Origin of the sequence: Filomicrobium insigne, from assembly GCF_900104305.1 — a bacterium.
In the GTDB taxonomy this organism is placed as follows: Bacteria; Pseudomonadota; Alphaproteobacteria; order Rhizobiales; family Hyphomicrobiaceae; genus Filomicrobium; species Filomicrobium insigne.
In genome coordinates this window covers 345445-401855 of record NZ_FNJC01000003.1, presented here as the reverse complement: position 1 = coordinate 401855, position 56411 = coordinate 345445, and the positions used below count along the sequence as shown (strand labels likewise).

Genomic DNA, 56411 nt, shown 5'->3' with positions numbered 1-56411 from the left:
ACATTGGCTTATGTCGGTTGTACGCACCGCAGCATACTGCTTGAGACACGCCGTTTGAGCGAGAACCTCAGCGCGCGCGAAGCACACCTTCGCTCCATTCTCGATACGGTCCCCGATGCTATGGTCGTTATTGAACGTGACGGAACCATCGTGGCCTTCAACCGCGCTGGCATACGGCAATTCGGCTACGAAGAAGAAGAAGCGGTGGGCCAAAACGTGCGCATTTTGATGCCCGAACCCTACCGCAGCGAACATGACAGCTACCTTCAACGGTATTTATCGACGGGCGAAAAGCGGATCATCGGAACCGATCGCGTTGTCGTTGGCCGACGCAAGGACGGTTCGACATTTCCGATGATGCTCGCCGTTGGTGAGATGAAGAGCGGTGACAATCTTTTTTTCACAGGCTTTGTACGCGACCTCACCGAGATCGCAGAATCGAAGTCGCGGCTGCGAGAAATACAAAACGAACTCGCGCGGTTAGCCCGGCTCAACGAACTGGGCGAAATGGCCTCAACCCTCGCTCACGAACTTAATCAGCCGCTGTCAGCGATAGCGAACTACGTCCAGGGCTGCATCCGGCTACTGAGGAATATGAAAGGTCCGGAAGCATCGCGCGTGCAGGATGCTCTAGAAGAAACCGTGCGGCAATCGCTTCGTGCCGGCCAGATTATTCGGCATTTGCGCGAGTTCGTGACAAGAGGCGAAACAGAAAAACAACCTGAGCAAATTCACAAACTGGTTGAAGAAGCCGGTGCGCTAGCCTTGGTCGGATCACGTGAAATGGGTGTCCGTACCGTATTCGAGTTTGACTCAGGATCGAAGCTGGTCATGGCCGACCGGGTCCAGATCCAACAAGTCCTCATCAATCTGATGCGAAACGCAATGGAGGCAATGCGGGAAAGCGAGCGTAGAGAATTGCTGGTTAGGATTTCCTCGGAAGACATCGGGAAAATCATGATCGAGGTTGCCGACACTGGGCCTGGTGTCTCCCCCGAAATTGGTGCCCGCCTCTTCAAACCATTCACGACAAGTAAGCCAGGAGGTATGGGGGTCGGCCTTTCCATTTCCAAGCGCATCGTTGAAGCCCACGGAGGAGAGCTTTCGATGTACCGCAATAGCGAGGGGGGGGCCACGTTCCGTCTCGTGCTACCGGCTATTAAGGACCAGGAGCTGCATGATGGGATCTGACATCGTAGTCCATATCGTCGATGACGAAGAGGACGTGCGCACGTCCGTGGCTTTTCTGCTCACAACGTCTGGGCATACGGTTCGCGTTCACGAATCGGCCATGGAATTTCTGAATGCCGCACTAACAGGCAACCTTCAAAACGATTGCCTCATCACCGACCTGCGCATGCCCGACATAAGTGGCGTCGAATTGTTGAGGCGGTTGCGTGAGGCTGATGCCATGCTACCCGCCATCGTGATCACCGGACACGGCGATGTATCGATGGCTGTAGAGGCTATGAAGACCGGGGCGCTCGACTTCATCGAGAAGCCGTTTGAAGAACAGGTTTTGCTCAACGCAATTAAACACGCAGCTTCAGAACTGAAGAACCGGCCTCGGGATATCGATGACATCGCGTCGATCCGCGCTCGATTGGACTCACTCACGGATCGTGAACGACAAGTGATGGAAGGCGTCGTCGCCGGGCAGCCAAACAAAACGATCGCTTTCGAGCTGAATATCAGCCCTCGGACGGTAGAAGTGCATCGCGCGAACGTTATGGCCAAGATGCAGGTGAAAAGCCTGCCCGAACTTGTCAGACTTGTATTGGCGGCCAACGCGTCTGATTGAACTCGCTTAAATCAGGTCAGCGGCTTGATTTAGCGCAAAGCTAAATTGCCTGGGCTTCCGCTAACCTTCTTCATGCGGCGAAGCGCCGCTTGCGCAATTCATTCCAGGCCCCGCTGTGTCTCTCTCCGCCGCCATACTCGCCATTGCGCCTGATCCAGCATTTGGTGCGTCTCTAGGCTTCGTACTTGAAGCCGAAGGTTGTGAGGTTTTGTTACTCAAGGCTTTGCCCTCGACTCATGACTCTATGAATACTTTTGACTGCGTCATAGTCGATGACAATGCACTGATAAATAAAGAAAAAAACTTAAACCATCTGCGCGCGTTGGCGTCACCGATTATCCTACTTGTTGATCGCAGCGACGAGTTCTCAGTCGGCGAAAGCTTTTGGATAATCGAGAAACCGATACTCGGATTGAAGCTGATTGAAGCCGTCCGCTCTGCTCTTCGAGCAGCATATGAGCTGCGACCACAGATCTACGTTACGTAGTTTCCCTTAGGGATATCCCTAATTCAAACAGAGTAACAGTTGGTCCATTCATGACTCCGACGCGTTTGCCGGAGGCTTGATATGTATTCTCAAATCGCATTTCCGCCGTCTCACTATGCAGATCGCACCGCTCGCACGGACATTTCCAAGTCGTTTCCGCCGTCGATCATCGAAGACACTCAGCTTCATCAGCTCGTCGTGTTCGCACCCAACGCTGAAATTTACGCGCAAGGTGAACCCACGTCATCCCTGTACCAAGTCGAGTTTGGCACAGTGCGCATCTATCGGCTCCTCGCCGATGGCCGCCGCCAGATCACCGCCTTCCATGTTGCTGGGGAATTCTTTGGCTTCGAGGCGGACGATGCTCATCATTTCTTTGCTGAGGCTGTGGACCGTTGCGGCATCCGGATCTGTCAACGCCCGCTTGATAAGGGGCTAGCCTCAGAACTTCTGCCGATAGCTCTGGATGCTCTTGTGCGCGCACAAAAGCATTTGCTCGTCATCGGGCGCCAATGCGCTGGAGAACGGGTTGCGGCGTTTCTGATCGATATGATGGAACGGCAGGGCGACATGCGTCACGTTGAGCTCGCCATGTCTCGAACCGACATTGCAGATTACCTCGGTCTGACGATCGAAACAGTTTCGCGGGCGTTCACGAAGTTTAGAGAACGAGGCTACATCCGGCTGAAGAGCGCTCGCACCATCGACATAGTGGATGTTGATGCCTTACGCATCTTGTGTGCTTGATTATTCCTTTTCTCAAAAGTTGCGCGCGAAAGTAATTTGCGAAGGTTTCATTTTCGCGCGTGGTCCCTGCTCTCTTTATGAGGAGATTGATCATCCGCAGGTTGATCGAAGAGGATGCGCTCCGCCGCGCCATCTAGATCCTCGTACTGTCCGCTTTTCAGCGCCCAAAGAAAGGCCGCTAAACCAAGCCCTCCCAGGAATAAGGCGGCGGGAATGAGCAGGATGAGGTTCGTCATTTAACCCTCCACAAGTGCATTTGCCCGCAGTGGCGCCCGTGACTTGGCCTTTCCGGTATGCTTGGCTTCACGCATTGGGCGGCCTCGCAGTCGCATCGCGTTCCCAATGACGATGAGAGAAGATAACGACATCGCTACGGCAGCGACCAGCGGCGTAACGTAACCGGCGACCGCGATCGGAACCGCGACCGCATTGTAAGCGATCGCAATAGCGAAGTTCTGCCGGATCAACGCTCCGGACTTTTTAGAAACATCTAGTGCGAATGGAACGGCTGTCAGGCTTTCGCGCAAGAACACGAAATCTGCTGCGTTGCGGCCGATGTCTGCAGCCGCTGCGGGGGCCATAGCGACGTGGGCCATAGCCAGAGCCGGAGCATCGTTCAACCCGTCTCCGACCATCAGTGCTTTATGTCCGGCAGCAGTCAGTTCAGCAAGCCGTGTCGCTTTTTCGGATGGCAACGCCTCAGCATCCGCTCGCGCAATAGCCAGCTTATCGCCAACGGATTGGACTGCGTCACGACGATCTCCCGATAGCATTTCAACCGCAAGGCCGGCGTCCTTCAGTTCGGCGACCGCAACTTCAGCATCGCGCCGCAGGACATCCTCGAATTTGAACGTCGCGATTTCCTCACCGTTGCGGGACAGGAGCGTACCGACAGAAGATGATATCCCGGCCGTTGCCCAATTTGCTCTGCCCAAGCGATAGACTACGTCCCCCGCTTTCGCTTCTAAGCCGCAGCCCGGAGATTCCTCAACGGATGTGAGAGGAATAGGGCTGAGATGATGCTTTGCCGCGATTTCACGGAGCGCTTGCGAAATGGGATGACGCGAGTGGTCGGCCATTGAAGCCGCAATTGCGAATGCTTTGCGGTTGATCTCTTCTGCGTTGATGAGGCGTGGACGGCCGAGTGTCAGCGTACCGGTTTTGTCAAAGACAACGGTGTCGATTTCGGCCAAGCGTTCCATCGCCGAACCGTCCTTGACCATGATGCCATTCTCAAACAGACGCCGCGCTGCAACGACCTGAACAATGGGAACCGCAAGCCCCAGCGCACACGGGCATGTAATGATGAGCACGGCGATAGCGATTGTTACAGACTGATGCCAGTCGCCTGACACCGCCATCCAGCCTAAAAAGGTTAGAAACGCGGTGAGATGTACGAGGGGAGCGTAGAGTGCAGACGCCCTGTCGGCGATACGGCGATATCGCGCGCGGCCACCTTCCGCGGCTTCCATTAGCCGGATCATTTCAGCCAGGAAGGATTGGTTGGCGGCAGCCGTCACCTCGATGGTGATGGGCTGGGTGAGGTTAAGCGTGCCTGCGCGGACCATATTTCCGGCGGCTACAGTTTGTGGGTCACTTTCACCCGTCACAAGCGCGCAATCTAGTTCTGTGGTGCCTCGTCTCACGCATCCATCAGCCGGGATGCGTTCGCCCGCCGCAACCAGAACTTTCATTCCCGGCTCGATTTCAGCCAGGGGCAGGTATTCGTGTCCGCCATCCTCTCGCACAACCATGGCACCGAGAGGGGCCATACGTGCGAGCCCCATCACAGCCGTCCGAGCCCGTTCGCGCATCACATGATCAAGCGTTCGGCCGATCAGCAAGAAGAAGAGGAGCGAGACCGATGCATCGAAGTAAGCATGGGCCCCATGATTGATCGTCTCGTAGAGGCTCAGGGCATAGGCTAACGAAACGCCGATGACGATCGGGACATCCATATTTGTCCGGCCGTGCCGCAATGCGCTCCAGGCCGACCGGAAGAAAATGCGCCCGGAAAAAGCTAGCGCCGGCAGCGCGATCAAGGCGGAAACCCAATGGAAAAGGTCTCTGGTTGCCGCGTCCGCCCCGGACCATACCGATACGGACAACAGCATGATGTTCATGGCGGCGAAGCCAGCAATCGCCATGCCGCGGATGAGTTCTGACAGCGTATCATCGTGCGCCTTCGCCGCAGCTTCAAAGAGGTGGGCCTCGTAGCCTAACCTCTCAAGGGTGGCGATGATCGGTGGCGGCGTTCTGCCATGCCAACGCACGCTCACGCGCTTCGTCGACAGGTTTACGCGTGCGCGTTCTACGTTATCGAGCCGCATCAAGGCCGTCTCGATGGCCTGGATGCACCCTCCACAGTGAATTCCGGGAACGGAAAGATCCGTCTGGTAAGTGCCGTCAGCAATTCTATGGCTTGCGAGCTGTAATTCTTCCATAGATGGCCCGGTTGCATTCGGACCAAGCTCGCTGGCTGTTGCGATGCCAACGGCACAGCATGTCATTGCAGCACCCCGTTGCGGATCATTATGCGTCGGACATACCGATAGGCGGCCGGCTTACCGACGTCGGCATGAGCTTCGACAATCCAAACACCATCTGCAATCGCGGCTTCCGCGGCGAATTGATGGCTCGCGCCATCGCGTGTCAGAACAATCGTCTTGTCTTCGGTGACCGTTGCCGGCCGCCGGAAAGTGACCGTCACGCTCTGGATGTCGATAGGAAAGCCTTCGCGGTTTCTCAGCAGATAGTAGATGCGCCCCGCGTTGTAGCTAAACCGGCTGGTCCAGCCCAGCGCCGCTTGCGCTCGGCCTTCCGCTGCTTTGTCGTTGAATTGCTGGCTTGCTACGTAGGAATTCGCAACGACGAAACCCGTCCAGGTTCGGTTTGCCGCGATTGCCATCGTCAGATTCGCTACAATGATTGCCGCAAAGAAACAGACCATAACAATCAGCATGTGACGGCCAGTGAACTCCTTCGGCCCAGAACCGTAGCTCATTTATGTTCTCCGGGTGCGTTAAAGGTCGCTGTGTACGCGCTAGTCTCTTGGTTCACCTTATCCTCGACGACAAACCTAAACGTCTGTCGTTCGGGGTGAGCCTGATCCGCTGGCTGCCTGACAAAGACCTTGAGAGCCCGTAGCCGATCCGGCTCAACCGGCACGTTGACAGATCGTTCCTCTGGGCCCGTGTGATGCCCGCTCACACTCATCGACGCACCGGGCAACCCTTCGAGGCGCAAAGTGATGGTACGTGGTTGAGGGATCATGTTGAGAAGTTTGACGGTGTAGCCATTGCGTACGGACCCATCCGACAGAATGACGTACTGCGGATTGCGATCCCTCAAAACGTTCACCTCCAAACGGTCCCGCGTCAGCAACGCATAGAGCATGATCAAACCAATCAGCGTCCAGATCGTTACATAGATTAAGGTGCGAAGTCTCAATACGCTGCGCCAATTGAAGTCAGCTATTCCTGGCACAAACCGACCGTCGCTTCCGCGTACCCGAGCCGGATCAATCGGCGTGGTGCCCCCGACTGTGGCCAGCGCCATGTTGGCATCGTAATCGCGAAACGTAGCGTAGGAGATAAGCCCGCGCTCTTTGTGCAGCTTGTCCATCACGCCGTCGCAGGCGTCGATGCAGAGGGCACAGGTTATGCAAGCCAGCTGCTGACCGTCGCGGATATCAATGCCCATCGGGCACACAGCGACACAGGCGTTGCAGTCAACACAGTCGCCATTGCGTTCCCCCGCGGCGACGGCCTTCTTAGTGTGCCGCGAACGGGGCTCACCGCGCCAATCATTGTACGTGACGGTCAGCGAATTTTCGTCGAGCATCGCCGCCTGGATGCGTGGCCAGGGGCACATATAGATGCAGACCTGTTCACGCATGAGACCGCCAAAGGTGTAAGTTGTAGCGGTCAGAATGGCGACGGTGATGTAGGCCACAGGTGCTGCCTGGCCGGTGAAGAAGTCACGGAAAAGCGTGGGGGCATCGGCGAAATAGAAGATCCATGCACCGCCGGTTGCTACAGCGATCAATAGCCAAGACATATGCTTGGTCAGCCGTAATCCCAACTTGCGAAAACTCATGGGGGCTTGGTCAAGCTTAATGCGGGCGTTGCGGTCGCCTTCAATCGCGCGTTCTACGACAAGAAAGAGATCGACCCATACCGTTTGCGGACAGGTATAGCCACACCATGCGCGGCCGATGGTGGACGTTAGCAAAAAGAGTCCAATCCCGGCCATGACCAACAGGCCGGCGACATAGAATAATTCCTGCGGCCATATCTCGATAAAAAAGAAATAGAAGCGGCCGTGCGCAAGATCGACGAGTACAGCCTGATCCGGGGCATGCGGACCACGATCCCAGCGCAGCCACGGCGTCAAGTAGTAGATGCCCAGCGTGATCGCCATGACAATCCATTTGAGCTGCCGGAAATTTCCCGACGCGCGCTTGGGATGGATCTTACGGCGCGCAACATAAAGTGGCTGTCGGTTCGAAGCGGAATTCACCGCTTCGACATCCAGCTTTTCGATCTCTGCGGGATTAAGCATCGTAAAGCCCTTGCCAGCCCATATTCATATCTGATGTTGGACCGGACGTTTTAGGACGTTGATCCAGGTCAAGATGTGGGAACGTGCCGCAGTAAGGTTCCGGCACGTGGCGGCCGCCCCCCCGGCCATTCCCACACGCTTCGCTACTCTTCGCCTCCTCCTAGCGAATGGACGTAAACTGCGAGTTCCTTGACAGTCGTTTCGCCAAGGCGCCCCAACCAAGCGGGCATCGCTCCATGCTTGGGTGCGCGTACCTGAGCGGCTATTTCAGCTTCGCTGGCGCCATAAAACCAGATTGCGTCCACGAGATTAGGTGCGCCCATATCACGGCCACCTTGACCACCATCGCCGTGACAGGCCGCACAGTTTTCCTCGTAAACGACCTTTCCGGGCTCGACCAATGCCGGATCAGAAGACGTGTTCGAGAGCGACGCAACATAAGCCGCGACCTCTTTAATTTGCTTGTCTTCGAGGACGCCTGCGAATGCCGGCATTTCGGATATGCGCGTATCAGGGTCGCCGTTGAATCGAATGCCGTGCGCGATACTCTGGTAGATGCTTTTGATGTCACCGCCCCAGAGCCAATCGTCATCATTGAGGTTGGGATAGCCCGGTGACCCCTGAGCACCGGAGCCATGACACTGCGAGCAGTTGACTTTAAATGCCGCGGAGCCGGCCGATATTGCAAAGCGCCGCAGCTCGTCATCCGCAAGAATTTCGTTCAGCGACTTCTCTTTTATTGCCGTGCGTCGGCTGGCCTGGGTGGCCGTGGCCTCGTCGAGCTCTGCTCTCAGCTCGGCGCGACTCGAATAACCAAGAACGCCCTTTGTTGCCGACTCGACCATCGGCCACGCGGGCATGGCGATTGTGTATGCGATACCCCAGATGATCGTGGCGTAAAACGTACGGACCCACCAGCGCGGCATCGGGTTGTTGAGTTCCTTGATGCCGTCCCACTCGTGTCCCGTCGTGGAAACGCCCGTTACCTCGTCAATCTCTTCCTTGCTCATCTCAATCGTCCTTAAGAGGAATGCGGGCGGCTTCATCGGCAGCCTTCTTGCTGCCGGGACGGAAGGCGAAAACAACGACGCCAAGGAAGAAAACGGTCAGGAACAACAGGCCCCAGCTGTCCGCGAATTCGCGTAATGAATGGTAATCCATGCGGTCCCTCCTCAGCGGTAACCAGCGGCTTCGTCGTAGGTCGAGAAGTCGACAAGCGTGCCCAGCATCTGCAGGTAAGCGACAAGCGCATCCATTTCGGTCAGCGCTTCCGGATTGCCGTCGAAATCGCCGATCGGAGCTTTAGGATAACGCGCAAGGAGGCCAGAGCTGTCCGCATTGGGGTCTGCTTGTGCCCTCAGATCAGCTTCCGCGTTTTCAATCATTTCGTCCGAGTACGGCACGCCAACACGTTGATTGGCGACCAGTTCAGCCGAGAAGTTTCCCACCTCGAGGGGCGTGTTCATAAGGAAGGAATAACTCGGCATTACAGATTCCGGCACAACCGAACGCGGATCGATCATGTGCTGGACGTGCCACTCGTTGGAGTAGCGCCCGCCCACGCGAGCTAAGTCCGGCCCCGTCCGCTTCGAGCCCCACTGGAAGGGGTGGTCGTACATCGACTCAGCCGCCAAGCTATAGTGGCCGAAGCGCTCGACCTCATCACGAAACGGGCGGATCATCTGCGAGTGACACGTGTAGCAGCCCTCCCGCACATAGATGTTGCGGCCAGCCAGTTCGAGCGGCGAATAGGGCCTCATGCCTTCTACCTTCTCGATGGTGTTCTGGAGGTAGAAGAGCGGCACGATCTCGACGATACCGCCCACCGTGACCACCAAGAACGAGAAGATGAACAACAGGGTCGCGTTGCGTTCGATAATTTTGTGCTTGTCCAACAAGGCCATGGTTCAGGCTCCCTGCTCGGCTGGGCGAAGGGCGGTCGTGCGGCCACCGATCGGCTCCTCTTGTCGTTGATGCCCGCGGATCGTCATGACAATATTGAAGGCCATGATCAGTGCGCCGACGAGGTAGAGCCCACCGCCAATCGTGCGTAGGACGTAGTAGGGATGCATGGCCGCGACCGTCTCGGCGAACGAGTAGACGAGGAAGCCCTGCTCATCATAGGCACGCCACATCAAACCCTGCTGAATGCCTGAAACCCACATCACGGCCGCGTAGATGACGATTCCGATGGTCGCGAGCCAGAAGTGCCACGTGACAAGCTGGAGCGAGTAGAGTCGCTCACGACCCCACAACCTCGGAACCAAGAAGTAGATCGCACCGAAGGAAATCATCCCGACCCAGCCCAGGGCGCCGGAATGCACGTGTCCAATGGTCCAGTCGGTGTAGTGAGACAACGAGTTGACCGACTTGATGGACATTACCGGGCCTTCGAACGTCGACATGCCGTAGAAGGCTAGGGCAAGCACCATGATGCGAATAATCGGGTCGGTGCGGAGTTTGTCCCAGGCGCCGGACAGCGTCATGAGGCCGTTGATCATTCCACCCCATGACGGCATCCACAGAATGACCGAGAAGACCATTCCAAGCGTCTGCGCCCAGTCGGGCAGCGCTGTGTAGTGAAGGTGGTGTGGCCCCGCCCAGATGTAGAGGAAGATCAATGCCCAGAAGTGGATGATCGACAGGCGATACGAATAGATCGGCCGTTCTGCCTGCTTCGGCACGAAATAGTACATCATGCCTAGGAAGCCGGCGGTGAGCAGGAACCCAACCGCGTTGTGACCGTACCACCATTGCGTCAGAGCATCTTGGACGCCTGAGAATAGCGAATAGCTCTTGGAACCGAGGAAGGAGACCGGCACCGCAAGGTTGTTCACCACATGCAACATCGCGATGGTCACGATGAACGAGAGGTAGAACCAGTTCGCGACGTAGATGTGTGGCTCTTTGCGCCGGGTGATCGTGCCAAGGAACACGGCAAGATAAGCGACCCAAACAACGGTCAGCCACAGATCAACGTACCATTCCGGCTCAGCGTATTCGCGGCTCTGGGTGATACCCAGCAGGTATCCGGTCGCTGCCATGACTATGAAGAGTTGGTAGCCCCAGAATACAAACCACGCGAGGTTTCCCCCGAAAAGGCGCGCACGGCATGTTCTTTGGACGACATAAAAGGACGTCGCCATCAGTGCATTGCCACCGAATGCAAAGACCACTGCCGAGGTATGCAGCGGACGTAAGCGGCCGAAGGTAAGCCAGGGCTCGACGTTGAGGTCGGGATAGGCGAGTTGCAGCGCTGCCACGACACCAACAATGAGGCCGACTACGGCCCAGAACATCGTGGCGATAACACCGTACCTCACGGGGCCATCGAGATAGTCCGCATCCGTCGCGACGTGCGCATTGCCAGATGAATCGGAATTGCGAATGAGCAGTATTACGAAGACGAGCAATACGTAGAAAAGGACCCACATGTGGGTCGCAAAGGCGGCATCGTGCGCGAAGACGGCGGCTAAAAGCGCTAGGAACGTCGCGAGACTTACGAACGCAATCTCGGTGCCATATTTCATGGAAGGAGAGCCCCGCTGGTCAGACATCATGGCGGCCGGGCCTCGTGCTTCGGCCGCGACTTCGTTCTCACAAGATTGCGATGAAACAGACTTTGATTTGAATCAAAGGGGAAGATCGGCCGCACCGGCGGAATGACGCATGCCGATGGTTTTGCCGCCAAAGTGCTCTGCGTGGCGATTTAATTCATGGACGCACGCGCACGGGGTAGTCCAGTTCGATGACGAAGACCTGCTCTTCATCGACACGTATTTGTAGCCGTCGCGTATGCACGACAAAGGCAATGATCCCTTCCGCCGATGCAATCTCTACGATGTCTCCTGGCAACAGGTCGGCTTGGGGTACGGTATTGTGCAGTATCGTCAAAATCCCGCAGGTCTCGGCATGTTGGCGCGCGGTGGCTGTCAGTTCAATGCGTGTTTGCATGGATACGTCCGCCTGTCACTGCCACCCGATGTCTGCCTGTATTTCCGCGCCCTATGCGATCGAGGTTCTACTATGACGCTGCGCTACGCGAAAATTTCAATGGTGCTGGCTCTGGCCACGTTCGCCTTCCTGGTGACCTTCAATAATATCACCGACTATGGGTCGAATTTCGTCTTTGTGCAGCATGTCCTCAGCATGGACACGACATTTCCGAACAATTCGTCGATGTACAGATCCATAAGCACTCCGGCCCTCTGGCACGCCGCCTATTGGCTCATCATCGCCGGCGAAGGGATAACGTTCATTCTCCTTCTGCTGGGTGGTATCGCGATGTTTCAAGCACGTGAAGGTAGCGCCGCAGAATTCAACTCTTCGAAGAAATGGGCCATCGCCGGGTGCGCCGCTGGATTCTTCGTTTGGTTTTTCTTCTTCATGGTGATCGGCGGCGAATGGTTCTTGATGTGGCAATCGTCAACCTGGAACGGGCAGGACGCTGCGTTCAGGTTCTACATGACCATTCTGGGCGTTCTGATCTTCGTCAATCAGCCCGAACGTGAGCTCGGCTGAGACAGAGCGATCATCGCGTACCTCTCCGTCAGCATCGTAGACATATTGCCTGCGCACGTGCTAACGATCCTGTATATATGAGTATATAGGATGGGGACATGCAGGGCTTGAAGAAGCTTGTTCTCGGCCTGATTGTTGGCGCCGTGTGCGTTGCGCCGATACCGGTCATGAGCGAAGCACCGAAAGTGGTGACGGTATTTGCCGCTGCCAGTCTCACCAATGCGCTCCAGGCGGCCGCTGACGCCTTTACGGAAAAGACCGGGATACGGACGAAGCTTTCCTTTGCGTCCTCGTCGACCCTGGCAAAGCAGATCGAGGCGGGTGCCGGGGCTCAGCTTTTCCTTTCCGCCGATGAAGGCTGGATGGATTACGTCCAAAAGCGCGACTTGCTTGCTCCGGACACGCGCCGGTCGCTGTTGGGAAATGGGCTTGTCTTGGTCGTTCCTTCGGACAAGCCGTTGGAAATCAGGATCACCGCTGATCAATCGTGGCTGAAGCAGCTGACGAAGGGGCGCATCGCAGTCGGCGATCCCGCCCATGTCCCTGCGGGCAAATACGCAAAGCAAGCGTTAACGCACCTGGGCGTGTGGGAGGCGGCCGCGCGCCGGCTTGCACGCGCGGATAACGTTCGGAATGCGCTCGTTCTCGTCGAGCGAGGAGAGGCTGTTGCCGGCATCGTTTACAGCACGGATGCTGCGATCTCCAAGGGCGTGACGATCGCCGCTCGTTTTCCCGAGACTACGCACAAGCCAATTACCTATCCGATCGCCCTGATGCGCGGCCACGAAACAGGGGCATCCCGGGCGTTCTACGACTTCCTCCAAACTGATGCCGCGCGCTCAATTTTCCTCGGCTATGGCTTTCACTTTGCCGAGCGATCCTATGAGCGGTCTTGAGTGCTAAGCGCGGTTGAAATCGAGGCGTTTTCACTCAGCCTCAGGGTCGCATTGCTTGCGTCGGCTTCGTGTTTGTTGCCTGCTCTCGTCGTAGCATGGGTGCTGTCACGCACGCGCCTCCCCGGCAAATCCGTGCTGAACGTCATTGCTCATGCGCCGCTTGTCCTGCCGCCGGTCGTTATCGGCTATCTCCTGCTCCTCACCTTCGGTGTCAGAGGTCCCGTTGGCGCGTGGCTCAACGACACGTTCGGCATCCGGTTGGTTTTCAGTTCCACGGGCGCTGTGCTGGCGGCCGCTGTCATGGCGTTTCCGTTGATGGTGCGCGCAATCCGTCTGTCGCTTGATGCCGTTGATCAGGGCCTAGAATTCGCGGCGCGATCACTTGGCGCTTCGCCGCTTGACGCGTTCCTGACGATAACTCTGCCGCTGATACTGCCCGGTATTCTTTCCGGCTTGATCATGGCGTTCGCTGCCAGCCTCGGCGAGTTTGGTGCGACGATCACCTTCGCTTCGAATGTCGAAGGGGAGACCCGTACGCTCCCACTCGCTATCTACACGGCCACACAAGTTCCGGATGGAGAGGCAGCCGCTCTCCGGCTCGTCGTGATTGCCATTATCCTTTCGCTGCTGGCCCTTGGTCTTTCCGAAGCAGCCGAGCGTTGGGCGCGGCGGACGGTTTACGGTTCATGATCGACATTCGCCTGCGCAAACGGCTTTCTGACCTGCAGCTCGATGTGACGTTCGCGGCGAAGTCGCGTGGTGTGACGGCAATTTTCGGACGCAGCGGCTCGGGCAAAACCTCCATCGTACAGGCTATCGCCGGCGGCCTCGTCCCCGATGAAGGACGCATCGCTGTCGATGACCGCGTCTTTTTCGATAGCGCAACGCGTATCAACATGCCGATCCATGAACGCCGGGTTGGGTATGTGTTTCAAGACAGCCGGCTGTTCCCGCACCTGTCCGTCCGAAAAAACCTGGACTACGGATTGCGCCGCGCGCGTGGCGCGTCTCGCATTGACTTCGACACGGCGGTCGAACTGCTCGGCATCACGCACCTTCTCTCTCGGCGGCCGCACAACCTATCCGGCGGGGAACGGCAGCGCGTCGCAATCGGACGGGCGCTTCTTGCACAGCCTTCGCTCCTGCTGATGGATGAACCGCTGTCCTCGCTCGATCCTCCGCGGAAATCAGAGCTGCTGCCCTATATCGAAGGGCTCCGCGACGAACTTGGACTGCCCATCCTTTATATTAGCCACGCATTCAACGAAGTCGTCCGGCTGGCCGACAACATCGTGCTGATCGACGGTGGCCGGGTACTTCGCTCCGGTCCGTTGCTCGATGTCGCCTCCGATCCCGAGCTTTCACCGCTGATCGGCCGGTTTGAAGCTGGTTCGGTTATCGAATGTGTCGTCGCACAGCACGATGAGGACCTTGCGCTTTCGACGCTTAGCTTTTCCGGCGGCATGCTGCGCGTGCCCCGCGTCGACCTCGATATCGGCGCACCCGTGCGTGTCCGCATCAGAGCACGCGATGTCGCACTCGCGCTTACGCCTCCGGTTGATATTTCCATCTCGAACAGGTTGCCTGGAAAGTTGATGAGCCTCACCGAACGTGGCGGCCCTTACGTTGAGGCCTCCGTTGACCTCGGTGGCGCGACGCTGCGCGCATTGATCACGCGCGAGTCGGCAACGCGCCTTAAGCTCACGCCCGGACAAGAGCTGTGGGCTCTCGTCAAAACTGTCGCTTTGGATAGCCGTTCGGTCGGCTTCATGCGTCGCGCGCGCTCGTTTTCTTTCCCGTCCGCGTAGCGCCATCGCGCTCGTAAGCGACGTCAGTCGCTGCGACGATCTCTTCAATGGATCCTGCGGCCGCCTTCTTACACCGGCGCTCAGCCGTCCGATATATCGCGATCAGCCGTTCTCCGAATGGGGTCAGTTCAGCGCCCGAGCCCTGGGAGCGCCCGGGGAATGTCGCCACCGCCGGTTCACTAAAGGCCCGATTTACGTCATCGATCAAAAGCCACGCGCGCCGATACGACATATCAAGATCGCGCGCGGCAGCCGAAATCGAACGCCGGCGTTGTACCGCTTCGAGAAGCGCAATCTTACCCGGTCCCAAACGTGAGCCGTTTGGGAGATCAATACGCAGAGAAAGACGCGGGGTGGTCATCGCGGATGAGAGGCTCACTACAACGGTGGATTCGCTGCATCGTAGCATCTCAGGCTGTCGGCGGCACTAAGTGCGCCAGAAAGGGCGAGACGGATCACGTGCTCCGGCTCGCATTCTGCGTCAGGGATATGAGACGGGAGGAAGTTGTTCGATTGCCCTGCGTGCCGTCGGGTCAAGCCCTTCGCCCCCAGCAGCCAAGTGCGCATGAATGCCGGCCCGCATCCGCGGGTCCCAAAACATCCGGATATGGGTGGCCGTTCCGGCTACCGCCTTTTCCTCCCCTTGCACGGCCAGATTTCGCGCGATCTGGTTGGCCATCATGACAAGCTTTTCAGCAGGCTTCATGAAATGCGTTCTCCTTAAGCGTTGAATTCTTTTGTTCCGGACTGTGCCGGAGCCGTTCGCGATGGGTGAAAACCTCGAAACTGTCGTCACGCGCGATCGCGATGAGGGTAATTCCAGCGGCCTCAGCCGTGCGCAGGGCCAGCGCGGTGGGTGCTGATACGGCGACCACAACGGGAGCGCCGAGTTTTGCGGCCTTCTGAATCATTTCCACTGAAACGCGGCTGGTCAGAACGATGACGCCGTTTGAGGCCTCGACGCCGTTGCGAACGCACGCGCCTGCCAGCTTATCGAGAGCGTTATGCCGCCCGACGTCTTCGCGTAGTGCAACCAAGCCGTCGCCCTTCCGCCATAGCCCAGCGGCATGCATCGCTTTGACCTGAGCGTTCAGCACCTGGGCAGGCATCACGGAGTCGATAGCCGCCAGCACGTCTTCCACATTTAGGGCCAAGTCGGACTCGACCTGCTGCACGACGGGCAAAGCGGCGTCGAGACTTTCGACACCACACAAGCCACATCCTGTAGGCCCGAGTAGCGATCTGCGGCGTTCCGCATTGGCGACGCCCGCACGGGGTGCCAGCCAAACGCGCGCTTCTATGCCGTTTTCACGTGGCACGATATCGACTTCAACGACATCGTCGAGGCACGAGATCTTGCCTTCCGTGAAACTAAAGCCAATCGCGAAGTCGTCGATGTCAACGGGGCTCGCCAGCATAACGGCATGGGTGACGCCATCGTAAACCAATGCGATGGGCGTCTCCTCAGGGATCATGCGGCCGATCCGTTCGCACTTCGCCGATGAGACTTTCAACGGCGAAGTGCGTTCGAGAGCCTCGGACATGTCCGCTACTCCGCGGCTTCCACGGCCATGACGCGGCGGCTGCGTTCGGAGAACTCGCGATACTCCTCCTGCGATTGCGTCGGTCCATTGGAGAGCGAGACTTGCACCGCGGTCACCTTGTATTCAGGACAGTTGGTTGCCCAATCCGAATAGTCGGTGGTCACGATGTTGGCCTGTGTGAGGGGATGGTGGAACGTCGTATAGACGACCCCCGGTGCCACGCGATCGGTAATGAGCGCACGCAGCGCCGTTTCACCAGAGCGGCTTCTCACGGTGATCCAATCACCCTCCTTCACGCCGCGCTGTTCAGCATCGTGCGGATGGATTTCCAGGCGATCTTCCTCATGCCACATCACGTTGTCGGTGCGCCGCGTTTGAGCACCCACGTTGTACTGCGACAAGATACGGCCCGTCGTCAGAATGAGCGGGAAGCGTGATCCCGTCTTCTCATCGGTCGGGACGTACTGGGTGAGCATGAACCGGCCCTGTCCGCGGGTGAACGTCTCGGTATGCATGACCGGGAAGCCGCTGGGATGCTCGTCATTGCAGGGCCATTGGATCGAACCGAGTTCTTCGAGCTTCTTGTAGCTCACGCCATTAAAGGTCGGCGTGAGCAGCGCGATCTCGTCCATGATCTGGCTCGGATGCTGGTAATCCCAGTTCAGCCCCATGGCCTTCGCAATAAGCTGTGTGACCTCCCAATCCGCATAGCCGTTCTTGGGCGCCATTACGCGGCGTACAGGCTGAATGCGGCGTTCCGCGTTTGTGAACGTTCCGTCCTTTTCCAGGAAGGTAGACCCAGGCAGGAAGACGTGTGCGTAGTTCGCGGTCTCGTTCAGGAAGAGATCCTGAATGACGACGCATTCCATGGCCCCAAGCCCCGCAGCTACGTGCTGCATGTCGGGGTCGGACTGCAGAATATCTTCGCCCTGGATGTAAATTCCCTTGAAGGTACCTTCCACCGCCGCGTCGAGCATATTGGGAATGCGCAGACCGGGTTCGGGATTGAGCTTTACGCCCCATGTTTTCTCGAACAACGAACGTGTCACTTCGTCCGAGAGGTGGCGATAACCGGGAAGCTCGTGCGGGAAGGAGCCCATATCGCACGAACCCTGCACGTTGTTCTGGCCACGCAGCGGGTTCACGCCGACACCTGGACGGCCGATGTTTCCAGTCGCCATCGCTAGGTTGGCAATCGCCATAACGGTGGTCGACCCCTGGCTGTGTTCGGTCACGCCGAGACCGTAGTAAATCGCGCCGTTGCCGCCGGTGGCGTACAGGCGTGCGGCTGCCCGAACTGCTTCTGGATCAACACCGGTGTACTGTTGCATCCGCTCCGGTGAATTGGCTTCGGCAGAGACGAAATCGGCCCATTCTGTGAATTCGTTCCAGTCGCAGCGCGCACGCACGAACTCTTCGTTCACGAGGTTCTCGGTCACAATCACATGTGCGAGCGACGTCAGCATTGCGACGTTTGTGCCCGGCTTCAACGCCAGGTGTTGCTCCGCTGAAATGTGCGGGCTGCGAACGAGATCGATGCGCCGCGGGTCAACGACAATCAGCTTAGCGCCTTCGCGGAGCCGCTTTTTCAGACGGCTACCGAACACGGGGTGGCCATCGGTCGGGTTCGCACCGATGACCATGACCACGTCAGCATGTTCAACGGAATCGAAGTCCTGCGTACCGGCGGATTCACCGAACGTCGTCTTGAGGCCGTAGCCCGTAGGCGAGTGGCAAACACGCGCGCAGGTGTCGACGTTGTTCACGCCGAAGCCCTGCCGAATGAGCTTCTGAACAAGAAAGACGTCTTCGTTGGTGCAGCGCGAAGACGTGATGCCCCCGACAGCGCCTTTTCCGTACTTTTCCTGAATGCGCTTGAATTCGGAAGCCACGCGTCCGATCGCTTCTTCCCAGGTCGTCTCGCGCCAGGGCTGGTCGATGCTGTCACGGACCATGGGATTGAGAATGCGATCGCGGTGCGTCGTGTAACCGTAAGCGAAGCGGCCCTTAACGCAGGAATGGCCACGGTTCGCTTTGCCGTCCTTGTAGGGGACCATGCGAACGACTTCCTCGCCGCGCATCTCAGCCTTAAACGAGCAGCCTACCCCGCAATAGGCGCATGTCGTCACCGCAGAGTGTTCCGGTTGGCCGATCTCAATAAGGCTCTTTTCCGAGAGCGTTGCCGTCGGACACGCCTGGACGCAGGCGCCGCAGGATACGCATTCGGATGACAGGAAGTCTTCGTCCATGCCCGGCGACACGCGGCTATCAAAGCCCCGGCCGGAGATCGTTAGAGCGAACGTGCCCTGCACTTCCTCACATGCGCGTACGCAACGGTTGCAGACGATGCATTTGGAGGGGTCATACGCGAAATACGGGTTCGATACGTCCTTATCCATGAACAGATCGTTCTTGGAACCACACTGGCTTTCAAAGACATGGTTCGCACCATCGTAGCCATAGCGCACGTCGCGCAGGCCGACGGCGCCGGCCATATCCTGAAGCTCACAGTCGCCATTCGCGGCGCAGGTCAGGCAGTCCAAGGGGTGGTCGGAGATGTAAAGCTCCATCACACCGTTGCGAATCTCTTTGAGCCGCTGTGTCTGTGTCCGCACGACCATGTCGGGAGCGACAGGTGTGGTGCACGATGCAGGCGTGCCATTACGGCCTTCAACCTCAACGAGGCATAGACGGCAAGATCCGAAGCTTTCCAGCATGTCGGTGGCGCACAGTTTGGGGATGGCGGTTCCCATCTCCATAGCGGCGCGCATGATGGACGTTCCCTCCGGAACGGTAACCGACGTTCCATCGATCGTCAGCGTCACCGTTTTTTCAGATTTCGACTCAGGCGTCCCATAGTCGATTTCTTTGATGATCGTCATTGTCATTACTCCGCTGCGGCCGGCAATTTGCGGGCACGGCCAAAATCGTCTGGAAAATGGGTCAGGGCGCTCATAACGGGATATGGCGTGAAGCCGCCGAGCGCGCACAGCGAACCGAATTTCATCGTGTTGCAGAGGTCCGCGACCAGATCGAGGTTCTTATCGCGATCCTGCCCGCCCATGATCTTGTCCATGGTCTCCCGGCCGCGGATCGCGCCGATCCGACACGGTGTGCATTTTCCGCAGCTCTCGATTGCGCAGAAGTCAAAGGCGAACCGGGCCTGCCGCGCCATGTCGACGGTGTGGTCGAACACCACGATGCCGCCATGGCCGATGAGGCCGTCCCGCGCCGTGAAAGCTTCATAATCAAACGGCGTATCAAACAGGTCCTGAGGGAAGTACGCGCCCAGCGGCCCACCGACCTGAACGGCCTTGATGGGACGGCCTGAAGCGGTGCCACCGCCGACGTCTTCGACGAGCTCGCCCAGCGTGATACCGAACGCAACCTCGAACAATCCGCCCTGCTTGATGTTTCCGGCAAGCTGGATGGGCATCGTTCCGCGCGAACGCCCCATCCCGAAGTCCGCATAGGCCTGCGCACCCTCGGCAAGAATGAAAGGTACGGCCGCCAAGGATAGTACGTTGTTGATGATGGTCGGCTTGCCAAACAAGCCTTCGTGCGCCGGAAGCGGGGGCTTGGCACGCACAAGACCACGCTTGCCCTCTAAGCTTTCCAGAAGGGAGGTTTCCTCACCGCACACGTAGGCGCCCGCGCCGAGGCGTACTTCGAGTTCGAAAGCGTGGGACGAGCCACAAACAGTCTGGCCGAGGTAACCCGCTGCCTTTGCCGCGTCGATCGCTTCGTTCAGCGCTGTCGCTGCGTGGGGGTACTCAGAGCGCAGATAGATATAGCCGCGGGTCGCCCCAACGGCGATACCGGCGATCGTCATGCCTTCGATGAGGACGAAGGGATCGCCTTCCATGATCATGCGATCCGCAAAGGTTCCGCTATCGCCCTCGTCAGCATTGCAGACGATGTACTTCTGATCAGCCCTGGCATCGTGGACCGTTTGCCACTTGATGCCCGTTGGGAACCCCGCGCCGCCGCGCCCTCGCAAGCCTGATTTCTTGACCTCGTCGATAATGCCTGAGGGCTCCAACGCAAGCGCCTTTGCGAGTCCTTCATATCCGCCATGTGCTTTATAGTCTGCGAGCGAGACAGGATCCGTGATCCCGCAGCGCGCAAACGTCAGCCGTGTCTGACGCTTAAAGAAGGGAATCTCCTCCGTCAGACCCAGCGCTTTCGACGTCTTGATGCCTGCGGCTGCCGCGCCCTGGCTGAGTTCTGCGACAAGGCCATCAACGTCGGCCGGGGCGATTGGACCAAACGCGTAACGCTTGCCCTGATCTTCTATCTCGACGAGCGGCTCCAACCACAACATGCCGCGCGAACCATTGCGCACAATCTCGACGTCTATTTTCGCCTGCTCAGCCAGCAATGCGAAACGCTTCGCAACGTCATCAGCTCCACAGGCGACGGCCGCGGCATCGCGCGGAATAAAAATCCGTTTTGTCATGCGCCGGCCTCGCCGAGAATTGCTTCGAGTTTTTCGACATCGAGACGGCCAATCAAACGGCCATCGAACATGGCGGACGGCGCCGTTGCGCAAAGCCCCAGACAATAGACGGCTTCCAGCGTGACGCGGCCATCGGGGGTGGTCTCACCGCACGCAACGCCGATGCGGTCTTCCGCCTTTTTCACGAGCGATTCGCAGCCCATCGCTTGACAGGCCTCAGCCCGGCACACCTTGAGAACGTAGTGACCCGCCGGCGCATCGCGGAAATCATGATAAAATGTGACACATCCGTGCACTTCAGCGCGCGATAGGTTCAGCGCTTGGGCTATGACCGGAACAGCAGCCTCGGGCACACAACCGAAGGTCTCTTGGACTTCGTGCAGGATTGGGAGAAGTGGGCCTTCTCGGTGCGCGTGACGGGAGACGATTGCGAGCGTCTCGCTTTCGTTCCAGGCATCGTGACGGGGCATTCTTTTATCTCCAGAATTTGCGTTGTCCGACCTTGTTTGGGATGGTTCTAAGTTTCAATAGAGCTGTTCCGTTGTGCGATTGCACATGCTTATCGTTCCATTTTTCCATGCTTATACTGTGCGTTACGATTTCTTATGCTGCGTCGCAACAATCCACAGCGTCAAGCCGGATGCAGCTCGTCCGCACGCGCGAAGACACGCTCGGCGACTCTAAGAAACTTGCTGACGTTGGGGGTGTGGGTCTCGCGGTTCGGCAGAATCAAGCCGATCGAGTGTGTGATCGTCGGTTCAACGATCGGGATTGCCCGCAAGCGGCCCGGACGGGCCATTTCTTCAGCAAAACATACAGGAATGATGCTGGCCCATTCCCCCGTCCTCACGTGGGCGTACAAGATTAGCATCGAATTGGATTCGAGCGTGCACGTGGGATTCGCACCGGCATCGCGGAGATGGCGTTCAATCAAGCGGCGATTCTGCATGTCGGAAGACAACTGGCAGAGCGGCAGGCTGCCAGCCTCAAGCCAACCTACCGAGTCGCGATCTGCGAAAGGACCGTCAGGAGCAGTGAGCAGCGCATAGCGCTCCTCGTAAAGGTGCATTCCTTTGAAACGCCCCAGGGGCTCGGAATCCAAATATGAAATGCCCACATCAATTTCGAGATTATCGAGCGTCGCCAAAATCTCAACGGACGCCATCGAGGTAATTCTCAGGCGGACGTCACGGCAGCGCTCGCGAAATGGCAGCGTCAACCTCGTCATGATCGGCAAGGCTGTCGGGATGACCCCAACGCGCAGCTCGCCGGACAAGTTGCGCCGCAGCGCTTCGATCTCCTGGCGCATCGCCCGAGCGTCGCCGGACAATTGACGCGCCCAGGTTAGAATTCGCTGCCCCTCCGGCGTGAAGCCCTGAAAGCGTGATCCGCGCTCGACGAGGAGCACTCCAAACTGATCTTCAAGACTTTTGACGGCGGACGAGAGCGTCGGCTGAGTCACGCCGGCGGACTGCGCAGCCCTACCAAAATGCCGCTCGCGGGCGAGATGCAGCAATAATTCGAGTTTTTCGATCATGCGACCTAGAGGGGGCGGCCGTAGCTGCCCTGGCATCCGTGTGGTGCTGAGCCGTTATCCGGGTTCCGTTGAACCGATCTGCAGCGGCGGCTTCAGCCTATGGAGCAACCATAGCTCAACCTCAGCGGTCGTGCAAAATTTACTCTGTCTATGTGTGAATTACATTTTCATGAGTCTGTTTTGAAATTTATGCATACGATATTTCGGCCGCCAGCTGGCCCTGACATGGCGAATTCTCATGCTTTTTCGCACCTTATGGTTGTGCCTTTGATTTGAGGTCGTCTTCGGATCGCCCCCTGGTGGGGCGCCGTGTCAGCCGGTCCAGTCCTCGAAGTGATCTTCGCGCGTGACGGGCACGCGTGTCTTCGGCTGGCGCATTGCTGTTCCAATTGAGAGGAAGCCGATTAGCCGTTCTGAGGGCTTTTTGCAGAAGGCCTGCTGAAGTGTCGGCGTATCGATTTTGCGCCCGCTGGTCATCATGGCGCCGTACCCCATCGCGTGACAGGCGAGAAGCATATTGGCTGCCGCAGCTCCCAAAGAGATGTACTGCTCATGGACCGGCACCTTGGGATGGTTCTCTGTAATGTCGACCAAAAGTGCGATGAGTGTAGGCGCGTTAAAGGCGCGCGCGCGTTCTGCTTCAACCTCGGCCTCTGTGGCCTCGGGCTGATAGAGTCGCTTTTCTTCCGCAAAAAGATTCGCAAGATGCGCACGCCGCTCGTCGGGCACTCGCAGAAAACGCCACGGACGGAGTGGGCCATGGTCGGGAGCAGTCAAGCCTGCCGCGATGATGAGTTCGAGTTCGTCTTGCGACGGTCCGGGTGCACCCAGCCGTTTCGGCGCTACTGATCGACGAGAAAAAAGAGTCTCGAAGAACGCCTCACGCGCTGTCCCCGTCAACGGCTCACCGTTGATCAACGCACTTAGTTCGGCATTGTCGTCATTGACGGGCTTTTGCGCTTTGGCTGCCATGTGTTCTCAGTTGTTATCAGCCCGGACAGAGCTATCTCTGCCAAAAAGCGAAAATCAGCTCTCGCTTCCCGCCCGGATGATAACGGCTGTCATCCGACTGACAAGAATGTTCTCCGAGGCTCAGCTCAGTCATACTTTCTCTCTTGCCGACTTCCTCCGAGTTCTTTAGCAGCCAGCCGATGATTATCCGTCCTTACACGCATGCTGACAGCGACGCCGTATGGTGCATCATTGAACCTGTGTTGCGCGCTGGTGAGACTTACGCCTTGCCCGCCGACTGGACCCAAGATGAAGCCCTGGCCTATTGGCTCCAGCCCGGACACGACGTGTTTATTGCGGAGGACGAAGACCAGATTCTTGGGACTTACTATCTCCACGCGAACCAAATGGGTGGGGGTGCGCACGTCGCCAACTGTGCGTTCATGGTCGATAGTCATACTACCGGACGCGGTGTCGCTGGAGCCATGTGCGCGCATGCGTTGCGACACGCTGAGGCTCTCGGCTTTCGGGCCATGCAGTTTAACTTTGTGGTGAGCACCAATACGCGTGCGGTCGCTCTGTGGCTGCGTCACGGCTTCGAGATCGTCGGAACTCTTCCCGCCGCCTTCCACCACCCGACGCTTGGCTTTGTCGACACCTACGTCATGTATCAAACGTTGTAGAGATCAAGGTTGGTCCAGAGACCGGTCCCTTCCTGTCAGGGGTAACTGTCGAGAACGCCTGCAAGCGCCTCATCCAGTTCCCGATACCTCGGCAAAGCGAGAAGAAAAATGGTCTCCAACGCGTGCCGCATCTCGCTCACTGTTTCCAAGAAATGCCGCTCCGGCTCTTGACCGAACCGGTGCAGGGTCAGGCGGTTATTGGCGAGAGCATAGCGCACGCCACGAATCGGCCGAGATGCGATCAAACGGCGTCTGAACGGAGACGCTGGATGCGTTGAGACATAGTAATTGGAGACCTCGTAGTCGGGCGGATAGTGTCCCTGAAGATCAAACCGATAGATTGATCTCCACTCTCGACCGTCCCATAGCTCCAGAATCCAGTCACCTTCAGCTTCCGTCAGTCGGAACGGTTCGTTTGGAGTGGATTGCTCGATATCGGCCTCAAGCCGCAACGGCGCTGTCGGTGTATTGCCGCCGAAACCGACGTCCACAATGTACGGCGTCTCTTGGATTTCGACGAACAGCAACATGTGGCTTCTTTCGACGACAGTGCCAGGCGGCTGGTTCCATAGGACCCGCGCCGCGAGCCCGCGGACCTTGTATCCCAATGCTTTGAGCACACTTGCAAGGAGCGTATTCTGCTCGAAGCAGTATCCGCCGCGTCTTCCATGAACGAGTTTGGATTGGAGCGCGCTGATATTCAGGAAGACCTGACGGCCGAGAAATGAATCGAGATTCTCGAACGCGATAGCTGCAGTGTGTTTGGCCTGCAGTGTTCTCAGCGTCTCGAGGGAGGGCGTGTCCGGCCCGGAATAATTGATGCGCTTAAAGTACGCGCCGAGATCCAAATTCGCTTCCATTACATGCGTGCTCCCGATCTATTGAACAATCCGGAGCCCCTCTATAAAACCTCAAGCATACTTGAGGTAAAGCAAAAAATGCCAAGCAAAACAAACTCTGGTCTCGCCAAAGATCTCTCCGTGGGAGAGGTCGCCGACCGTAGCGGTCTCGCGGTGTCTACTCTCCACTTTTATGAGTCGAAGGGGCTGATCACGAGCTGGCGTACGACGGGCAATCAGCGCCGCTATTCTCGCGATGTCCTACGCCGCGTCGCCATCATCAAGGTGGCGCAACGCACCGGCGTCCCGTTGGCTGCCATTTCCGAGGCGTTAAAAGTCCTGCCTGCGGACCGATCGCCTACAGCTCAAGACTGGCGGAAGTTATCCGCGCGGTGGAAAGAGGAGCTTGATGACCGCATTTCAAAACTGACCCAGCTCCGTGACGACTTGAACGGCTGCATCGGTTGCGGCTGCCTGTCATTAAAGCAGTGCCCGTTACGTAATCCCGACGACGAAGCCCATCTCCACGGTCCCGGCGCACGGGCCTTCGATTGAACGGTGACGACCTCACGCGTTCCCGGGGGTGACGGTTGTGTCGCGCGCACGCTCATTCGTTGAGCGGAAATCCCGGGTGAACAGCGCTCCGATGCTGCATAATTTGCATCTTTATCTATGATTTATTGCATTGCGTCGTCCAAACCGTAGAATACTTAAAAATGCAGCATGCAGGGGGATACGGCGGTGGCTGAACGAGGGTATGGGAAATGCGGATGCGCATTCAAGGTTGCGGTGCTGAGTGCCGTCTTCGCGGGATGGACCACGGCCGTGACTTCCGCTGAAGATATCAATCTCTACGCGGCGGGGAGCCTGAAGGCCGCGCTGACGGATGTCGCGAAAGCTTTCGAGCAAAAGTCCGGCGGACAGCAGAGCGTTAAAACGACGTTCGGCCCTTCCGGTTTGCTGCGGGGGCGCATCGAAAAGGGCGAGCCCGCGCACGTCTTTGCATCGGCGAATATGGCTCATCCCAAAAAGCTCGCCGAAGCCGGAAAGATATCCGGCTCTGTGAAGATGTTCGCCCGCAACCAGCTTTGTGCTCTCGTGAAGCCCGGTCTCGCAGTCACCTCGGAGACCCTTCTGGACACGATGCTTGACGAAAAGGTTCGTGTCGGGACTTCCACACCGAAAGCGGACCCGTCAGGGGACTATGCTTTTGCGCTGTTTGCCAAGGCCGAGCCTCTTAAGGCAGGTGCTCAGGCCAAGCTTGAAAGCAAGGCCTTGAAGCTGACCGGTGGACCCGACTCCGCCAAACCACCAGAAGGTCGGCACCTCTATGCGTGGGTTATGTCTGAAGACAGAGCCGACTTGTTTCTGACCTACTGCACGAATGCAGTGCTGGCTAAGAAAGACACGCCCTCGCTCGTCATTGTCGATATCCCGAACGCGTTGGCTGTCGGTGCTGATTATGGTCTTGCTGTAATGGCTTCAGCGCCCGCGGAGGCTGATGCTCTTGCCAACTTCATTCTCGGCCCGGACGCGCAAGCGATCCTCGCAGAGTATGGATTTGGCAAGGGAGATGATGTGCGTCCAGCCGGCAAGTAGCGCCGCGCGTGCGGTTTGCTTTAACGCACGGCGCGGCTACTCTCCCCCGTGCATTCCAACTAGCAGGTCGCTCGTGTCGATATACCGCCAGCTCAAGGTTTGTTTTCTCGCTCTGGCTTGGCTGTCAGGCTCAAGCGCTTTGGCGCGCGAGCTTGTCGATTCCGGTGGGCGCCCCATCAATGTGCCGGAGCAGATCACCAAGGTCTTCGCGGCGGGGCCCCCGGCTTCGATTTTACTCTATGTCCTAGCTCCGGAGAAAATGACCGGCTGGCCAAACCCGTTGCGTCCGGCCGAGGCTCCTTATGTTGCAGAGCCTTTTCGCGACCTTCCCGCACTCGGGCGCCTTACGGGCAGAGGCGGCACGGCCAATCTCGAAGTCGTTTTGCGCGTAAAGCCCGATCTCATTCTTGATTTCGGCTCGGTGCGGGACACCTACATCTCGCTTGCCAACGCAGTACAGTCGCAGACGGGCATCCCGTATGCCCTGATCGATGGACGGTTTGCTGCGACTCCCGCATCCTTGCGGTTGCTCGGCAAAATCCTCGCCGTTGAGGAGCGCGCCGAAACACTCGCCAGTTATGTTGAGAAAACTTTCAACGAGATTGATTCTGTAATCGCATCCATACTCGAGAGCGATCGTCCCCGCGTCTATCTAGCCCGTGGCCCGGATGGACTTGAGACGGGCGTCAAAGGATCAATCAATACTGAAATCATCGAACGTGCGGGCGGGCGGAACGTTGCCGACGCGCCCGGTCAGCGCGGCATCGTGCGCGCGTCCATCGAACAGGTAATCGTCGCCAACCCCGACACCATCATCACCTGGGACCCGATCTTTTACGAGAATGTCTACAAAGATCCGTTGTGGTCGGGGATAGAAGCCGTCGAGCGTCGGCGAGTCTACCTCAGTCCCGTGGCACCGTTCGGGTGGATTGACCGGCCACCGTCAATCAATCGGGTCATCGGCCTGAAATGGCTTGCGGGTCTTTTCTATCCTGACAAACTCGGCGGCGATCTCAACGCCATGACGCGTGAGTTTTATAAGCTATTCTACCACGTGGATCTGAGCGATGCCGAATTGGAGACGCTGATCGAATGGTCGAAGGGACAAGCACCCTCGAACGCCGGCGCACGCTGAGCGAGCATCCCACCGCCATCTTGTTCGGATTGACGGGCTTGCTCGTCGTCCTGATCGCCGTGGCGGCATCCACAGGTGCTTATCCCATCAGCTTTGGTGAGATGCTCGCCGCCATATGGCGTTGGCTCACCGGACAAGATCCTATCGGAACCACGGACACCGTTCTATTTGAAATCCGGCTGCCGCGGGTCTTTGCGGGTGTTCTCGCGGGTGCGGCTCTCGCCGCGGCCGGTGCTGCCTATCAAGGTCTCTTTCGGAATCCGCTCGTTTCGCCGGACATCCTCGGCGTCTCATCGGGCGCCGGGCTCGGTGCCGTCATCGGTATTTTCTTCTCGTTGCCGATATGGGCCATTCAATTTTCGGCGTTTGCAATGGGGCTGGCCACTGTTGGCGTGGTCTATCTCATTGCCAGCATGGTGCGGGGGCGTGAGCCGATCCTGGTGCTCGTGCTGGCCGGGGTTGTTGTGGGTTCCCTTACGGGTGCGGCGATCTCGCTTTTAAAGATCCTCGCCGATCCCTACGATCAGTTGCCGGCCATTGTCTTCTGGCTGCTCGGCAGCTTGTCCAGCATCCGCAATGCCGACGTTATCAACGCCGCGCCGCTCGTTCTCATCGCGCTCATTCCTCTCATCCTGCTGCGCTGGCGCATCAACGTCCTTTCGCTCGGAGATGAAGAGGCCAAGGCCCTCGGCGTTGATTCAAGCAAACTCAGGCTCGTTGTGATTTTTGCCGCGACGCTCATGACCGCGAGTGTCGTTGCCATCTCTGGCGTTATCGGTTGGGTCGGTCTCGTCATTCCACATCTCGCCCGCATGCTCGTGGGCCCGAACTTCGAACGCCTGTTGCCTGCTTCCATGCTGATGGGCGGCGGTTATTTGCTCTTGGTCGATACGGTGGCGCGGTCCCTCACGGTTACGGAGATCCCGCTCGGCATTCTGACGGCGATTATTGGTGCGCCGTTCTTCCTTTGGTTGCTTGCGCGCGGCCGGGACGGATGGTCATGAACCAAGCAGCTCCCCTTCGCACACCCATCATCGTCACGCGCGAGCTCGGCACTGGATATCCGGGCTACGCTGTCGGCCGAGACATCTCTTTGGGCATTGCTCCCGGTGAGGTCCTTTGCCTGCTAGGCCCTAACGGCTGTGGCAAGACAACATTGTTCAAGACAATGCTGGGATTGCTACCGGCACAAGCCGGCGAGGTGCTGATCGACGGGCAACCAATCATCTCTCTCGCTCGTGCCGACATCGCACGTCGGGTTGCCTACGTACCGCAGGCGCATGCCGCTCAATTCCCTTATCGGGTCATCGATATGGTGGTGATGGGGCGCACGGCCCACCTCGGTCTCTTCGCCGCGCCGTCTCCCGCAGATCGCAGCAAGGCCCATGAAGCTTTGGGCGCGCTTGGCATCGATGAACTTTCCGAAGTGGAATACACACGCATCAGCGGTGGGCAGCGGCAGCTCGCTTTAATCGCGCGGGCCCTGGCGCAAGATGCTCCGGCGATCGTCATGGATGAACCGACGGCGAGCTTGGATTTCGGCAATCAGGTTACCGTGCTGTCGGAAATCAAACGTCTCAAAGGCCTTGGCCTTGCCATCGTGCTTTCCACCCATGATCCCGATCATGCCTTCAGCGTCGCGGACACCGTCGCGTTGATGCATAACGGACGCCTCATGTCACAAGGACCGCCTGCGGCAGTGCTTACACCGCAGGCATTGCAAACCGTCTACGGGGTCAACGTGTCCCTTGTCGACCTGGATGGCGGACGCACCCTTTGTGCGCCCGATTACGAAACGGGCCGCCTGCGCTAACACGCTTTGCCAGGGCTTCTTATCGGAAAGCCGAGCACTCTAGCTATCGATACCGAGGATCACCTCGCTGGCTTTGATGACGGCTTTAACCGGCTTGCCCGGTGCCAGTCCGAGGTCTTCGACAGCATCAACCGTGACCGTCGAGGTAATGGTGTTGCCACCACCGACATCGATTTTGACCTGTGCGGCCACGGCACCCTTCTTGATCTCGGTGACTGTGCCGGAAAGCACGTTGCGTGCGCTCAACTTCATGGGGTGGTCTCCTGCGGTTAGAGGCTTTCGAACGTTCCGAACCGGAGCGGAGCCAAAGCGCCGACCGGTTTTGCGACGATAGCGCCAGTACGCGCCGTTAGACAATCCGTCGGCGCAACTACGGGAAACTAGGGCTAACCCGCGTTCTTCCCCTCTCAGCCACCTGGTCAAGAGCGCTTTGCGCTGCGTCTAAGCGTTCGCCATCCGATCACAATGCCCGACACCGAAATGACGAGTCCGGCGAGGGACAACACCCAAATGATGATGTCTCGTGCGGGCTGGTTGCGCAGCAAGATCGGCAGGTCGTAGTCATGAAAGAAGTTGAACAACCAGCGGTATATCCTGCCGCTACTGTCGCTTAGGCCCGCGATCGCTCCCGTCGCCGGATCGAGGAACAACCATGTCGCCGCAGGATCGTCGAACATCGCCCTGATGACCGGGAGCGGTCGTTGTCGGTGATGCGAATACCAATAGACGTCTTCCTGGGTGAGGACTTCCGTTTCGACGATTTGGTTTCTGGGCCGCACGTGGCGCGCCGCCTCTAATAAGACGTCATTTTCTATCTGCGTTGTGACGCCGGTTTTCGCCTCTGCGAGTGCTGTCGTGCTGTGATTGCGCGCGATTATGAAGGGCTGTCCGCCGATCCAGGAAAACGAAATGTCCGTGGGCTGCTGCCGGCCAACAGCGTTGAGGGCTTCGGGTGTTACACCTGAGGTGCTCGCCGGCGTCCAACCAGCGTAGCCCGTCCGCTGTTCCTGCGTGACTTGCGTGCGTGTGAACATTTGGAATGGATTGACGGAGAGCCATCCACTGAAGATCCAGGTTGTCAGGAAAATCCCGCCCACCAGTCCTCCGATGTGATGCCATTTCATCCAGCCGCGATAGGGCGTGACGCGGCCGCCCTTGTACGGTTTGCGTACGCGTAGTCTCAGAATGCCGATCCAGAGCCCTGTGATCGCACCTATGACGAGGGGGCCCGAGAGCCACATGACGGATTGACGCCATAGCTGCTGATCCCGGCGAATTGGCGTGAAGTAGATCCAATGCGGGATCGCCCCGAGCCAATTCCAGAAGCGTTCGGTCCGCGTCGCGTTCTGCACGATCTCGCCGGTTTGGGAGGACACATAGACGATTGTCCCCCGGCCATCATCAATGGCGAAGCGATAGAGCGGGCGGTGCGCGTCGTAGCGGCGTGTCACCGTCCACTGGTCATGGTCCAGCGTCTCCATCAGGCGGTGGGAGACGCCAGGAAAGACCTTGAACAGATGCTGCGCGGCGTCCTCTGCACTGACGCTCCCGATCTCGTCTCCCGTCTCTGCGGAAATCACGACGTGTTTGCCACCTGCCACGATGCGGTAAACCGGCGTCTCTCCGAGCATTTCAAGCCGGAAGGCGGTCGGGTAGATGTTCGTTCCCGCCTTGGCCAACGCGACGTCCGGCGTGACATTCACACGCGCCGTATCGACAGTTGGAAGTGCCGCGATGCGTTCCTGATCACTCCAATTCGGAAAGGGCACGTAGAGCATCACGAGGCCCGACAAGAACCACATGACGCAGAGCACGCAGGTCGCCACACCTAGCCAACGATGAAAGAGGTACAGCCAGCGCTTGGCGGTCTTCACCGTCCGCCGCGCGACACCATTGGGCGCGCGCGACGGAGTGGTGAAGGCGCGGGGTCCTTCAAGCCGGATCATGTCAGTACTTGATCCGGTAGCTCAATTCAGCCGAGCGCGGGGGTGCAAGTTGCCACTCGGTTGTGCTCCCGCCCGTCGTATAGACCTCGTCGAAGACGTTGAAGACGCGCAGGGAAACTGCGCTCTTTTCGGTCACGTGATAGTCGAGACCCAGGTTAACGACCGTGAAGTCGGGGCGCTCCACGAGGTTGGCATCGTCACTGTAGATGGAGCCAACCCACTGTGCGCCGATGCGGGCTTCCCAATCGGGAAGAAATGCCCAAGTCAGCCAGCTATTGATGACCTGCTCCGGCACGTTCCTCGGGCGCTTGCCGGCGTAGTTGATTCCGCCTGAGCCGATGTACTCATCATAGCGCGCCTCGAGCAATGCGACGTTGCCCTCATATCGGAGCGTGTCGGTGAGCTGCAGGGCAAGCGAAGCTTCAACGCCACGCGAAGATTGCCGACCAACCTGCTGGACGATGTCCGGATTGTCAGGGTCGCGCGAGAGAAGGTTCTTCTTCTCGATGTCGTAGCCTGCCAGGGTCCATTCGCCTCGTCCGTTCCAGAACGATTGTTTTACGCCGATTTCAATCTGACGCCCCGTTGCAAGATCGTACTCAGCGTTTGATTTGCTGAGCGTGATCAGTCCTCCAATGGGATCGACGCCCGTCGCATACTGCCCGTAAAACGCAAGCCCCGGCAGCGGGCTGTAAACCGCGCCCGCCCGCCATGTGACGTTTGAAAACTCCTTCGTGAAGCGTTCTCCGGTTATGAGATCGTGCCGCTCCATCGTCGGCCGGTCGAGGCGGATGCCAGCCACGAGCGAAAGTTGGTTGGACAGCTTCAGCCGATCCTCGGCGAAGAGCGCATACTGCGAGGTCTCGGTATCGAACTTCGGACGTGTACCGTCCGTGTTTATGAACCAGCCCGGATGCGGGTTGAACGGATCGACATCGGATGCGCCGCTGTATGGAGAATTGTTCGTGTGGCGGAAATCGATGCGGTTGACGTCAAAGCCGACCACCATCTCGTTCTTGACGCCGCCCGGAAGAGCAGTGCGGACCGTGGCATCCAACCGATTTCCGATCTGCTCCTGATCATGAAAGATCTCGATATAGGAGGACCGATCTATACGGCCCGCGTTGTACGCATAGGACTCGACGTTGCGCCAGTGACGGTTGCTGGTCAGACGGTAGGCGGTGTTGCTCAGTTCAATCCAATCTGCCGGTTTCCACTCCGTCTTGAACTGGGTCCAGTTATCCCGGTAGTGAACGTCGCTGTCGCGGACGTTGTAACTCTTGAAGCGAATGCTGTCCGGCACCGTGCCGTTGATGAGCGGCGTGCCCCAGTAGCGCAGAGGGGACTGATCGCCGTAGTCTTGTGAAACGGTGAAGGACAAGTCGCTCGTCGGGCGCCACCGCAGAGCTCCAGACACCGCGATTGAGCTGAAGTCTCCCTCGTCATCGAGCCAGCCGTCAGACTTGATGCCGCTGGCATCGAAGCGATAGGCGAGACTGTCACTGATCGGGCCGCCAGAACCAATGCCGAAGCGTTTCGTGGCTTCGGTGCCGATCGCGATCTCGGCTTCATGCGTAAAATAGTCGGTCGGCTTTTTCGGCACGACGTTGACGACGCCGCCGATTGCGCCTTCTCCATAAAGAACAGAGGCCGGACCACGGAGCACTTCAATGCGTTCGGCCGACCACGTGTCGAAGGGAAACGAAACGGTGCCCGAGCCCACATAAAGACGCGTGCCATCGTAAAGCTGCATCACCGAACCATGGCCGACGAACCCACGAGCCGTGAGACTGCTGCCGCCGTTGCCGGGAGCTGCGGCAGATGTAAAGCCGGTGGCGTTCTGGGTGACTGCTTCTGTGACAGACTGCTGTCCACGCTCGCGAATGGATTGCGCGGGAATGATCTCCACGCTCGCTGGCGTCTCCAGCGGCGTCAGCCCAAGCCGACTGCCTGTTGCAGCGGGTGCATCGAGGTTCAAGCCAGGTTTCGTTTCTCCCTGCCCCGTGCTGGCGGATGCCGTTTCGGCGAGAGTTGTCGGGATCGGTTGCGACACCGCTGTTGCCCCGGCCTGAGGCTTTTTCGGCTTTGGTTTCGCCGAAGAGGTTTGCTGCGTCGTCACTTCGATGGTGGGGAGTTCCACCGCCTCATTGGCTGCTGGCGCAGTTTGCGACATGGCTTTGCCAGCGAAGCCGGGGGCGACGACGGCAAGTGCTAATAGGCTCAAACGCGAAGCGTGTAGTGAAGGTATTCCAAGGACATTCGACATGATGATCCCGTCACAGACTATGGACGGGAGAAACGGCGGACACTTCCTAGCCCACGCAGAGCAGCCACGCTGGCCGCGGCAACAGGTTGCAACGACACAGGCGCGCGCGTGTTGAACTGCGCGGTTCTTTTAAGTCTGTCAGTGAGTTTTCAAGACCCTAGGCATGCCTGACGCTGCTCCCAATCGGTTGCACATCAGTCGCCACTCGGGTGGTCCGTTCATCCGCGCGGCCCGCACGGTGAAAGGGCGACTCGCAACGGCAGGTCTCCTGGCTCGCGGCTCGAACATCTCTCTCCGACCTTCCCGGGCTTCAACGCGAAGCGCCAGTGGCATGTTTGGAGGAGACTTGCCGCTTACAGTTGCGGGCGCAGCCACGGCGTTGATACGCTAAGGTACCTCACCGTGTTCCCTCTTCGTCATCTACATGCTCGCGCACATAGCGAAACCGTTACGCCTCTTAAAACGCGTTAGATTGAAACGGATGTCAACGCTAAATCTGCGGTACACAGAGGCTATGAACAGAGGGGGACAGGAATGCAACGCTCCTACGCGCTTTCCCCATCACCTTCAGGCTCACGGCTCAGCAGATAGATGTCCATGATCCAGCCATGATGCGCCCGTGCGGCAGCACGCGTCTCAACGATTTCATCCATCATCTCGCGTAAGGCGCCGCTCAAGAGAATTTCTTCCCGCATGCCAACGTATGCGCCCCACCAGATCATCACCCCATCTGACGGGATATGCTGAAAGCTGCACTCCCCATCCAGCATGACCAGCAAACGATCCGCGCCATCCGGCCAGCCCTCTTCGCGCAAGCGCCGTCCCGTTGTGATCAGGACGGGCGTGCCAATGGTGTTGAGTGGAATTTTATGTGCGGCTGTCAGACCCTGCATCGAGGTGATGCCTGGAATAACGGATATCTCCGGCGCAGGTTTGAGGCGCGCGGCTATGCGCATCGTACTATCGTAAAGTGAAGGATCACCCCAGACGAGCAACGCGACACGCGCCTGATCCGGCAGGCCATCCATTGCTTCTGCCCATACCGATGCAATCGCATCATGCCAGTCGTCCACGCCTTGGCGATAATTGGGATTATCGGCGTCACGTTTCGGGAGTTCGAATTCCACGATCTGGGTTGCGGGGTTGCTGATGACCTCTTCGCATATCGTGCGTCTCAACTCCGCCAAGTCGGCTTTGTTCTTTCCCTTTCGTGGGATCAAAATCAGATCGGCGCTATTGAGCGCGCGCACAGCCTGCAACGTCAGATGTTCCGGATTTCCGGTTCCAATCCCAACGAGAAGCAATTCGGTCATAGTTTGCCTTTGGGGCCGCACGTAACGATGCCCGTGCGGCCCATATAAAGGTTTTCAATCTCAGGCCGCATGATGAAGGCGCGGCGTGACAAGGCCGGAATCCCTGAAGCCATGCAATGTCTTGGCGATGGCAAGAACGGCCAGGTCCGCCAACGGCTCAACCACGATGACCAGAAGATAAGCACCGCCAAACATCGCGATCGCGTTGAGATTGTCGGCAGCAAATCCATGTCCGTAGAGCGCCCAGAAGCCAACCCAAAGCACGACACCGCTCTGGTAGGCCGTTGAGAGCGCGAGTGTCTGACGGTATGTGAGATCAACATAGGGAGTCTTTGCTGGAATGATGCGTTCGGCCAATGCTGCTACGGCAAAAAGAGGCACCAGAAGCGTGGTCACGTTCATCCCGTACTGTGGCAAATCGAACGGTGCGAAAAGCAGTCCCTGGATCAACAGGCCAAGTGCCAATCCAATGGCAGCGGGCGCGGCTCCGAATATCAGAAAGAGCGTCGAACCGAGAATGAAATGAACCTCGGAAACCCCAACCGGGTAATGTGGAAACACTTCAAAAAACGAGAAAACCAGCGCGGTAGCCGCGGCACTGCGCACGGCAAGCGAGGCCAATCCTTTGGTGCGCAGCGTATCGACCGCCAATTTTAGGGTGTAGGCGCCCGCGCCTGCGGCTGTGGCGTAGCTGAGCGCGATTTTCGCGCCGGTTACGATACCAGGTTCGATGTGCATGTCAGGTCTCCTAGCCGTCCTGGACGGCGATCGGTCGATCAAGGTCAAGTTGGATGCATTTCGCGTCAGCCGGCAGAGGCCTTCTGACCGTGTTGCGTGGCTTGGAAAAGATTTGCGTTGTCAGTCTGTGGCTATCTCCTCCGCTTTGGCTGTGGATAGTTCGGGGGCAAGAGCGCCGAACAGGATCAAGGCCGGCGCTGATGACTGATCTTCAGAGGAAAGCTCTTGGGCTAACTCCACGACGGTGCTGCGGTAGAGCCGCTGGTCAGGACTAGAGATTGCTTCGGCGAGAAGGGCAGGCGTGCTTGCGGGCAGACCTGCTGCAATCAACCGCTCGGCCAGAATTTTGAATGTCCGCCGTCCCATGTAGACCACTGTCGTGGCTTCTGCGTCGGCCAGCGCTGCCATGTTCAAATCCTCAGGCAACGCGCCGGTGACATCGTGCCCCGTCACGAATTGCACGCGGCGCGCGACCAATCTTCGCGTGAGCGGAATACCTGCGGAGGCCGCCGCGGCCGAAGCTGCCGTCACGCCTGGGATCACTTCGTATTCGATCCCTTCGGCGGCGAGCGCTGTTATCTCTTCTTCGAGGCGGCCGAAGATGCCCGCATCTCCGGACTTAAGCCGCACGACCCGTACACCCGTCCGTGCATAGTCGACTAACAAACGACTGACGTGATGCTGCTTGGGCGACGTGCGCCCCGCGCGTTTTCCGACACCAACCAGATCGGCGCCATCGCGAACGTGCGTCAGGATCGGACCCGAACAGAAGTCGTCGAAAAGCACGGCGTCAGCACGCCGCAGCCGATCGACCGCTTTTAGCGTCAGCAGCTCAGGATCGCCGGGGCCCGCGGATACGAAAGAGACGAAACCGCTCACGCCGCTGCCTCCGCGATAAGATGAAAGAAGCTCCCGGTTACATGCCCGCGGCGGGAGCCCGTCTCGGGAACACGCGTGCCTTCTGCGTCGACGACGTCGGCAAGCGGCTCATCGGGTTGTGTGAGAATGGTGGAATAGTGGAACTCGTGCCCACGAAGCCGCGCCCCGGGCTGCCGTCCGGGAATGGGTGCCGTCAAAGTCGCGAGCCGGTATCCGAGGTGCATGCGGCGTTTTTCGTAGGAGGTGACAAGGCCAAGTAAGCCAGTCATCTCGTGCCGTTGCCCGTCGGCGTCGATGAGAGCCTCGCCCAACGCCATGTAGCCTCCGCACTCGCCGTGAACCGGACGCGTTGCGGCGAAGTTTTTCAAAGCTTCACGGAATTTTCTTGCCTGCGCGATGCGCCCAGCATGAAGTTCCGGGTATCCGCCGGGGAGCCAGCAACAGTCGGCGTCCGGATCGGGTGTCTCATCCGCCAGAGGGGAAAACGGAATGATTTCCGCTCCGGCCTTCCGCCAGGCTTCGAGGAGGTGCGGATAGACAAAGGAAAACGCGGCGTCACGCGCTAGCGCAATACGTTGGCCGGGAGGAGAGGTACCGTTGGTGGTTTGACCGCTCTGAGGCGTGGTCACGCCCGCGGTTGCAACTAGTGCGTCGATATCCAGATGCTTCTCAATGAAGTCGGCCATTTCCGCCAAGATGGATGGAAGCGTGCTTTGTTCTTCGGCTTGCACAAGGCCCAGGTGCCGCTCGGGAACCGCGATTTCTTTCTGGCGCGGCAATGCACCAAGTACCGTGATGCCAACGTCCTTCATCCCTGCTCGGACCAAAGCCTCGTGGCGTGCGCTCGCCACACGATTCAGCACGACACCTGCGAGCTTTACATTGGCGCGCATGGTCGCGAAGCCGAGCGCCACTGCGGCTGCCGATTGCGCGTGCCCGGAGACATCGAGGACCAGAACCACTGGCCAGTCCATCATGGCCGCGAGGTCAGCACTTGCACCAGTGCCGGATGCGCCTGTGCGCGCGACACCATCGAAGAGGCCCATCGAGCCTTCCGCGAGGATAAGATCTGCTCCTGCAGCCGTGGCTACGTGATGAGATATCTCAGCTGCGCCCATAGCCCAGGTATCGAGATTGGTCGAACGCCTCGCCGCTTCGATGGCTGCTGTGTGAAAACCTGTATCGATATAATCCGGACCGCTCTTGAACGGCTGGACGTCGCGACCCCGACGGCGGAGTACGCCCAAGAGGCCTAACATCAAGGTCGTCTTTCCGCTTCCCGAACGGGGTGCGGAGATCATCAATCCAGGTGGCAACTGGCCAGCCATCACGCGCCCTCCGGGAATCTTGGGTTCGTGCCGACGGGCCGATAGCGGCGGTCATAGTCGCCTGCATAGAGGCGGCTTTCGTCGAAGCGTTCCGCCCCGATCGTGCGGCCTACAAAAATGAGAGCTGTGCGTTCGAGTTCCTCACCGATTGCACTGTCGAGCGTGGCGAGGGTCGCCCGTTCAATCCGCTGATCGGGCCAGCTTGCGCGCCATACGATGGCGACGGGACAATCCGACCCGTAATGAGGGATCAACTCCGCGACGACACGATCCAACATATGGATCGATAAATGCAGGGCGAGCGTCGCGCCGGTCGCCGCAAATGCCGCGAGCGTTTCCCCCTCAGGCATAGCCGTTGCGCGCCCCGACGTTCGCGTGAGGATCACCGACTGAGCAACGCCGGGCAAAGTCAGTTCCTGACCCAGCGCGGCTGCAGCCGCGGAAAACGCAGGTACGCCCGGTGTGACGTCGTAGGCGATGCCAAGCTCACGCAGGCGTCGCAGCTGTTCTCCCATTGCGGACCAAACAGACAGGTCGCCGGAATGCAATCGCGCGACATCCAAATCAGCCTCATCCGCACTGACGATTTCGGCAATGATCTCGTCGAGTGATAGGGGGGCCGTGTTGACGATCCGCGCGCCCGGCGGGCAGTGGCTCAACAACGCTTCAGGAACCAGTGATCCCGCATAGAGGCAAACTGGGCAAGCTGCGATGAGATCTCGTCCCCGCAACGTGATAAGGTCAGCTGCACCGGGGCCAGCTCCGATGAAATGTACCGTCATGGTCCAGCTCCTTCCGCGATTGCGGCAACTGCCATGCCGTCAGATGAAATCACCCTGGGACACACCAGCCGTGCGCCCGCTCCGGCAGCAGCGAGCGCTGCCGCTTCAGCAAGGCTTCCAGTTCCAAAAAGCGCAGTGACGCGCTCGGACTGCGTTTTCGTCTGCACACTGGAAAGGGCTCGCTCATCCAGCGACAGAACCGGCAGCGCGAACTTTGACGCAAGCGCCTGGATCGCGGGATGCCCGCTCTTGCTGACGTGCGTCGCCAACGCCGCAATGGGGACCTCGCCTGCAAACGCGCGCGCCTTCTCCAGCGCGTCGGCCAATGCCATCTGCGTCGCGCCTTGTCGGAACCCCAAACCTGCCACTCTCATCGCGTTACGCTCCACTGAGTTACGGGCCGCGCGGAAACCCATCCGCGCTTCTGCCCGAGCGGCTGCACTTCCGCAGTTTCGATGCGCATGAGGGAGCCACCGCAGCGCCCGTGCCAGCCGGCGATCAGGCTTTCGCTTTCAAGCGTGACTGCATTGGCGACGAGGCGCGTTCCCGGGGACAGGACGCTCCAGAGCTTCTCCAGCAGCGCATCTGATGCGCCGCCGCCGATGAACACCGCGTCGGCATGCGCCAGGTCGTTTAGCGCCTCGGGGGCACTGCCTTCGACAACTTTGACCGCTTCCGTGACACCGAATTGGGCAGCGTTCATGCGAATAATTTCCGCGCGCTCAGCTTTCGGCTCGATGGTCGTCGCGGTGCCGCCCGCTAATGCCCATTCGATTGAAACCGAACCGGAACCACCGCCGATGTCCCATAAGTGCTCGCCGTGACGGGGCGCAAGACTAGAAAGGCTGACAGCGCGGATCGCGCGTTTTGTGATCTGCCCGTCGTGCGCGAATGCATCGTCCGGCAGACCGGAACTGCGCTGCCTTCCTGCGGCTCCGGCAACCTCTATCGCGAGAGCTACTGGCGCCCGCATATCGTTGAAAGCGAGATCGACCGCGTGAACAGACCGAATGCGCTCATTGGGGCCGCCGAGCGCCTCCATGACCCAGAGCATCGACTTGCCAAAGCCTCTTTGATCAAGCCACTGGCCCAGTGCCGTAACGGCCGCCGCATCACGCATCAGGCAAATCAGGCGTCGCCCGCGACCTATGTGTGGAAGCAGTCGTTCAAAGGGGGCGGCGTGAAGACCAACACAGTGGGTCTCTTCCAACCGCCACCCTAGCCGGGCCGCTGCTATTGCAAATGTCGAAGGTGTGGGAAACGCGCGCCACTCGCTGGCTCCGAGACACTCTGCCAGTGTGCTCCCGGCGCCGTACCAGAAGGGATTGCCAGATGCCAGTACGGCAACGTTGCGACCGCGTAAATCAAGTACTGGTTTTATAGAGAAAGGTACCGGCCAAGGACGCCCCCGCCCACCGATTTCCGCAAGCTCCAGGTGGCGTGGTCCTCCGAAGACGACTTCAGCGCCTTCCAATGCACTGCGACTTGCATCAGACAGGCCCTTCACGCCATCTTCGCCGATGCCGATTATCGAAAGCCACGGATCAGTCATGACACGCGTCCTCCTTCTGGGCGGCACAACGGAAGCCAGTCGTTTGGCCCGAGTCTTTGCAGAGGCTGGGGTGGACGCTGTGTTCTCTTATGCCGGACGCACCAGCCTGCCGAAGGCGCAACCCCTTCCGACGCGGGTCGGTGGCTTTGGTGGTGCTGAGGGGCTGGCCCGCTATTTGCGCGAGGCTGCGATCACGCAGGTCGTCGATGCGACGCATCCATTCGCGGCGCAGATGAGCCGGAACGCGATCACCGCATGTCAAATCACGGGGGTTCCGCTTCTCGCTTTCGAGCGCGCACCCTGGGCTCCCGAAGTTGAAGATCAGTGGCAGCGCGTGCCGGATATCGAAGCGGCCGTCGCGGCTCTTCCACAAGCGCCGTCGCGAATTTTTCTCGCCATCGGGAAGCAAAACCTTTCGACGTTCGCGTCCGCCCCGCATCATCACTATCTGCTGCGGTTGGCGGACACGCCCGGCGCTCTTCCGCTGCCAGACGCCTTCGCCATTATCGCGCGCGGCCCCTTCAGCATTGCGGAAGATGAGGCGCTGCTTACCACGCATCGCATCACGCATGTTGTTGCGAAGAATTCGGGCGGCGAAGGTGCCGAAGCGAAGCTTGTTGCCGCGCGCCGTCTGCGGTTGCCGGTGATCATGATTGACCGCCCGGTGCTTCCGAACCGGAATGTGACCGACAGCGTTGAGACCGTGATGGCTTGGATACATCATGGCGCGGACCTCGGTGTGTAGACGTATCGTCCGACCCGCCGGGTCGCGGAATTGCCGACGATGACAACCGTGCGCATGTCAGCCATGTCCGCTTTCGCCTCGGAGAGGGGCACGGTCACGATCCGTTCGTCAGGCGTCGTGACTGCGCGCGCGAACGTAATCAACCGATCCGGCCCACATCCTGCGCGTAAAATTTCTAGGGCGCGGGCGAACTGCTGAGGCCTGCTTGCTGAACGTGGGTTGTAGAGAGCCACAGCAAAGTCGCCTTCGATCGCCAATTGCAGTCGGCGCTCTACGAGCTCCCACGGTTTGAGGTTGTCCGACAGGTTTATGGCGCAGAAGTCGTGACCAAGGGGCGCACCTGCGCGTGCGGCCGCGGCGAGCATCGCCGTGATCCCGGGCAGCACGCGGATCTCGACGTCAAGGTATTCGGGGGCGCTTTCCAACGCTTCGAACACCGCGGATGCCATCGCAAAAACGCCTGGATCGCCTGACGATACGACCACCACGTGGCCGCCATCCGAGGCGAGTTGCAATGCATGGCGTGCGCGATCAAGCTCTACTCTGTTATCGGAAGCGTGGAGCCGTAAGCCCTCGCGCGGCGGAATTCGCGCGACGTAGGAATTGTACCCAACGACATCACTAGCCTGTGCTATCGCCGCGCTGACCTCCGGCGTCATCATGGCCGTATCGCCCGGCCCCAGACCGGCGATGGTGAGCGATCCATTTAAGAATACATCGCTCATTCCCGCACCTCCGGCCGACGGCCTTTACCGTGCAAAAGCACGATGGAGAAGTAGGGACATTCAGCGTGTTTTGCTTCCGCGAGTCGGACCTTCTTTTGTCCATCCATCGTGCCGCGTTCGACGAGCCAAGCGTCGTCCAGCCTGTCGGCTGCAGCAAAAGCGCGTCGGATCTTTGCTAGGTTGCGTCCGGTTTTCATTATGACCAGCGCATCCGCGGTTTTGATGTGCCGGGTCAGTTCGTCTTCGGGCAGCGTGCCCATCAGAACCGTCAGAACATCATCACCCCATGTGATGGGTTCGCCTGTGGCGGTCCAGCAGCCGGACATGCCCGAAATGCCCGGCACGATCTCGACCTCCGTGCGCCCTTTCAAGCGGGTGTGCAGATGCATGAAGGAGCCATAGAAGAATGGGTCTCCCTCACACAGCACAATGACTTCGCCTTCGAGGGCCGCAAGCCGAGCGGCCCAGTCGTCGTAGAATGCAGCAAGTTGTGCGACATATTCCGGACTATCGAACGCGATTTCGGTCGTGACCGGATATTCCATCGCGTGTTCGATGACGTTCTCTGGCAAGAGCCCGTTCACGATCTGGCGCGCTACGCCGGGCCGACCCTTCTTACGGAAAAAGGCGATCTGACGCGCGGACTGAATCAGGCGATATGATCTGACGCTCATCAATTCGGGATCTCCGGGCCCCAGCCCTGTGCAGATGATCCTGGCCATCGCCGCTACTCCTCCGCACTTGCAAGCGCATTGACCGCAGCCACCGTGATGGCTGAGCCCCCAAGACGCCCGTCGACGATGAGGGCGGGTGCAGGCGTGGCTGCCATCAAGGCCGCCTTGGATTCAGCTGCCCCAACGAATCCTACGGGACAGCCGATAATCGCCGCAGGTCTCGGGCACTTCGGATCTTCAAGCATGTTGAGCAAGTGGAAGAGTGCGGTCGGCGCGTTCCCTATCGCGACGATGGCGCCCTTCAGATGCGGACGCCATAATTCCAGAGCCGCCGCCGAGCGCGTGTTGCTCATCGCCTTTGCGAGCTCAGGCACCTGCGGATCTTGCAGCGTGCAGATCACTGCGTTGTCCATTGGGAGACGGCGACGCGTAATCCCCTCCGAAACCATGCGTGCATCACAAAGGATCGGCGCTCCTGCCTGAAGCGCCTTACGCGCTACCGTCGCCATGCCTGGCGTGAAGCGGACATGCTCTTCTAGTCCAACCAATCCGGCCGCATGGATCATGCGCACGACAACCGGCTCTTCGTCAGAGGAGAATGGCGCAAGGTCGGCTTCGGCGCGGATCGTCGCGAACGATTGCCGGTAGATCGCCTGACCGTCAGTTTCATATAGATGCGCCATCAGACGGCCTCGTTGATACGTGTGGGGTTCGCAATCAGCGCTTCCGCTGACACAGGGGCACCGATCGGATCATCGCCAGCGCGGCCATGACGAATGAGAGAGAATCCAGTCGGACCGGCCACGAGTGTTCGCGGCGTGGGGGTAGGCTGTGCACATCCCTTCGCGCAGCCGGACACATGAAGCTGACTGCCGTTCGGCACGTGGGCGGACAGCATGCGCGCCAGCGATCGCGTCGGTTGATGGGCTTGCGGACAACTCGGTGCGCCAACGCAGGCGACAACCCGGTTGAGGGGATCATCGGCGTCAGTGATCACGTCCTGAAGTTCAGGGCGTTGATGAAGGCCAACGATGAGCACCATTCGCCAAGGGGTCAGTTGCAGCGGCCCCAGTTGGGCGAGCGCGGCAAGCGTTTGCGCACTCATCTGACCGAAGGCCAAACCGACGAGCCAACCCTTTTCTGTCTGGCCGGGCGTTGGCTTGAAAGCCGCCTCCGGCTTGCGCGGTACGGCGGTAAAACGTTCCGGTAGAGGCGTGCCCCGGGCGATGTGCGCCGCCATACGGCCGCGTCCGTCCACCATGCCGCCAGTATCCAGGAACCATCGGCTGAGAGCGACCGCCGCCTCCACCGCTGTGTCTGGCGCAATGATCGCGCCCGTACCCGCACCATCCGCGACGCATACGAGTGATCCATCGCTAGCGCGCTCGAAACGAATGTCGGCAGGAGCGGACCGCAGGACCGGTGCTTCCTCGATATCGATCGCGAAACCAAATTTCCCAGGTAGGCGCGGGGCGTTGGGCTTGGCCAGTGCGTGGGACAGATCTTCAGCGAGGGTATGGGCCAAATCGTCCGTGACAGCGAATGGCGTGACGATGATATTTCGGTTTGCCTCTGCATCGGCATTCGCGTCGATAAGGTCGAGTTCCATCAAACCGGAGAGCAATCCGTCATAGCTTTGCTCACGCACCCCGCGCACCTGCAGATTTGCACGGTTTGAGATATCTATGACTCCATTCCCGTAGCGTGATGCGAGCTTCGCAATCTCAGAGGCCTCACGCGCGCTCAAGCGTCCGCCCGGGGGTTTGATCCGGACGATTAGTCCGTCGCCAGACGCCATGGGACGCAGCGCATTTGGACACCAGCCTTTGACGAGGAAGTTCGTGCTCATGGCTCGACCTCCAAGCTCGCTGCGATGGAGTTGCTCCGTGTTTGCCAGAGCCCTGCGTCGCGGAGCGCGCGGAACTGATCCTGCATCGCACGGAACGCGTCGGGATTTTCACGCGCAATGAAGTCGGCAACCTCACCACGGCCCAGCGTCGCGTCATGATATAAATCGAACAGGTGCGCCGGTACGTTGCGCGCGAGATGCGCGAAGGCTGCGAGGTGATCGAGTGTTGCGGCGAGTTCCGCAGCGCCGCGAAAACCGTGACGCATCATCCCCGCCGCCCACTCAGGATTTGCGGCACGGGCCCGGACAACACGCGCTATCTCTTCGCTCAATGTGCGTGCACGTGGTGTTTCCGGTCGGGTGGTATCCAGATGGTAGAGCGCGACCGAAGACCGCCCCAGCGCGGACATCGCTGCGGCAAAGCCTCCTTCGTGACCAGCATAATCGGCCGCGAGAAGGACGTCGGTTTCGGGTAAATCCTGTGCGTGCGCAAACGCGTCGGCACTTCTGAGACGGCTCTCCAGGGCTTTTCTCGCCAGGTGGCTTTCGCCACTGACATCGATCGACCATTCCGAAGCTCTGATCCATGCTTCGCCAGCGGTGCGACGCCCCTCATCAGAATAATCTTGAACGGCTGTCCCCAAGTCCAAGCCGTACAACCCTGGCTTGGGTCCGAACACGCGGGGAACCCGGTTCACATAAGGATTTTCTTCGACGGGTTCGTCGCGATCAGCAAGCGCCGCTGCCGCGGCTTCGAACATCTGTGCGAGGCCGGGAAAGACATCGCGGAAAAGCCCGGAAACTCTTAGCGTCACATCAATCCTGGGCCTGTTCAGCAGCGCCGGGGGCACGATCTCGAACCCTGTCACGCGCCCGGAGGCACCGTCCCAACGTGGCGTCAGTCCTGCCAAGTGAAGCGCCATAGCGAACTCTTCGCCCGCAGTCCGCATCGTCGCCGATCCCCACAGGTCGATTACCAGACCGCGCGGCCAATCGCCATGATCTTGTAGGTGACGACGCACCAATTCTTCCGCGTTCTTCACGCCCTGCGCGAACGCAACGCGGGTCGGCACCGCGCGCGGATCAACACTGAAGAGATTGCGTCCCGTGGGGAGGACATCGGTGTGTCCGCGATAGGGAGACCCTGAGGGTCCGGGCGGCACCCGGCGGCCGGCCAGTGCTGAGTGTAGTCCCTCTCTCTCCCCTTCGCGCGCGCCGTAGATGTGGAGACCGTCGCCAAATCCGCTGTCTTTGATGTCGCAAACGAAGCGGTCAATTCTCACAATGGCTTCGGCCGCGCTTATATTTTCGTTGATGCCCAGGTCTGCTTCCACTCCTTTGGCCTGCGCCTCCGCGCGGATCATTGCGATGAGCCGGTCGCGCCGCGCGGGATCAAGCCCGTCTGCGGTGGAATACTCATCCAAGAGCCTTTCGAGTTGAGACAAACCTTCCGGCACGGCGCTGTCGCGCATCGGCGGCGGCATATGTCCCAAAGTGACGGCACCGAGCCGTCGCTTGGCTTGTGCTGCCTCCCCCGGATCGTTGACGATGAACGGATAAAGAACCGGCAGGTCACCCAACAACGCCTGCGGCCAGCACGTGTCCGACAAGGCGACGGATTTTCCCGGCAGCCATTCCAAGGTGCCGTGCGCCCCTATGTGGATCAGCGCCGAGAAGCCCTGCGCACGTAACCAAAGGTAAAAGGCCACGTATGCGTGGCGGGGGACGCGTGCGAGATCATGATAGTCGTCATCACGGCTCTCCCTCAGTCCACGTTCCGGCTGGAGAGCAATCACCGCTTCTCCGCTCCTGATGGCGGCGAAGTGGAATCCTCCATCGACGACTGCGGGATCGTTATCGGGGTCTCCCCAAGCGCGTTGCAAATCAGCGCGCAGGCCTTCGGGGAGTTGGTCCAAGGCATTGCGGTACGCGCTGAGCGACCACGTCAGATACGATTTACTCAGTGTGCGCCCAAGGTCTGTCACCGGCTCGACGGCATAGCCTTCGCGTGCAAGGTCGAGAAGAATTGCTTCGCACGACGCCAGCGCGTCCAAACCCACCGCATGCGCCAGCTGATATTCCTTGCCCGGATAGGTGGACAATATCAGCGCCGGCTTTTGAGCCTCCGCCTTCGCCGTAGCAAGGCTGTGCCAGCGGGCGACGCGATCGGCGACCGCGCGCACGCGCGTCTCATCAGGCTGGTGAATCTTGCGAGAAAACTGCAGATCCGGATCGTGCTGCGTCCCACATTTAAAGCTCACGGCGCCCGCGAAAATGCGTCCATCGACTTCGGGAAGCACCACATGCATGGCAAGATCAGAGGGGGATAACCCTCGCTCCGAAGCCAGCCACAACGCGCGTTCGGCGGTCGAAAGCGCAACCTGAAACACCGGGCATCCCGGTCCATCGAGTGGCGAGCGCCCATCGTCGCCACGCGCTGAGAAGGCCGTCGCGTTCACGATCGCGACCGGAGCCATTTGCTCTAAGGCAACCTCGACCCATATGCGCGCGCCTGCAGCTTTTAGTGACGGTGCGAACATGCCGACCGCCTGAAAACCTCGTGCCCGCAGTTCGTGTATCAGTGCATCTATCGGCGCTGTGTCGGCCGCTGCCAGATAGGCACGATAGAATATGACAGGCACAATCGCTTTGCCATCGGGCGGCGACATTTGAACGCCGCGCGCGGGCTCGTAGAAGCCGCAGTCAGGCAACCGTTTATCGCCTGGAACAGGCGCCGCGTAGAGTCCAGCGGCCAACGCGAGCTGTGCCAGGGCTGCTTGAGCAGCAACCGCGCCACCTGCATCGCAAAGCGCCGACAATCTTCGCAACGTTGAAACAGGCAACGTGGAGAGTTCATCGAGCCTGTCGTCGTCGCGACCGTCACCCGGCAAAACAGCCAAAGCAATTCCGCGCTTGCGCGCGAGTGCGTTGAGTTCCGCTAGTCCGTATGACCAGTAGCTTTCTCCGCCGATCAGCCGAACGAGTATTCCCTTCGCCCCACTCAGCGTTTGATCCACGTACGTGTCAACCGAGATGGGATGCCGCAATGCCGCTAGATTGGCCAAGCGCAGACCGGGCAGATTTGCCCGACCGCGTTGCCATCCCGCCGCGAAGGCCCCCAAGTCACTGTCGGAGTAAGACAGCACCACCAAATCCGCAGGACCTTGGCCAAGGTCTTGCGGGGTCGCAGTCTCTTCCAGATCGTGACTTTCTCGGAAGACGACATGCATGGTGATCAGGCCTCGAAAACTGCCTGGATTGCCGCCGGATCAATCGCATCATGCTCAGCGATCACAACGAGCTGGGAACGGCGCGGCTGGTCGCCCCATGGACGATCGTATTGCATGCGCACGCGCTCACCCACGGCCTGCACCAGCATGCGCATCGGCTTGTCCCGGATCGCGAGATATCCTTTCACGCGGAGAATGTCGCGCTCTCGCGCAAGGCGGCGGATCGCCTCTGCGACACTCTCAGGATCGGCCAAGATGGGCAGATCGATAATCGCGGAGTCGAAATCATCATGCTCGTGATCGTCGGCGCCGTCATGGTGAGAGGGCCGCACGTCGAGGTTATCTTCGGCCGCGGCGTTGAGCCCAAGAATGACACGCGGGTCGATCACACCATCTGTCAGCGAGAGGATCGGGAGCCTGCGCGGAGCTTCGGCTTCGATCAAAGCACGTGCCGCCGAAATCCCTTCGTCTCCCGCAAGGTCCGCCTTGCTCAACAACACGATGTCGGCGCAGGCAATCTGATCCTCGAAGACCTCGGATAGAGGGGTTTCGTGATCAATGCTCTCATCGCCAGCACGTTGTGCGGCGATTGCTTCCTCGTCCGGTGCAAACCTGCCGGCTGCAACCGCCTCAGCATCCGCGACAGCAATAACGCCATCGACAGTGATGCGCGAACGGATGGCAGGCCAGTCGAACGCCTTCAGCAGCGGCTTTGGCAGCGCCAGACCGGACGTCTCGATGAGGATATGGTCGGGCTGCTGCGGCAGCGCCATCAAAGCCTCGATCGTCGGAATGAAATCGTCCGCGACCGTGCAGCAAATGCAGCCGTTCGCGAGTTCGACGATATTTTCCTCGGGGCAATTCTCGTCCGCGCAAGATCGCAAGATTTCGCCATCCACACCGATTGTACCGAATTCGTTGACGAGCACCGCAAGACGCTTGCCCTGCGGATTGCGCATCAAATGGCGGATCAACGTAGTTTTGCCCGCGCCGAGAAAACCGGTGATAACGCTGACGGGAATTTTTGACAGGTCGGTCATTAGTCCTCCATCGGGGGAATGCGCGCGAGCGAGTTTTTGCGGAAAATTTCCGGACGTTCGCGCCACGGCACGATGCCGTCTTCGCTGGCCGCGTATTTGGATGCGCCATCGAGAATGTCCGGGACGTGTTCGGCGGGATCGAGCCGGCCGTAGACGTAAGTCCACTTACCTGGGCCGCTGAGCGCAACCGCGCACCCTTGCGAACAAGCGGAGAGGCACTGCACGGGACGCAGACGCATCCCTTTGGGTATCCCTGCGGCTTCAAGCGCGGATAGCATCAACTGCCCGGGACAAGCGTCGTCGGGTTCAATCGTCGCGCCGCGACGGCAGGTCGTGCAGACAAGGATCGTAGCCATCAGGCCCCTTCAGCAGGGACGAGAGGTGCTAAAGCCAGAAGGGGAAGACGCCCGGTATCAGGCGATTCACCTGCCGGTCGCGAAACACCCCGTTCGCCCGTTTCAGTCACGCTGTTGGCAGGTCTCCCGGCTTGCGGATGTAGGGTTTTTAATCCTGCGGACGTTCGGCCTTCCCAGCTTTTGCCAGTGGCGTTGAACGTCCTCTCCGGTCACGGTCGCGGGGGCGGCTGCGTTGTAAGCTTTTGAGCAATTCCGGCTCAAGTGCTTGTCGCATTCCCTCTTCGCCTGTCATAGACAGGACCAACAATGCCTCAACTGAAGCCGAACGCCGTCAGTTGTCAAGATGAAGGAAAAGTATGGCGATGGATGAGACAGACTTAGCCGCGCGTCACGCAACCAAAATGGCCAAGATCAAAGCTGCGCGCGATCGCATGATGGCAACGAAGGAAGGCGAGAAGGGACTGATTATTGTTCACACCGGTGCGGGTAAAGGGAAATCCTCTTCCGGCTTCGGCATGATCATGCGCTGCATTGCGCACGGTTTTCCCTCTGCTGTGGTGCAGTTCATCAAAGGCGCTTGGGACACCGGCGAACGCCGGTTGATCGAAACCCACTTTCCTCACCTCTGTCAATTTCACGCGATGGGGGAGGGCTTTACCTGGGAAACACAGGACCGCGAACGCGACATCGCCGCAGCCCGTGCCGGCTGGGAAAAAGCAAAGGCGATGATCCTCAATCCAGAACTCCGGATGGTCTTGCTCGACGAGATCAACATCGCGCTGCGCTACGATTATTTGGACATTGCTGAGGTTGTCGCCTTTCTTCGCGATGAAAAGCCGCCGCTCACGCATGTCGTCCTGACTGGCCGGAACGCCAAGGACGAATTGATCGAGATTGCCGATCTCGTGACGGAGATGTCGTTGATCAAACATCCGTTCCGCGCCGGCATCAAAGCCCAGCCGGGCGTGGAGTTTTGAGGGTTTTACCCTTGGAACTCTAGCCTACAAGGATAACCTTAAGTGAAATCCCTTATGATTCAGGGAGCGGGTTCGAACGTCGGCAAGTCACTGCTTGTTGCCGGCCTCTGCCGCGCCGCACTCCGACGCGGGCTTCGCGTCGCGCCGTTCAAGCCGCAAAACATGTCGAATAACGCCGCCGTCACAGCGGACGGTGGTGAAATCGGTCGGGCGCAGGCCTTGCAGGCGCTTGCCTCGGGCCGCGAAGCCATTACCGACATGAATCCTATTTTGCTCAAACCTGAATCGGAGACGGGGTCACAGGTCATCGTCCAAGGCCAACGGCTCACCACTGTAAAGGCCCGCGCTTATTCAAGCCTGAAACCACAGCTTTTGAGCGCGGTACTCGCGAGCTTCAATCGGTTGAAAGGCGATGCCGACCTCGTGATTGTAGAGGGAGCCGGGAGTCCCGCTGAAGTAAATCTTCGACGCGGTGACATCGCCAACATGGGTTTCGCGCAGGCGGCGAGCGTTCCCGTCGTTCTGGCGGGAGACATCGAGCGTGGCGGCGTCATTGCCCAGATCGTTGGAACACAAGCCGTCATCGATCCCGATGACGCCGCGTTGATCTCGGGATTTGTGATCAACAAGTTTCGCGGCGATCCGCGCCTCTTCGATGACGGATATCGCTTCATCTCGGAACGCACAGGATGGCGGGGCTTTGGGGTCCTGCCCTATTTTCCGGATGCCAGGAAACTGCCCGCTGAAGATGTCCTCGACTTGCGCGAGAGCAATCTGGGCGAGGGGCTTCATATCGCCGTTCCTATTCTCTCCCGCATCGCGAATTTCGATGACCTCGATCCGCTCGCTCAAGAGCCGGGAGTTCGGCTCAGCATGATCCCTGCGGGTCGTCCTTTACCGGGTGATTGCGCTCTGATCATCCTGCCCGGATCGAAATCCACATCAACCGATCTCGCTTATCTTCGCGCGCAAGGCTGGGATATCGATCTCCGGGCGCATGTGCGTCGTGGTGGTGCTGTCCTTGGGATTTGCGGCGGTTACCAGATGCTGGGCCGCGCAATCCACGACCCGGACGGTATCGAGGGTACGCCGGGCAGCGTCGAGGGCTTGGGTCTTCTCGACCTAGAAACCGTGATGTTCCCGGACAAGGAAGTTTCGCGGACACAGGCCCGGCATGCGGCCTCCGGCACCGTGATTGACGCTTACGAAATTCACATGGGTCGCACGGACGGACCGGATCGCAAGCGCCCCTTCGCCTTTGTGAACGATCGGGCGGAAGGGGGCACTTCCCCGGACGGGCGCATTGTGGGCAGCTATATGCACGGCATGTTCGTTAACGATGACTTCCGCCGCAGCTTTTTGTCAGCGCTCGGGGCACGGACCGCTTCGTTTGCTTACGGTGCTTCCGTTGACGCTACCCTCGACGCTCTGGCGGAACACATGGAGACACACCTAGACGTCGATGCTTTGTTCGCCTTGGCGAGGTGAATACGCCATAGACGAGCTAATCTTTCTGTAAGCAATCCCGGACAAATCGAAGCCGCTCAATTGGACCGAGGTTCTGCGCATCGGCCTGCTTGCGGCAGTCCTCTCTTTTGTCAAACCGTTCTTCCAACCGTTGGACGATAGTGAGATTTTGAGAGACCGGTCCGTCTGCAGCAGCTTTCATCGCGCCTTGCAGCTTCTTTATGTCTTCGGCGGTCAAATGCGGCCGATCGATCTTGATGGTGAGTTTGTTGAGTTTGCCGGTGAACGGGAACGGCGGCTTGTAGTCAGCGTCGTTGACGCCGGTCAGCGTATCGGATCCAACGTCGAAGCTTTCATCCCACTGCAGGATCATGGGTAGCGTCTTCTGCATCTGTTTGGTGTCAACGGCTTTGCCGTCCACCTTGAGCACACCGGTACCGGGCCGGCCGACGCCGCTAAAGTTATTGAAAGCGAGCGTGCCAGGGCCCAAACCGTCATATGTGAATTCAAACTCGACTTTGTGCGCGCCCGGCGTGAGCGTGTCTTCGCCCTCCCACTTTACACGCTCCATATTGAGGAGGTTCCAGACCCACACGGGTTTGCCTTTAAGCAGATAGAAGCCGTAGCCGGCGAACCGCCCGCCCGACGTCAACATCATGCCCTCGGCACCCTGGTCGGGGATATCAATGTCCGCCGTGACGACAAACGATGTATTGAGCAAAAATGGAGAGTCGCCCTGCGGGAGCCCGACCATCGGTCGGGTATAGACGAACTCCGTGCGACCGGCCGTAATATTGGGCCTTGGCGCAACGATGCGTGCCGCGACGGATGCGTCCATCGGAAAGATCTGATATTTGCGGGCCTCGTCAATAAACTCCTGCTTCATCTCCTCGACTTTGTCCGGGTTCTTCGCGGCGATATCGTTGGTCTGGGTGAAGTCCTCGTTCAAGTTGTAGAGTTGCAAAACCTGATTGTTCAGCGGATCGGGATTGGCCGGACCAAAGGCCTCCCAAGGCGCACGATTGACCTTGGTGCTCAGGAACCAGCCATCCTTATAGAGTGCCCACTGTCCCATCATTTCGAAGTACTGAGTTGTGTGCCGGGTCGGTGTCTTGGCGTTTTCAGCGTCGAAAGTGTAGGCAAAGCTGGTGCCTTCAACGGGCATCTGCTTGATGCCATCAACCATCTCGGGCGCATGGATGCCGGCAACCTCGAGAAGGGTCGGAACGACGTCGATCACATGGACGAACTGCTCGCGCAAGGCCCCCTTGTCCTTGATGCGTTAGGGCCAGGACACCACCATGTTCTGGTTGGTGCCGCCAAGCCTTGACGCATTCTGCTTGAACCAATCGAACGGCGTGTCGAAGGCCCACGACCAGCCTGCCGACATGTGGTTGTATGTCTGTTCGGTGCCCCAAACATCATACCACTTCATCTGCTCGTCGACCGGGACCGTGACGCCGTTAAAGAAGGCAACCTCATTCGGTGTGCCCAGAGGTCCACCTTCGGCGCTCGTGCCGTTGTCGCCGTTGATGTAGATAATCAGCGTGTTGTCGAGCTTGCCGAGGTCCTCAAAGGTCTGGATCACGCGACCGATTTCATGGTCGTTGTAGGCCGCATAGGCGGCAAAGACGTCAACTTGCCGGATGAAGAGTTTCTTTTCCTCGTCGGAGAGTTGGTCCCACGGCTTCAGTGTCCCATTCGGCCAGGGTGCCAATTCGGAATTCGCCGGAATAATGCCGAGCCTCTTCTGATTTTCGAAGATGCGCTCACGCACCTTGTTGTATCCGTCGTCGAACAGATGCATCGCGCTGATCTTATCTACCCATTCCTTGGTGGGGTGATGCGGGGCATGCGTGGCGCCGGGCGCATACTTGATGAACAGCGGCTTAGATGGGTCGGTCTGGTGCATCCGTGTCATCCAGTCGATAGCGTCATCAGCCATCGCGGTCACAAGGTTCCAACTACCGGGCGGTTTGTCCTTGAAGGGATAAATCTGAGTGGTGTTGCGAAAGAGGTTGGGCTCCCACTGATTAGCGTCGCCTCCGACGAAACCGTAGAAATACTCAAAGCCCATTCCTGTCGGCCACTGGTCGAATGGACCAGCCTGGCTGGCAGCGAATGCGGGCGTATTGTGGTCCTTGCCGAACCATGAAGTCGCGTAGCCATTGTCCAAAAGGATCCGACCGATCGTGGCTTTGTCCCTTGGAATGATGCTGTTGTAGCCCGGGAAACCGGTGGACTGCTCGGAGATCACGCCAAAGCCGACCGAGTGATGGTTGCGCCCAGTAATTAGCGCGGCCCGCGTCGGTGAACAAAGCGCGGTGGAGAATACGCGATTGTAGCGGAGACCCGCGTTCGCGACACGGTCCATCGTCGGCGTTGGGATGACGCCTCCGAAGGTACTGGGAACGCCGAAACCCGCATCGTCCGTGATGATCAGCAGCACGTTGGGCGCGCCTTCCGGCGGCGCGATCCGCGGTGGCCACCAAGGCTTCGATTTCAGAGCATCCTGCTTGATGATTCCGCCGAACTTTGGATCGGGCGGTGGAAGCTGTACTCCCTGAACGCTCGTCGTCGCACTGGGAGAACCAAGGGCGCCGGTGACTTCCTGTGCTGTTGCCGGGGCACCTCCCAGAAGAAGAGAAGCAAGCGAGACAAACAAAAGTTCTCTAGTCGTCATGACCTCGTCCTTTGTTCCGAGCGAACATTCAAGTTGCCACAGTGTTTTTCAAACTCCGTGCGTTCAGACGCCTTAGAGTTTTTCAATTCAAATGCAGGAGAGGACGCGCTCATGGCGTTCTGGCCGAGCGCTAAGAAAGCGCCACATAAATAGGCATCGCTAGCTCGTCGCACTTTGTTTGCGCAAACTGCCAAAGCAATTCTTAGTTTTGATCTGACCCTGCGGAAATAGGTCCGGACTCGTGCGGCTAACCGGCGCCTGTTTCGGCCGCCGACGCAGAAGCAATAGAACATGCAATTCTCACAACGAAATGCCAGTGCTTGCCCGTCGCGCCTAGAATAATGAGGCTGCACCTCAACATATATGCTGTCAATTAAATTCCATTCTCAATTTTTTTACACCAATGAATTGGATTAGCGCATTTGAATTAGACTTAATTCCTCCAGAGTTTATGGGGGAATTTTTGCGAAAAATATCGTTTCGAGCGCACAGTAATGACCAAACAACAATTTCCGCCATCGAATCTGTTATCTGTTTGAGGTTATGACGCTAGAGATATTTGTGATGGTCTGGCCCGAGGAGGGCATCATGAAGAGTCAATGTCTGTCTGCCTCGGGTGGCGCTATTGCTCTCCTGCTCGCCTCGACTGCGCTTCCTTGTGTAGCGCGGTCCGGCGATCTCGCGACGGTGACAGAGCCGCCCGCCTCCAACAGCCGCTGGCAACTCAGCGCCACGCCCTATGGATGGTTCACCTGGTTGAAAGGCGACCAAACTGTAAAGGGTCGAACGGTCGACGTTGACGTCAATCCAATTGAACTCCTGGAGCACTTGGATGGGGTACCTTTCATGGGCTACATGGAAGCGCGCAAGGGTAGGCTCGCCTTTTACGGTGATATCGTCTACGCGCCCCTCAACCTTGGCACCGATGGCGTGCGGTCTCGCAGCATCAACCCCGCCATCAGCGGCACGCTCAGCGCTTCCGTCGGCTTGAGCATCGATCAAACCATTGTCGAGGCCGGTGGCACTTACGAAGTGGCAAAATGGCAATCCAGTGCCGGCACCACAGCAATCGATATCCTAGCCGGCGCCCGCTACTGGCATCAGGAAGCCGACCTCAGGCTGTCTTTGAACGGAAGTTTGGATATTGCCGACCTCTCCCTTGTCCGAGGTGCAGCCCTTGCACGCAGCGGCGGCGTCGACTGGGTCGATCCGGTCGTCGGCACAGTCATGCGGCACAATTTGGGGCCAGGGCAGGATCTGGTCTTGCGCGGGGATATCGGCGGTTTTGGCGCAGGCAGCAAGTTCTCGTGGAATGTGCTCGCCGCTTACAGCTTCGAGATTTGCTCCGAAGGAGGCGTCACCTATTCCGGCGTCCTCGGCTATCGATTGCTCGACGTCGACTATGAGAAAGGGTCAGGGCGCACGAAATACGAATACGACGTCCTGCAGCATGGACCTATCTCAGGGCTCTCGGTGGCTTTTTGAAACATTCCCGCCGAATATCTTAGTCGCGCCAGACGACCTAGCTCGCACGACTTCTGCTCAAGCGCTACTGATGTAACCCGGCATATGAGCCCCGTAGTCCTTGGCTAGGGGGCGACGTTGGCAGCGTTCTTTCGTGATTGCCGCCGCGCGAACTTTGCAGGCATCGTAAATACGTACTGAAGAAACGCGTCGACAAACTCAGCAATTTCGTCGACGTCTTCTTTTGCGAGTTCCGCGGCGTCATGCGCCGCGTCGTTACCGACTATTCTAATTTCGTCCGCCCATTTCGCGACATCGGCCGGGATATGGCTAGACGTCGTCAAGGCCGCTATGCGCTGTTGCAATGATGGGAAGGAGCCTCACGTTTTGTCGGATCCGGATAGATGGCGTAGATGTGCCAGCCGGACGTCGTGACGACGTCCACATCCCCCCTTAACCAATTGGAGTTACCGGAGCTTCCCCGTTCATGTTCAGAATGACGCAAGTGGGCTCATTGCAGGGAGGCAGATCGTGAAAACGATCACTCGCTGGTTCGTGCCACGCCGTTCAGACAGTGCTCTGGCCCGAAGCGGAACGGGGTCAGCGAGACAATGCGGACATTGGGTTGTCAGAACCGACATTGACGCAATCCTGTTGGGATACAAATAGGCTCACTCAAAATCCGCCACCATAATACTTGTTCAAAATCAATGCTCTGCAAGAAATAAATGGCGTGCCGAGAACGATGAAACGGAGAACTACGTGTACGCTATTTCCCTCCAGAACCCTCCAAAATAGCGGTGACAACACACGGGGTGGGCGGAATATAGCTGCGGGCATCGACGAAGGTATCCCTACTGGCGCGGCGGCCTCACCGTTAGAGTTTCTTAACTCTCTTTACGGATGGTTCTCCGAACGTGTTTGCGTCCACATTCGTTCATTCTGAGCATCTTGAGGGGCCCAACATGCTAAGAGCGCTCGCCATCGGTTTTGTCTTGGCTTCATCTGCGGGCA

Annotated in this window: 54 protein-coding genes, 1 pseudogene and 2 riboswitches (2 of these 57 only partly in view); of the genes and pseudogenes, 18 read left to right on the top strand and 37 right to left on the bottom strand. The window is 58.8% G+C overall.

Annotation, left to right across the window (positions count from 1 at the left end; translation table 11 throughout):
- The 3 genes from BLS30_RS12040 to BLS30_RS12025 all read left to right on the top strand — a co-directional run.
- Positions 1-1191: the 3' portion of a two-component system sensor histidine kinase NtrB gene (locus BLS30_RS12040; RefSeq protein WP_280140633.1), read on the top strand. Its footprint begins 282 nt before the window's first position; only the last 1191 of its 1473 coding nucleotides appear in the window; its start codon lies off the left edge, out of view; its stop codon occupies positions 1189-1191.
- Positions 1181-1801, top strand: coding sequence for a response regulator FixJ (gene fixJ, locus BLS30_RS12035; RefSeq protein WP_090229057.1), 621 nt, complete (start codon positions 1181-1183; stop codon positions 1799-1801). Before BLS30_RS12040 ends, fixJ begins: the two co-directional genes overlap by 11 nt.
- Positions 1802-2369: 568 nt before the next feature.
- Complete coding sequence (locus BLS30_RS12025) at positions 2370-3035, top strand: helix-turn-helix domain-containing protein (protein WP_046478978.1); 666 nt, start codon at positions 2370-2372, stop codon at positions 3033-3035.
- 47 nt (positions 3036-3082) lie between these two features.
- Here BLS30_RS12025 and ccoS read toward each other — a convergent pair whose 3' ends face one another.
- The 9 genes from ccoS to BLS30_RS11980 all read right to left on the bottom strand — a co-directional run bounded on the left by ccoS (position 3083) and on the right by BLS30_RS11980 (position 11552).
- On the bottom strand, positions 3083-3271 hold the full coding sequence (gene ccoS / locus BLS30_RS12020) for a cbb3-type cytochrome oxidase assembly protein CcoS (RefSeq protein ID WP_090229054.1): 189 nt from the start codon (positions 3269-3271) through the stop codon (positions 3083-3085).
- Positions 3272-5545: a cation-translocating P-type ATPase gene (locus BLS30_RS12015; RefSeq protein WP_090229050.1), complete on the bottom strand. Its 2274-nt coding sequence runs from the start codon at positions 5543-5545 to the stop codon at positions 3272-3274.
- Complete coding sequence (locus BLS30_RS12010) at positions 5542-6039, bottom strand: FixH family protein (protein ID WP_090229047.1); 498 nt, start codon at positions 6037-6039, stop codon at positions 5542-5544. Before BLS30_RS12010 ends, BLS30_RS12015 begins: the two co-directional genes overlap by 4 nt.
- Positions 6036-7598 carry a cytochrome c oxidase accessory protein CcoG gene (gene ccoG / locus BLS30_RS12005; RefSeq protein ID WP_090229044.1) on the bottom strand — a complete coding sequence of 521 codons (1563 nt, stop codon included), beginning with the start codon at positions 7596-7598 and terminating at the stop codon, positions 6036-6038. The genes BLS30_RS12010 and ccoG overlap by 4 nt, the downstream gene beginning before the upstream one ends.
- A 143-nt stretch (positions 7599-7741) precedes the next feature.
- Positions 7742-8608 carry a cytochrome-c oxidase, cbb3-type subunit III gene (gene ccoP / locus BLS30_RS12000; RefSeq protein WP_090229041.1) on the bottom strand — a complete coding sequence of 289 codons (867 nt, stop codon included), beginning with the start codon at positions 8606-8608 and terminating at the stop codon, positions 7742-7744.
- Position 8609: 1 nt separating this feature from the next.
- Positions 8610-8759, bottom strand: a complete 150-nt coding sequence (locus tag BLS30_RS11995; protein WP_046478989.1) for a CcoQ/FixQ family Cbb3-type cytochrome c oxidase assembly chaperone — start codon at positions 8757-8759, stop codon at positions 8610-8612.
- Between the two features lie 11 nt (positions 8760-8770).
- A complete protein-coding gene (gene ccoO, locus BLS30_RS11990; RefSeq protein ID WP_090229038.1) occupies positions 8771-9502 on the bottom strand; it encodes a cytochrome-c oxidase, cbb3-type subunit II in 732 nt (243 codons plus the stop codon).
- A 3-nt stretch (positions 9503-9505) separates the two neighbouring features.
- Positions 9506-11128: a cytochrome-c oxidase, cbb3-type subunit I gene (gene ccoN, locus BLS30_RS11985; protein WP_046480608.1), complete on the bottom strand. Its 1623-nt coding sequence runs from the start codon at positions 11126-11128 to the stop codon at positions 9506-9508.
- A 184-nt stretch (positions 11129-11312) separates the two neighbouring features.
- Positions 11313-11552: a hypothetical protein gene (locus tag BLS30_RS11980; RefSeq protein WP_090229035.1), complete on the bottom strand. Its 240-nt coding sequence runs from the start codon at positions 11550-11552 to the stop codon at positions 11313-11315.
- A 72-nt stretch (positions 11553-11624) separates the two neighbouring features.
- On the opposite strand from BLS30_RS11980, the gene BLS30_RS11975 reads away from it, so the two are divergent.
- From BLS30_RS11975 to modC, 4 genes are all read left to right on the top strand, one after another.
- Positions 11625-12119, top strand: a complete 495-nt coding sequence (locus tag BLS30_RS11975; protein ID WP_090229033.1) for a DUF2165 family protein — start codon at positions 11625-11627, stop codon at positions 12117-12119.
- A gap of 98 nt (positions 12120-12217) precedes the next feature.
- The gene (gene modA, locus BLS30_RS11970; RefSeq protein ID WP_046478998.1) at positions 12218-13015 is read left to right on the top strand and encodes a molybdate ABC transporter substrate-binding protein; all 798 of its coding nucleotides are present in this window, start codon (positions 12218-12220) and stop codon (positions 13013-13015) included.
- The gene (modB, locus tag BLS30_RS11965) at positions 13016-13705 is read left to right on the top strand and encodes a molybdate ABC transporter permease subunit (RefSeq protein ID WP_090229030.1); all 690 of its coding nucleotides are present in this window, start codon (positions 13016-13018) and stop codon (positions 13703-13705) included.
- The gene (modC, locus tag BLS30_RS11960) at positions 13702-14823 is read left to right on the top strand and encodes a molybdenum ABC transporter ATP-binding protein (RefSeq protein ID WP_090229027.1); all 1122 of its coding nucleotides are present in this window, start codon (positions 13702-13704) and stop codon (positions 14821-14823) included. Before modB ends, modC begins: the two co-directional genes overlap by 4 nt.
- Here modC and BLS30_RS11955 read toward each other — a convergent pair.
- From BLS30_RS11955 to BLS30_RS11920, 8 genes are all read right to left on the bottom strand, one after another.
- Positions 14783-15184, bottom strand: coding sequence for a winged helix-turn-helix domain-containing protein (locus tag BLS30_RS11955; protein ID WP_046479002.1), 402 nt, complete (start codon positions 15182-15184; stop codon positions 14783-14785). The two genes, modC and BLS30_RS11955, sit on opposite strands and share 41 nt — an antisense overlap.
- Before the next feature lie 120 nt (positions 15185-15304).
- The gene (locus BLS30_RS11950; RefSeq protein ID WP_046479003.1) at positions 15305-15529 is read right to left on the bottom strand and encodes a formate dehydrogenase subunit delta; all 225 of its coding nucleotides are present in this window, start codon (positions 15527-15529) and stop codon (positions 15305-15307) included.
- Positions 15516-16367: a formate dehydrogenase accessory sulfurtransferase FdhD gene (gene fdhD, locus BLS30_RS11945; RefSeq protein WP_090229022.1), complete on the bottom strand. Its 852-nt coding sequence runs from the start codon at positions 16365-16367 to the stop codon at positions 15516-15518. The genes BLS30_RS11950 and fdhD overlap by 14 nt, the downstream gene beginning before the upstream one ends.
- A gap of 5 nt (positions 16368-16372) precedes the next feature.
- On the bottom strand, positions 16373-19249 hold the full coding sequence (fdhF, locus tag BLS30_RS11940) for a formate dehydrogenase subunit alpha (protein ID WP_046480609.1): 2877 nt from the start codon (positions 19247-19249) through the stop codon (positions 16373-16375).
- A gap of 5 nt (positions 19250-19254) precedes the next feature.
- The gene (locus BLS30_RS11935; protein WP_090229019.1) at positions 19255-20826 is read right to left on the bottom strand and encodes a formate dehydrogenase beta subunit; all 1572 of its coding nucleotides are present in this window, start codon (positions 20824-20826) and stop codon (positions 19255-19257) included.
- The gene (locus BLS30_RS11930; protein WP_046479006.1) at positions 20823-21296 is read right to left on the bottom strand and encodes a formate dehydrogenase subunit gamma; all 474 of its coding nucleotides are present in this window, start codon (positions 21294-21296) and stop codon (positions 20823-20825) included. The genes BLS30_RS11935 and BLS30_RS11930 overlap by 4 nt, the downstream gene beginning before the upstream one ends.
- A 161-nt stretch (positions 21297-21457) precedes the next feature.
- Positions 21458-22363 carry a LysR family transcriptional regulator gene (locus BLS30_RS11925; RefSeq protein WP_046479007.1) on the bottom strand — a complete coding sequence of 302 codons (906 nt, stop codon included), beginning with the start codon at positions 22361-22363 and terminating at the stop codon, positions 21458-21460.
- A 312-nt stretch (positions 22364-22675) separates the two neighbouring features.
- Complete coding sequence (locus BLS30_RS11920) at positions 22676-23335, bottom strand: nitroreductase family protein (RefSeq protein WP_090229016.1); 660 nt, start codon at positions 23333-23335, stop codon at positions 22676-22678.
- A 179-nt stretch (positions 23336-23514) separates the two neighbouring features.
- On the opposite strand from BLS30_RS11920, the gene BLS30_RS11915 reads away from it, so the two are divergent.
- On the top strand, positions 23515-23997 hold the full coding sequence (locus BLS30_RS11915) for a GNAT family N-acetyltransferase (RefSeq protein ID WP_046479008.1): 483 nt from the start codon (positions 23515-23517) through the stop codon (positions 23995-23997).
- 35 nt (positions 23998-24032) lie between these two features.
- Here BLS30_RS11915 and BLS30_RS11910 read toward each other — a convergent pair whose 3' ends face one another.
- Complete coding sequence (locus BLS30_RS11910; protein WP_090229013.1) at positions 24033-24857, bottom strand: arylamine N-acetyltransferase family protein; 825 nt, start codon at positions 24855-24857, stop codon at positions 24033-24035.
- A 78-nt stretch (positions 24858-24935) separates the two neighbouring features.
- On the opposite strand from BLS30_RS11910, the gene soxR reads away from it, so the two are divergent.
- From soxR to BLS30_RS11885, 5 genes are all read left to right on the top strand, one after another.
- Entirely contained in the window at positions 24936-25391 is a 456-nt protein-coding gene (gene soxR, locus BLS30_RS11905) for a redox-sensitive transcriptional activator SoxR (RefSeq protein ID WP_090229442.1), read from the top strand.
- 186 nt (positions 25392-25577) lie between these two features.
- Complete coding sequence (locus BLS30_RS11900) at positions 25578-26435, top strand: molybdate ABC transporter substrate-binding protein (protein WP_197540861.1); 858 nt, start codon at positions 25578-25580, stop codon at positions 26433-26435.
- 73 nt (positions 26436-26508) lie between these two features.
- Entirely contained in the window at positions 26509-27570 is a 1062-nt protein-coding gene (locus tag BLS30_RS11895; RefSeq protein WP_046479010.1) for an iron ABC transporter substrate-binding protein, read from the top strand.
- A complete protein-coding gene (locus BLS30_RS11890) occupies positions 27528-28574 on the top strand; it encodes a FecCD family ABC transporter permease (protein ID WP_090229010.1) in 1047 nt (348 codons plus the stop codon). The genes BLS30_RS11895 and BLS30_RS11890 overlap by 43 nt, the downstream gene beginning before the upstream one ends.
- A complete protein-coding gene (locus BLS30_RS11885; protein WP_090229439.1) occupies positions 28571-29383 on the top strand; it encodes an ABC transporter ATP-binding protein in 813 nt (270 codons plus the stop codon). Before BLS30_RS11890 ends, BLS30_RS11885 begins: the two co-directional genes overlap by 4 nt.
- A gap of 39 nt (positions 29384-29422) precedes the next feature.
- On the opposite strand, the gene BLS30_RS11880 is transcribed toward BLS30_RS11885, so the two are convergent.
- The 10 genes from BLS30_RS11880 to cbiE all read right to left on the bottom strand — a co-directional run bounded on the left by BLS30_RS11880 (position 29423) and on the right by cbiE (position 40187).
- Positions 29423-29635 carry a TOBE domain-containing protein gene (locus BLS30_RS11880; protein ID WP_046479012.1) on the bottom strand — a complete coding sequence of 71 codons (213 nt, stop codon included), beginning with the start codon at positions 29633-29635 and terminating at the stop codon, positions 29423-29425.
- Positions 29636-29802: 167 nt separating this feature from the next.
- Positions 29803-31329 carry a PepSY domain-containing protein gene (locus BLS30_RS11875; RefSeq protein WP_082101127.1) on the bottom strand — a complete coding sequence of 509 codons (1527 nt, stop codon included), beginning with the start codon at positions 31327-31329 and terminating at the stop codon, positions 29803-29805.
- A 1-nt stretch (position 31330) separates the two neighbouring features.
- On the bottom strand, positions 31331-33595 hold the full coding sequence (locus BLS30_RS11870) for a TonB-dependent receptor (RefSeq protein WP_210184032.1): 2265 nt from the start codon (positions 33593-33595) through the stop codon (positions 31331-31333).
- Between the two features lie 241 nt (positions 33596-33836).
- Positions 33837-34060: riboswitch (cobalamin riboswitch) on the bottom strand.
- A gap of 80 nt (positions 34061-34140) precedes the next feature.
- Entirely contained in the window at positions 34141-34908 is a 768-nt protein-coding gene (cobF, locus tag BLS30_RS11865) for a precorrin-6A synthase (deacetylating) (protein WP_046479014.1), read from the bottom strand.
- A 60-nt stretch (positions 34909-34968) separates the two neighbouring features.
- Positions 34969-35646: an energy-coupling factor ABC transporter permease gene (locus BLS30_RS11860; RefSeq protein WP_046479015.1), complete on the bottom strand. Its 678-nt coding sequence runs from the start codon at positions 35644-35646 to the stop codon at positions 34969-34971.
- Between the two features lie 120 nt (positions 35647-35766).
- The gene (gene cobA, locus BLS30_RS11855) at positions 35767-36525 is read right to left on the bottom strand and encodes a uroporphyrinogen-III C-methyltransferase (RefSeq protein ID WP_090229004.1); all 759 of its coding nucleotides are present in this window, start codon (positions 36523-36525) and stop codon (positions 35767-35769) included.
- Positions 36522-37853 (bottom strand): cobyrinic acid a,c-diamide synthase CobB, encoded by a 1332-nt coding sequence (locus BLS30_RS11850; RefSeq protein WP_046479017.1) that lies wholly within the window; start codon positions 37851-37853, stop codon positions 36522-36524. The genes cobA and BLS30_RS11850 overlap by 4 nt, the downstream gene beginning before the upstream one ends.
- A complete protein-coding gene (gene cobM, locus BLS30_RS11845; protein ID WP_046479018.1) occupies positions 37853-38635 on the bottom strand; it encodes a precorrin-4 C(11)-methyltransferase in 783 nt (260 codons plus the stop codon). Before cobM ends, BLS30_RS11850 begins: the two co-directional genes overlap by 1 nt.
- Positions 38632-39009 (bottom strand): cobalamin biosynthesis protein, encoded by a 378-nt coding sequence (locus BLS30_RS11840; protein WP_090229000.1) that lies wholly within the window; start codon positions 39007-39009, stop codon positions 38632-38634. The genes cobM and BLS30_RS11840 overlap by 4 nt, the downstream gene beginning before the upstream one ends.
- Positions 39006-40187, bottom strand: coding sequence for a precorrin-6y C5,15-methyltransferase (decarboxylating) subunit CbiE (gene cbiE / locus BLS30_RS11835; RefSeq protein ID WP_090228999.1), 1182 nt, complete (start codon positions 40185-40187; stop codon positions 39006-39008). The genes BLS30_RS11840 and cbiE overlap by 4 nt, the downstream gene beginning before the upstream one ends.
- On the opposite strand from cbiE, the gene BLS30_RS11830 reads away from it, so the two are divergent.
- Positions 40186-40932 carry a cobalt-precorrin-6A reductase gene (locus BLS30_RS11830; protein WP_090228996.1) on the top strand — a complete coding sequence of 249 codons (747 nt, stop codon included), beginning with the start codon at positions 40186-40188 and terminating at the stop codon, positions 40930-40932. The genes cbiE and BLS30_RS11830 overlap by 2 nt on opposite strands.
- Here BLS30_RS11830 and cobJ read toward each other — a convergent pair.
- The 7 genes from cobJ to BLS30_RS11795 are packed head-to-tail and all read right to left on the bottom strand — an operon-like array spanning position 40908 to position 48809.
- On the bottom strand, positions 40908-41657 hold the full coding sequence (cobJ, locus tag BLS30_RS11825) for a precorrin-3B C(17)-methyltransferase (RefSeq protein ID WP_090228994.1): 750 nt from the start codon (positions 41655-41657) through the stop codon (positions 40908-40910). The genes BLS30_RS11830 and cobJ overlap by 25 nt on opposite strands.
- Complete coding sequence (gene cobI, locus BLS30_RS11820; protein WP_046479023.1) at positions 41654-42379, bottom strand: precorrin-2 C(20)-methyltransferase; 726 nt, start codon at positions 42377-42379, stop codon at positions 41654-41656. The genes cobJ and cobI overlap by 4 nt, the downstream gene beginning before the upstream one ends.
- 5 nt (positions 42380-42384) lie before the next feature.
- Complete coding sequence (locus BLS30_RS11815) at positions 42385-43014, bottom strand: precorrin-8X methylmutase (RefSeq protein WP_046479024.1); 630 nt, start codon at positions 43012-43014, stop codon at positions 42385-42387.
- A complete protein-coding gene (gene cobG / locus BLS30_RS11810) occupies positions 43014-44180 on the bottom strand; it encodes a precorrin-3B synthase (RefSeq protein ID WP_090228990.1) in 1167 nt (388 codons plus the stop codon). The genes BLS30_RS11815 and cobG overlap by 1 nt, the downstream gene beginning before the upstream one ends.
- Entirely contained in the window at positions 44177-47410 is a 3234-nt protein-coding gene (gene cobN, locus BLS30_RS11805; protein ID WP_090228988.1) for a cobaltochelatase subunit CobN, read from the bottom strand. The genes cobG and cobN overlap by 4 nt, the downstream gene beginning before the upstream one ends.
- 5 nt (positions 47411-47415) lie before the next feature.
- A complete protein-coding gene (gene cobW, locus BLS30_RS11800) occupies positions 47416-48450 on the bottom strand; it encodes a cobalamin biosynthesis protein CobW (protein ID WP_090228985.1) in 1035 nt (344 codons plus the stop codon).
- Positions 48450-48809, bottom strand: coding sequence for a DUF1636 family protein (locus BLS30_RS11795; protein ID WP_170832473.1), 360 nt, complete (start codon positions 48807-48809; stop codon positions 48450-48452). Before BLS30_RS11795 ends, cobW begins: the two co-directional genes overlap by 1 nt.
- Positions 48810-48905: 96 nt before the next feature.
- Positions 48906-49126, bottom strand: a riboswitch (cobalamin riboswitch).
- 42 nt (positions 49127-49168) lie between these two features.
- Between BLS30_RS11795 and cobO the strand changes: the two genes are divergently transcribed.
- Together cobO and BLS30_RS11785 are read left to right on the top strand one after the other, a co-directional pair.
- Entirely contained in the window at positions 49169-49783 is a 615-nt protein-coding gene (cobO, locus tag BLS30_RS11790; RefSeq protein WP_244464934.1) for a cob(I)yrinic acid a,c-diamide adenosyltransferase, read from the top strand.
- 54 nt (positions 49784-49837) lie between these two features.
- Positions 49838-51271 (top strand): cobyric acid synthase, encoded by a 1434-nt coding sequence (locus tag BLS30_RS11785; protein WP_210184037.1) that lies wholly within the window; start codon positions 49838-49840, stop codon positions 51269-51271.
- A gap of 16 nt (positions 51272-51287) precedes the next feature.
- Here BLS30_RS11785 and BLS30_RS11780 read toward each other — a convergent pair.
- Positions 51288-53933 (bottom strand): annotated as a pseudogene (locus tag BLS30_RS11780) (arylsulfatase).
- Between the two features lie 588 nt (positions 53934-54521).
- Between BLS30_RS11780 and BLS30_RS11775 the strand changes: the two are divergent.
- On the top strand, positions 54522-55418 hold the full coding sequence (locus tag BLS30_RS11775) for a hypothetical protein (RefSeq protein WP_076605414.1): 897 nt from the start codon (positions 54522-54524) through the stop codon (positions 55416-55418).
- A gap of 104 nt (positions 55419-55522) precedes the next feature.
- On the opposite strand, the gene BLS30_RS11770 is transcribed toward BLS30_RS11775, so the two are convergent.
- Positions 55523-55762 carry a DUF4145 domain-containing protein gene (locus BLS30_RS11770; protein ID WP_046479033.1) on the bottom strand — a complete coding sequence of 80 codons (240 nt, stop codon included), beginning with the start codon at positions 55760-55762 and terminating at the stop codon, positions 55523-55525.
- Positions 55763-56362: 600 nt separating this feature from the next.
- On the opposite strand from BLS30_RS11770, the gene BLS30_RS11765 reads away from it, so the two are divergent.
- Positions 56363-56411: the beginning of an outer membrane protein gene (locus BLS30_RS11765; protein WP_052743917.1), read on the top strand. The gene runs 602 nt beyond the window's last position; 49 of the gene's 651 nt are visible here — the first part of the coding sequence; the start codon lies at positions 56363-56365; its stop codon lies off the right edge, out of view.

Bases quoted from the DNA above. Each gene is read 5' to 3' on its own strand.
- fixJ (WP_090229057.1), top strand. From the start codon at position 1,181: ATGGGATCTGACATCGTAGTCCATATCGTCGATGACGAAGAGGACGTG.
- BLS30_RS12025 (WP_046478978.1), top strand. From the start codon at position 2,370: ATGTATTCTCAAATCGCATTTCCGCCGTCTCACTATGCAGATCGCACC.
- ccoS (WP_090229054.1), bottom strand. From the start codon at position 3,271: ATGACGAACCTCATCCTGCTCATTCCCGCCGCCTTATTCCTGGGAGGG.
- BLS30_RS12015 (WP_090229050.1), bottom strand. From the start codon at position 5,545: ATGACATGCTGTGCCGTTGGCATCGCAACAGCCAGCGAGCTTGGTCCG.
- BLS30_RS12010 (WP_090229047.1), bottom strand. From the start codon at position 6,039: ATGAGCTACGGTTCTGGGCCGAAGGAGTTCACTGGCCGTCACATGCTG.
- ccoG (WP_090229044.1), bottom strand. From the start codon at position 7,598: ATGCTTAATCCCGCAGAGATCGAAAAGCTGGATGTCGAAGCGGTGAAT.
- ccoP (WP_090229041.1), bottom strand. From the start codon at position 8,608: ATGAGCAAGGAAGAGATTGACGAGGTAACGGGCGTTTCCACGACGGGA.
- BLS30_RS11995 (WP_046478989.1), bottom strand. From the start codon at position 8,759: ATGGATTACCATTCATTACGCGAATTCGCGGACAGCTGGGGCCTGTTG.
- ccoO (WP_090229038.1), bottom strand. From the start codon at position 9,502: ATGGCCTTGTTGGACAAGCACAAAATTATCGAACGCAACGCGACCCTG.
- ccoN (WP_046480608.1), bottom strand. From the start codon at position 11,128: ATGAAATATGGCACCGAGATTGCGTTCGTAAGTCTCGCGACGTTCCTA.
- BLS30_RS11980 (WP_090229035.1), bottom strand. From the start codon at position 11,552: ATGCAAACACGCATTGAACTGACAGCCACCGCGCGCCAACATGCCGAG.
- BLS30_RS11975 (WP_090229033.1), top strand. From the start codon at position 11,625: ATGACGCTGCGCTACGCGAAAATTTCAATGGTGCTGGCTCTGGCCACG.
- modA (WP_046478998.1), top strand. From the start codon at position 12,218: ATGCAGGGCTTGAAGAAGCTTGTTCTCGGCCTGATTGTTGGCGCCGTG.
- modC (WP_090229027.1), top strand. From the start codon at position 13,702: ATGATCGACATTCGCCTGCGCAAACGGCTTTCTGACCTGCAGCTCGAT.
- BLS30_RS11955 (WP_046479002.1), bottom strand. From the start codon at position 15,184: ATGACCACCCCGCGTCTTTCTCTGCGTATTGATCTCCCAAACGGCTCA.
- BLS30_RS11950 (WP_046479003.1), bottom strand. From the start codon at position 15,529: ATGAAGCCTGCTGAAAAGCTTGTCATGATGGCCAACCAGATCGCGCGA.
- fdhD (WP_090229022.1), bottom strand. From the start codon at position 16,367: ATGTCCGAGGCTCTCGAACGCACTTCGCCGTTGAAAGTCTCATCGGCG.
- fdhF (WP_046480609.1), bottom strand. From the start codon at position 19,249: ATGACGATCATCAAAGAAATCGACTATGGGACGCCTGAGTCGAAATCT.
- BLS30_RS11935 (WP_090229019.1), bottom strand. From the start codon at position 20,826: ATGACAAAACGGATTTTTATTCCGCGCGATGCCGCGGCCGTCGCCTGT.
- BLS30_RS11930 (WP_046479006.1), bottom strand. From the start codon at position 21,296: ATGCCCCGTCACGATGCCTGGAACGAAAGCGAGACGCTCGCAATCGTC.
- BLS30_RS11925 (WP_046479007.1), bottom strand. From the start codon at position 22,363: ATGATCGAAAAACTCGAATTATTGCTGCATCTCGCCCGCGAGCGGCAT.
- BLS30_RS11920 (WP_090229016.1), bottom strand. From the start codon at position 23,335: ATGGCAGCCAAAGCGCAAAAGCCCGTCAATGACGACAATGCCGAACTA.
- BLS30_RS11915 (WP_046479008.1), top strand. From the start codon at position 23,515: ATGATTATCCGTCCTTACACGCATGCTGACAGCGACGCCGTATGGTGC.
- BLS30_RS11910 (WP_090229013.1), bottom strand. From the start codon at position 24,857: ATGGAAGCGAATTTGGATCTCGGCGCGTACTTTAAGCGCATCAATTAT.
- soxR (WP_090229442.1), top strand. From the start codon at position 24,936: ATGCCAAGCAAAACAAACTCTGGTCTCGCCAAAGATCTCTCCGTGGGA.
- BLS30_RS11890 (WP_090229010.1), top strand. From the start codon at position 27,528: ATGGTCGAAGGGACAAGCACCCTCGAACGCCGGCGCACGCTGAGCGAG.
- BLS30_RS11885 (WP_090229439.1), top strand. From the start codon at position 28,571: ATGAACCAAGCAGCTCCCCTTCGCACACCCATCATCGTCACGCGCGAG.
- BLS30_RS11880 (WP_046479012.1), bottom strand. From the start codon at position 29,635: ATGAAGTTGAGCGCACGCAACGTGCTTTCCGGCACAGTCACCGAGATC.
- BLS30_RS11875 (WP_082101127.1), bottom strand. From the start codon at position 31,329: ATGATCCGGCTTGAAGGACCCCGCGCCTTCACCACTCCGTCGCGCGCG.
- BLS30_RS11870 (WP_210184032.1), bottom strand. From the start codon at position 33,595: ATGTCGAATGTCCTTGGAATACCTTCACTACACGCTTCGCGTTTGAGC.
- cobF (WP_046479014.1), bottom strand. From the start codon at position 34,908: ATGACCGAATTGCTTCTCGTTGGGATTGGAACCGGAAATCCGGAACAT.
- BLS30_RS11860 (WP_046479015.1), bottom strand. From the start codon at position 35,646: ATGCACATCGAACCTGGTATCGTAACCGGCGCGAAAATCGCGCTCAGC.
- BLS30_RS11850 (WP_046479017.1), bottom strand. From the start codon at position 37,853: ATGGCTGGCCAGTTGCCACCTGGATTGATGATCTCCGCACCCCGTTCG.
- cobM (WP_046479018.1), bottom strand. From the start codon at position 38,635: ATGACGGTACATTTCATCGGAGCTGGCCCCGGTGCAGCTGACCTTATC.
- BLS30_RS11840 (WP_090229000.1), bottom strand. From the start codon at position 39,009: ATGAGAGTGGCAGGTTTGGGGTTCCGACAAGGCGCGACGCAGATGGCA.
- BLS30_RS11830 (WP_090228996.1), top strand. From the start codon at position 40,186: ATGACACGCGTCCTCCTTCTGGGCGGCACAACGGAAGCCAGTCGTTTG.
- cbiE (WP_090228999.1), bottom strand. From the start codon at position 40,187: ATGACTGATCCGTGGCTTTCGATAATCGGCATCGGCGAAGATGGCGTG.
- cobJ (WP_090228994.1), bottom strand. From the start codon at position 41,657: ATGAGCGATGTATTCTTAAATGGATCGCTCACCATCGCCGGTCTGGGG.
- cobI (WP_046479023.1), bottom strand. From the start codon at position 42,379: ATGGCCAGGATCATCTGCACAGGGCTGGGGCCCGGAGATCCCGAATTG.
- BLS30_RS11815 (WP_046479024.1), bottom strand. From the start codon at position 43,014: ATGGCGCATCTATATGAAACTGACGGTCAGGCGATCTACCGGCAATCG.
- cobG (WP_090228990.1), bottom strand. From the start codon at position 44,180: ATGAGCACGAACTTCCTCGTCAAAGGCTGGTGTCCAAATGCGCTGCGT.
- cobN (WP_090228988.1), bottom strand. From the start codon at position 47,410: ATGCATGTCGTCTTCCGAGAAAGTCACGATCTGGAAGAGACTGCGACC.
- cobW (WP_090228985.1), bottom strand. From the start codon at position 48,450: ATGACCGACCTGTCAAAAATTCCCGTCAGCGTTATCACCGGTTTTCTC.
- cobO (WP_244464934.1), top strand. From the start codon at position 49,169: ATGGATGAGACAGACTTAGCCGCGCGTCACGCAACCAAAATGGCCAAG.
- BLS30_RS11785 (WP_210184037.1), top strand. From the start codon at position 49,838: ATGATTCAGGGAGCGGGTTCGAACGTCGGCAAGTCACTGCTTGTTGCC.
- BLS30_RS11775 (WP_076605414.1), top strand. From the start codon at position 54,522: ATGAAGAGTCAATGTCTGTCTGCCTCGGGTGGCGCTATTGCTCTCCTG.